Origin of the sequence: Enterobacter cloacae complex sp. 2024EL-00711 (assembly GCF_047529885.1) — a bacterium.
Classification (GTDB): Bacteria; Pseudomonadota; Gammaproteobacteria; order Enterobacterales; family Enterobacteriaceae; genus Enterobacter; species Enterobacter ludwigii.
Genome location: NZ_JBLIZC010000003.1, coordinates 1 through 57,049 on the forward strand (window position 1 = coordinate 1; position 57,049 = coordinate 57,049).

At 54.9% G+C, this 57,049-nt stretch carries 52 protein-coding genes, 4 tRNA genes and 1 pseudogene (1 of these 57 cut by a window edge); 32 read left to right on the forward strand and 25 right to left on the reverse strand.

The genetic code is table 11. The features are described 5' to 3' along the window. The 6 genes from ACMVME_RS09965 to aspA all read right to left on the reverse strand — a co-directional run bounded on the left by ACMVME_RS09965 (position 1) and on the right by aspA (position 5,794). Positions 1–72, reverse strand: a tRNA-Phe gene (locus tag ACMVME_RS09965). A 126-nt stretch (positions 73–198) separates the two neighbouring features. Continuing rightward, entirely contained in the window at positions 199–774 is a 576-nt protein-coding gene (locus ACMVME_RS09970; RefSeq protein WP_020882970.1) for a transcriptional regulator, read from the reverse strand. Between the two features lie 49 nt (positions 775–823). Further along, entirely contained in the window at positions 824–2,527 is a 1,704-nt protein-coding gene (locus tag ACMVME_RS09975; protein ID WP_068795298.1) for a protein-disulfide reductase DsbD, read from the reverse strand. Further along, complete coding sequence (cutA, locus tag ACMVME_RS09980; protein ID WP_014168278.1) at positions 2,503–2,826, reverse strand: divalent cation tolerance protein CutA; 324 nt, start codon at positions 2,824–2,826, stop codon at positions 2,503–2,505. The genes ACMVME_RS09975 and cutA overlap by 25 nt, the downstream gene beginning before the upstream one ends. Before the next feature lie 113 nt (positions 2,827–2,939). Next, positions 2,940–4,241 (reverse strand): anaerobic C4-dicarboxylate transporter, encoded by a 1,302-nt coding sequence (locus ACMVME_RS09985; protein ID WP_006178930.1) that lies wholly within the window; start codon positions 4,239–4,241, stop codon positions 2,940–2,942. Between the two features lie 116 nt (positions 4,242–4,357). Further along, positions 4,358–5,794, reverse strand: coding sequence for an aspartate ammonia-lyase (aspA, locus tag ACMVME_RS09990; RefSeq protein WP_020882968.1), 1,437 nt, complete (start codon positions 5,792–5,794; stop codon positions 4,358–4,360). A 335-nt stretch (positions 5,795–6,129) separates the two neighbouring features. On the opposite strand from aspA, the gene ACMVME_RS09995 reads away from it, so the two are divergent. Beyond that, positions 6,130–6,594, forward strand: coding sequence for an FxsA family protein (locus tag ACMVME_RS09995; RefSeq protein ID WP_020882967.1), 465 nt, complete (start codon positions 6,130–6,132; stop codon positions 6,592–6,594). A 42-nt stretch (positions 6,595–6,636) separates the two neighbouring features. On the opposite strand, the gene yjeH is transcribed toward ACMVME_RS09995, so the two are convergent. Further along, complete coding sequence (gene yjeH, locus ACMVME_RS10000) at positions 6,637–7,875, reverse strand: L-methionine/branched-chain amino acid transporter (protein WP_068795297.1); 1,239 nt, start codon at positions 7,873–7,875, stop codon at positions 6,637–6,639. A gap of 178 nt (positions 7,876–8,053) precedes the next feature. Between yjeH and ACMVME_RS10005 the strand changes: the two genes are divergently transcribed. The 3 genes from ACMVME_RS10005 (at position 8,054) to ACMVME_RS10015 (ending at position 10,514) form a co-directional block, all read left to right on the forward strand. Then, entirely contained in the window at positions 8,054–8,347 is a 294-nt protein-coding gene (locus ACMVME_RS10005) for a co-chaperone GroES (RefSeq protein ID WP_003855929.1), read from the forward strand. Positions 8,348–8,379: 32 nt separating this feature from the next. Further along, positions 8,380–10,023, forward strand: a complete 1,644-nt coding sequence (groL, locus tag ACMVME_RS10010) for a chaperonin GroEL (protein ID WP_032679409.1) — start codon at positions 8,380–8,382, stop codon at positions 10,021–10,023. Between the two features lie 137 nt (positions 10,024–10,160). Further along, positions 10,161–10,514, forward strand: a complete 354-nt coding sequence (locus ACMVME_RS10015; RefSeq protein ID WP_020882965.1) for a DUF4156 domain-containing protein — start codon at positions 10,161–10,163, stop codon at positions 10,512–10,514. A gap of 63 nt (positions 10,515–10,577) precedes the next feature. Here ACMVME_RS10015 and epmB read toward each other — a convergent pair whose 3' ends face one another. Continuing rightward, positions 10,578–11,606 (reverse strand): EF-P beta-lysylation protein EpmB, encoded by a 1,029-nt coding sequence (epmB, locus tag ACMVME_RS10020; protein ID WP_025206268.1) that lies wholly within the window; start codon positions 11,604–11,606, stop codon positions 10,578–10,580. A 40-nt stretch (positions 11,607–11,646) separates the two neighbouring features. On the opposite strand from epmB, the gene efp reads away from it, so the two are divergent. The 3 genes from efp to ecnB all read left to right on the forward strand — a co-directional run bounded on the left by efp (position 11,647) and on the right by ecnB (position 12,658). Then, positions 11,647–12,213: an elongation factor P gene (gene efp / locus ACMVME_RS10025; protein WP_014882207.1), complete on the forward strand. Its 567-nt coding sequence runs from the start codon at positions 11,647–11,649 to the stop codon at positions 12,211–12,213. Positions 12,214–12,271: 58 nt separating this feature from the next. Further along, on the forward strand, positions 12,272–12,403 hold the full coding sequence (locus ACMVME_RS10030; RefSeq protein WP_025206267.1) for an entericidin A/B family lipoprotein: 132 nt from the start codon (positions 12,272–12,274) through the stop codon (positions 12,401–12,403). 108 nt (positions 12,404–12,511) lie between these two features. Further along, positions 12,512–12,658 (forward strand): lipoprotein toxin entericidin B, encoded by a 147-nt coding sequence (gene ecnB, locus ACMVME_RS10035; RefSeq protein WP_014168289.1) that lies wholly within the window; start codon positions 12,512–12,514, stop codon positions 12,656–12,658. 38 nt (positions 12,659–12,696) lie between these two features. Here ecnB and ACMVME_RS10040 read toward each other — a convergent pair whose 3' ends face one another. Further along, entirely contained in the window at positions 12,697–13,296 is a 600-nt protein-coding gene (locus tag ACMVME_RS10040) for a helix-turn-helix transcriptional regulator (RefSeq protein ID WP_068795296.1), read from the reverse strand. A gap of 262 nt (positions 13,297–13,558) precedes the next feature. Here ACMVME_RS10040 and sugE point away from each other — a divergent pair, with 262 nt between their 5' ends. Then, positions 13,559–13,876: a quaternary ammonium compound efflux SMR transporter SugE gene (sugE, locus tag ACMVME_RS10045; RefSeq protein WP_032681885.1), complete on the forward strand. Its 318-nt coding sequence runs from the start codon at positions 13,559–13,561 to the stop codon at positions 13,874–13,876. Here the strand turns inward: sugE and ACMVME_RS10050 are convergent. Both ACMVME_RS10050 and blaACT read right to left on the reverse strand, forming a co-directional pair. Then, positions 13,873–14,403: a lipocalin family protein gene (locus ACMVME_RS10050; RefSeq protein ID WP_014168292.1), complete on the reverse strand. Its 531-nt coding sequence runs from the start codon at positions 14,401–14,403 to the stop codon at positions 13,873–13,875. The two genes, sugE and ACMVME_RS10050, sit on opposite strands and share 4 nt — an antisense overlap. Before the next feature lie 98 nt (positions 14,404–14,501). Then, positions 14,502–15,647 (reverse strand): ACT family cephalosporin-hydrolyzing class C beta-lactamase, encoded by a 1,146-nt coding sequence (blaACT, locus tag ACMVME_RS10055; RefSeq protein WP_081308105.1) that lies wholly within the window; start codon positions 15,645–15,647, stop codon positions 14,502–14,504. A 132-nt stretch (positions 15,648–15,779) separates the two neighbouring features. Between blaACT and ampR the strand changes: the two genes are divergently transcribed. Next, positions 15,780–16,655: a LysR family transcriptional regulator AmpR gene (ampR, locus tag ACMVME_RS10060; RefSeq protein WP_068795295.1), complete on the forward strand. Its 876-nt coding sequence runs from the start codon at positions 15,780–15,782 to the stop codon at positions 16,653–16,655. 29 nt (positions 16,656–16,684) lie between these two features. Here the strand turns inward: ampR and frdD are convergent, their stop codons facing one another. The 4 genes from frdD to frdA are packed head-to-tail and all read right to left on the reverse strand — an operon-like array spanning position 16,685 to position 19,978. Continuing rightward, positions 16,685–17,044 (reverse strand): fumarate reductase subunit FrdD, encoded by a 360-nt coding sequence (gene frdD, locus ACMVME_RS10065; RefSeq protein ID WP_032679414.1) that lies wholly within the window; start codon positions 17,042–17,044, stop codon positions 16,685–16,687. Between the two features lie 10 nt (positions 17,045–17,054). Beyond that, positions 17,055–17,450, reverse strand: a complete 396-nt coding sequence (frdC, locus tag ACMVME_RS10070; protein WP_014168296.1) for a fumarate reductase subunit FrdC — start codon at positions 17,448–17,450, stop codon at positions 17,055–17,057. A gap of 10 nt (positions 17,451–17,460) precedes the next feature. Continuing rightward, positions 17,461–18,195, reverse strand: a complete 735-nt coding sequence (frdB, locus tag ACMVME_RS10075; RefSeq protein WP_020882957.1) for a fumarate reductase iron-sulfur protein — start codon at positions 18,193–18,195, stop codon at positions 17,461–17,463. Further along, positions 18,188–19,978, reverse strand: coding sequence for a fumarate reductase (quinol) flavoprotein subunit (frdA, locus tag ACMVME_RS10080; protein WP_014168298.1), 1,791 nt, complete (start codon positions 19,976–19,978; stop codon positions 18,188–18,190). Before frdA ends, frdB begins: the two co-directional genes overlap by 8 nt. A 310-nt stretch (positions 19,979–20,288) precedes the next feature. Between frdA and epmA the strand changes: the two genes are divergently transcribed. Together epmA and yjeM are read left to right on the forward strand one after the other, a co-directional pair. After that, positions 20,289–21,266 (forward strand): elongation factor P--(R)-beta-lysine ligase, encoded by a 978-nt coding sequence (gene epmA / locus ACMVME_RS10085; RefSeq protein WP_020882955.1) that lies wholly within the window; start codon positions 20,289–20,291, stop codon positions 21,264–21,266. Positions 21,267–21,466: 200 nt separating this feature from the next. Further along, positions 21,467–22,966 (forward strand): annotated as a pseudogene (gene yjeM / locus ACMVME_RS10090) (glutamate/gamma-aminobutyrate family transporter YjeM). Positions 22,967–23,005: 39 nt separating this feature from the next. Here the strand turns inward: yjeM and mscM are convergent. The 3 genes from mscM to rsgA all read right to left on the reverse strand — a co-directional run bounded on the left by mscM (position 23,006) and on the right by rsgA (position 28,467). Further along, complete coding sequence (gene mscM / locus ACMVME_RS10095; RefSeq protein WP_025206261.1) at positions 23,006–26,329, reverse strand: miniconductance mechanosensitive channel MscM; 3,324 nt, start codon at positions 26,327–26,329, stop codon at positions 23,006–23,008. Positions 26,330–26,348: 19 nt separating this feature from the next. After that, a complete protein-coding gene (gene asd, locus ACMVME_RS10100; protein WP_020882952.1) occupies positions 26,349–27,317 on the reverse strand; it encodes an archaetidylserine decarboxylase in 969 nt (322 codons plus the stop codon). A gap of 97 nt (positions 27,318–27,414) precedes the next feature. Then, on the reverse strand, positions 27,415–28,467 hold the full coding sequence (rsgA, locus tag ACMVME_RS10105) for a small ribosomal subunit biogenesis GTPase RsgA (protein WP_020882951.1): 1,053 nt from the start codon (positions 28,465–28,467) through the stop codon (positions 27,415–27,417). Positions 28,468–28,574: 107 nt separating this feature from the next. Here rsgA and orn point away from each other — a divergent pair, with 107 nt between their 5' ends. From orn to ACMVME_RS10125, 4 genes are all read left to right on the forward strand, one after another. Next, positions 28,575–29,120 (forward strand): oligoribonuclease, encoded by a 546-nt coding sequence (orn, locus tag ACMVME_RS10110; protein WP_025206260.1) that lies wholly within the window; start codon positions 28,575–28,577, stop codon positions 29,118–29,120. 215 nt (positions 29,121–29,335) lie between these two features. Continuing rightward, positions 29,336–29,411: transfer RNA gene (locus ACMVME_RS10115), tRNA-Gly, on the forward strand. A gap of 36 nt (positions 29,412–29,447) precedes the next feature. Then, positions 29,448–29,523, forward strand: a tRNA-Gly gene (locus tag ACMVME_RS10120). 36 nt (positions 29,524–29,559) lie between these two features. Further along, positions 29,560–29,635: transfer RNA gene (locus tag ACMVME_RS10125), tRNA-Gly, on the forward strand. Positions 29,636–29,904: 269 nt separating this feature from the next. Here ACMVME_RS10125 and queG read toward each other — a convergent pair. Further along, the gene (queG, locus tag ACMVME_RS10130; protein WP_068795294.1) at positions 29,905–31,044 is read right to left on the reverse strand and encodes a tRNA epoxyqueuosine(34) reductase QueG; all 1,140 of its coding nucleotides are present in this window, start codon (positions 31,042–31,044) and stop codon (positions 29,905–29,907) included. On the opposite strand from queG, the gene nnr reads away from it, so the two are divergent. The 14 genes from nnr (at position 31,043) to rlmB (ending at position 46,823) form a co-directional block, all read left to right on the forward strand. After that, on the forward strand, positions 31,043–32,566 hold the full coding sequence (gene nnr / locus ACMVME_RS10135; protein WP_025206258.1) for a bifunctional ADP-dependent NAD(P)H-hydrate dehydratase/NAD(P)H-hydrate epimerase: 1,524 nt from the start codon (positions 31,043–31,045) through the stop codon (positions 32,564–32,566). The genes queG and nnr overlap by 2 nt on opposite strands. Beyond that, positions 32,559–33,020: a tRNA (adenosine(37)-N6)-threonylcarbamoyltransferase complex ATPase subunit type 1 TsaE gene (gene tsaE / locus ACMVME_RS10140; RefSeq protein WP_020882947.1), complete on the forward strand. Its 462-nt coding sequence runs from the start codon at positions 32,559–32,561 to the stop codon at positions 33,018–33,020. The genes nnr and tsaE overlap by 8 nt, the downstream gene beginning before the upstream one ends. Positions 33,021–33,036: 16 nt before the next feature. Beyond that, positions 33,037–34,374, forward strand: a complete 1,338-nt coding sequence (gene amiB / locus ACMVME_RS10145) for an N-acetylmuramoyl-L-alanine amidase AmiB (protein ID WP_014168308.1) — start codon at positions 33,037–33,039, stop codon at positions 34,372–34,374. A gap of 9 nt (positions 34,375–34,383) precedes the next feature. After that, a complete protein-coding gene (mutL, locus tag ACMVME_RS10150) occupies positions 34,384–36,228 on the forward strand; it encodes a DNA mismatch repair endonuclease MutL (protein ID WP_068795293.1) in 1,845 nt (614 codons plus the stop codon). Beyond that, positions 36,221–37,171, forward strand: a complete 951-nt coding sequence (gene miaA / locus ACMVME_RS10155) for a tRNA (adenosine(37)-N6)-dimethylallyltransferase MiaA (protein WP_014168310.1) — start codon at positions 36,221–36,223, stop codon at positions 37,169–37,171. The genes mutL and miaA overlap by 8 nt, the downstream gene beginning before the upstream one ends. Before the next feature lie 85 nt (positions 37,172–37,256). Further along, a complete protein-coding gene (gene hfq / locus ACMVME_RS10160) occupies positions 37,257–37,568 on the forward strand; it encodes an RNA chaperone Hfq (protein WP_014168311.1) in 312 nt (103 codons plus the stop codon). 74 nt (positions 37,569–37,642) lie between these two features. Further along, positions 37,643–38,923, forward strand: coding sequence for a ribosome rescue GTPase HflX (gene hflX, locus ACMVME_RS10165; protein WP_020882944.1), 1,281 nt, complete (start codon positions 37,643–37,645; stop codon positions 38,921–38,923). Positions 38,924–38,979: 56 nt separating this feature from the next. Next, positions 38,980–40,242 carry an FtsH protease activity modulator HflK gene (gene hflK, locus ACMVME_RS10170; RefSeq protein WP_014168313.1) on the forward strand — a complete coding sequence of 421 codons (1,263 nt, stop codon included), beginning with the start codon at positions 38,980–38,982 and terminating at the stop codon, positions 40,240–40,242. Between the two features lie 2 nt (positions 40,243–40,244). After that, positions 40,245–41,249 carry a protease modulator HflC gene (gene hflC, locus ACMVME_RS10175; protein ID WP_014168314.1) on the forward strand — a complete coding sequence of 335 codons (1,005 nt, stop codon included), beginning with the start codon at positions 40,245–40,247 and terminating at the stop codon, positions 41,247–41,249. Positions 41,250–41,320: 71 nt separating this feature from the next. Next, on the forward strand, positions 41,321–41,518 hold the full coding sequence (locus tag ACMVME_RS10180; RefSeq protein WP_014168315.1) for a DUF2065 domain-containing protein: 198 nt from the start codon (positions 41,321–41,323) through the stop codon (positions 41,516–41,518). A gap of 104 nt (positions 41,519–41,622) precedes the next feature. Beyond that, positions 41,623–42,921 (forward strand): adenylosuccinate synthase, encoded by a 1,299-nt coding sequence (locus ACMVME_RS10185; protein WP_025206256.1) that lies wholly within the window; start codon positions 41,623–41,625, stop codon positions 42,919–42,921. A 192-nt stretch (positions 42,922–43,113) separates the two neighbouring features. After that, positions 43,114–43,539, forward strand: coding sequence for a nitric oxide-sensing transcriptional repressor NsrR (gene nsrR / locus ACMVME_RS10190; RefSeq protein ID WP_014168317.1), 426 nt, complete (start codon positions 43,114–43,116; stop codon positions 43,537–43,539). Positions 43,540–43,577: 38 nt separating this feature from the next. Continuing rightward, positions 43,578–46,019 (forward strand): ribonuclease R, encoded by a 2,442-nt coding sequence (rnr, locus tag ACMVME_RS10195; protein ID WP_041162388.1) that lies wholly within the window; start codon positions 43,578–43,580, stop codon positions 46,017–46,019. A gap of 69 nt (positions 46,020–46,088) precedes the next feature. Further along, entirely contained in the window at positions 46,089–46,823 is a 735-nt protein-coding gene (rlmB, locus tag ACMVME_RS10200; protein ID WP_068795292.1) for a 23S rRNA (guanosine(2251)-2'-O)-methyltransferase RlmB, read from the forward strand. Between the two features lie 67 nt (positions 46,824–46,890). On the opposite strand, the gene ACMVME_RS10205 is transcribed toward rlmB, so the two are convergent. Then, complete coding sequence (locus tag ACMVME_RS10205) at positions 46,891–48,165, reverse strand: MFS transporter (RefSeq protein WP_068795291.1); 1,275 nt, start codon at positions 48,163–48,165, stop codon at positions 46,891–46,893. Positions 48,166–48,360: 195 nt separating this feature from the next. Here ACMVME_RS10205 and ACMVME_RS10210 point away from each other — a divergent pair, with 195 nt between their 5' ends. Next, entirely contained in the window at positions 48,361–49,983 is a 1,623-nt protein-coding gene (locus tag ACMVME_RS10210; protein ID WP_068795290.1) for an isovaleryl-CoA dehydrogenase, read from the forward strand. On the opposite strand, the gene ACMVME_RS10215 is transcribed toward ACMVME_RS10210, so the two are convergent. The 3 genes from ACMVME_RS10215 to bsmA form a co-directional block, all read right to left on the reverse strand. Continuing rightward, entirely contained in the window at positions 49,980–51,911 is a 1,932-nt protein-coding gene (locus ACMVME_RS10215) for a methyl-accepting chemotaxis protein (protein WP_047355591.1), read from the reverse strand. The genes ACMVME_RS10210 and ACMVME_RS10215 overlap by 4 nt on opposite strands. Positions 51,912–52,082: 171 nt before the next feature. Further along, a complete protein-coding gene (yjfN, locus tag ACMVME_RS10220; protein WP_025206250.1) occupies positions 52,083–52,358 on the reverse strand; it encodes a DUF1471 family protease activator YjfN in 276 nt (91 codons plus the stop codon). 148 nt (positions 52,359–52,506) lie between these two features. Next, the gene (gene bsmA, locus ACMVME_RS10225; protein WP_025206249.1) at positions 52,507–52,836 is read right to left on the reverse strand and encodes a biofilm peroxide resistance protein BsmA; all 330 of its coding nucleotides are present in this window, start codon (positions 52,834–52,836) and stop codon (positions 52,507–52,509) included. Positions 52,837–52,973: 137 nt separating this feature from the next. Between bsmA and yjfP the strand changes: the two genes are divergently transcribed. Further along, positions 52,974–53,696: an esterase gene (gene yjfP, locus ACMVME_RS10230; protein WP_068795289.1), complete on the forward strand. Its 723-nt coding sequence runs from the start codon at positions 52,974–52,976 to the stop codon at positions 53,694–53,696. On the opposite strand, the gene ulaR is transcribed toward yjfP, so the two are convergent. Both ulaR and ulaG read right to left on the reverse strand, forming a co-directional pair. Then, entirely contained in the window at positions 53,693–54,448 is a 756-nt protein-coding gene (gene ulaR / locus ACMVME_RS10235) for an HTH-type transcriptional regulator UlaR (RefSeq protein WP_014168326.1), read from the reverse strand. The two genes, yjfP and ulaR, sit on opposite strands and share 4 nt — an antisense overlap. 110 nt (positions 54,449–54,558) lie before the next feature. Then, entirely contained in the window at positions 54,559–55,623 is a 1,065-nt protein-coding gene (ulaG, locus tag ACMVME_RS10240; RefSeq protein WP_020882936.1) for an L-ascorbate 6-phosphate lactonase, read from the reverse strand. Positions 55,624–55,981: 358 nt separating this feature from the next. Here ulaG and ulaA point away from each other — a divergent pair, with 358 nt between their 5' ends. Beyond that, positions 55,982–57,049, forward strand: partial view of a PTS ascorbate transporter subunit IIC gene (ulaA, locus tag ACMVME_RS10245; RefSeq protein ID WP_020882935.1) — the 5' portion only. The gene runs 333 nt beyond the window's last position; the window shows 1,068 of its 1,401 coding nt (coding positions 1–1,068); it begins with the start codon at positions 55,982–55,984; the stop codon falls past the right edge of the window.

The window sequence follows — 57,049 nt, forward strand, 5'->3', positions numbered from 1 at the left end:
GCCCGGACTCGGAATCGAACCAAGGACACGGGGATTTTCAATCCCCTGCTCTACCGACTGAGCTATCCGGGCAACGGAGCGCATTAAACCGCAAACGCGCCTGATCGTCAACACTATTTCGGGAAAAGCCGTTCAACTGCTTAACTTTGCGGCAATCTGACGGTTTACGCGCCGAACAGGTCAAATTCTTCAGACAGATTACGTCAGCGCACCACCCATACGACACTGCGCAAAACGCAGGATATCTTCGGCCAGACGGTGTGCTGTATCCACATCGGCCTGGCTACGGTTTACCAGCATACGGCTCAGGCAACCTTCCAGTACCAGCTCCATCTGCTTAGCGACCATCGCCGGGTCATCCACTTCGAGCGTGGTCAGCAGTTCGTGCGTGAAATCATGCGCCGCCCGCTTTTGCTGATCCGCCAGTTGATGGATAGGATGGCCGGGGTCAGGGTAGAAGGTGCAGGCGGCAATAAACAGGCAACCCGGATAACGGTTGTTGCTTACGCATTCGCTCAGGGCGGTATAACGCGCCAGCAGCTTTTGCTCCGCAGTCAGTTCTTCATTTAACATTAGCTGCCTGCGCCAGACATCAACCTGCTGGCTGAGATAACGCAGGGCATCGTAAAGCAGCGCCTCTTTATCCGGCCAGAAGCGCATGAGTTCATCCAGAGGATAATCAATACGGTCGGCTACCATCTCAAGCGTGGTGCTGGCGATCCCTTGAATCTCAAGTAATTGCAGGGCTTGTCCCAGTACGTCTTCGCGTTGCACGGTTATCTCCTCCGTTATTCCCAACGGTTTGTCCCGTTTCAAGTGTTGTTTACGGTTGGCGATTGCGCAAATGCGCGCTGAATGCCGTCGCGTCCATAAACCCGGTTACACGCTGTGCGGGCTGCTCCTGGCCCTGTTCATTGAAGAACAGAATGGTTGGCAGACCCAGCACGTTAAGTTGCTTCAGCAGTGCCTTATCCGCTGTACTGTTGGCGGTGACGTTTGCCTGGAGCAGAACCGTCTCTTTCAGTGCACCTTGCACCTGCGGATCGCTAAACGTGTACTTTTCGAATTCTTTACAGGCGACACACCAGTCCGCATACAGATCCAGCATGACCGGTTTGCCTTTCGCCTGCGCCAGTGCGCTGTTGAGTTCATCCACGTTCTTTATCTGGATGAAGTTCAAATGCGCCTGCGTTTGTCCCGCGGGTGTGCCAAATGCCCAGTCCTGCAGTGGCCGTACGCTCACCAGCGCGGCGGCGAGCAGGAGGATTTGCACCAGACGCATCCACGGCTTTTTCGCTGCCAGGCTTGTGATAAACGCCCAACAGAAGAAAGCAACACCGAGCATTGCCCACAGGCGCATCCCCCAGACGTCGCCGATAATACGCTCGAGCAAGAACACCGGCAGCGCCAGAATGACAAAACCAAACGCGGTTTTCACCGTCTCCATCCACGGGCCGCTCTTGGGCAGCAGACGGTTGCCAAATACCGTTACCAGAATCAATGGCAGACCCATTCCCAGCGCGTAGAGATACAACGTACCACCGCCGAGCCACATGTTACCGCTCTGGGCAATATACAGCAGGATCGCGCTCAGTGGCGCGGTAGTGCACGGTGAGCAAATCAACCCGGCGATGGCACCCATCACGAACACGCCGCCCGGGGAACCACCCTGCTGACGGTTACTCATCAGCGTTAAGCGAGTCTGCAACGCGGACGGCAGCTGTAAGCTGAACAAACCAAACATCGACAGCGCCAGCAGAATAAATACGATCGACAGGCCAGCCAGCACATAAGGGTGCTGAAGTGCAGCCTGGAACTGCAGTCCGGCAGCAGCAACCACGAGGCCCAGTGCGGTGTAGGTTAACGCCATACCCTGCACGTAGATAAAGGCCAGCAGCAGGGCGCGTGCGGTTGAAAGGCGTTGCTTACCGCCGAGGACAATTCCGGAGATAAGCGGATACATGGGCAGCACGCACGGCGTGAAGGCGATGCCGATACCAATCAGTAAAGCCCACAAGGCGGAGAAGGGCAGTGCTGTGTGACCGTCGTCCTTCATTCCGGCGCTCTCATCTGCGGGAGGCGCAGGCATACTGTCGGCCGCTTTAACTTCGCTCAGCGGAATGACTTTGGTTTCCGGCGGATAGCAGAAGCCCGCGTCGGCACAGCCCTGATACGTGACGGTCACGGTGGCGCCTTTATCGGCCTGATTGACCGCCACGGGCACGCTTAACCGCTGGCGATAGATTTCACTTTTGCCGAAAAACTCGTCTTCATGCCACTCGCCCGCAGGCATCTGAAGTGGGCCTACCTTTGCCTGAGCAGGCGTGATGCTGACCTGCTTGCGATAGAGGTAATACCCCTCTTTTATCTGCCAGGTAAGATTCAGGTCATGCTGGTCTTGTTGAAAATCGAAAATAAATGCCTGGTCGGCAGAAATAACGTTCGAACGGCCGGGAGCGTCAAATAACCCGGCAAAAACTGATGTGCTGCACAGCAGCAGGATCAGCGTAAGGAAGCGTTGAGCCATGAGAGATAATCGTTGTCGCCGTGGACCACTGGCAATACCAGCAGTTCGGGGGTTTGATAAGGATGATGAGATTTGAGGCAGTCCAGGAGTGCCTGCTGGTTCGCCAGATTGGTTTTGAGCAACATCTGGACTTCGTACTCCTGCTCCAGTTTACCTTCCCAGTAGTAAAGGGAGGTGGCGCCAGGAAGGAGCGTCACGCAGGCTGCCAGTTTTTCGGCCAGCACTTTGGCGGCGAGATCCTGGGCAGAGGCTTCATCAGGGGCGGTACAAAGGACAACAACAGCATCAGGCGTGTTCACAAGTCGACCTCCTCATCACGAAAGTCTTCACTATATCACGCAAGGCTATTGGTCATTAATGAAACGGGCCGCAGAGCGGCCCGTTTTTAACTATTTTTACAACCCATCATTGTTTACAGCACGATGCCGCCAATGATAAAGCCGAGGATCACGCACAGCGAGATAGCCACCACGCCCGGGATCAGGAACGCATGGTTAAATACGTACTTACCGATGCGAGTCGAGCCAGTGTCATCCATCTCAACCGCCGCCAGCAGGGTTGGGTAGGTGGGTAAAACGAACAGTGCAGAAACGGCAGCAAACGAGGCAATAGCCGTCAGCGGGGTAACACCCAGCATCAGCGCCGCAGGCATCAGGGCTTTGGTGGTGGCCGCCTGAGAGTAAAGCAGGGTTGCGGCAAAGAACAGCACCACAGCCAGGAGCCACGGATAGTTGTGCAGCAGGTCGCCCGCAACGGTCTGGATATCGCTGATGTGAGCTTTCACGAAGGTATCACCAAGCCAGGCCACACCCAGTACACACACGCAGGCGCTCATACCGGATTTAAAGGTGCTGGCGTTGAGCACTTCGCTGGTGTCGATTTTACAGGTGATGCTGATCAGCGTGGCGATAGTCAGCATGAATACCACAATCGCTTCGTTACGCGGCAGGACCGGGTTCTGGATCAGACCCACGGTGTCACTGATGGCGGTTGCGTAGAACATGACCGCAACGATACCGATCAGGAACAGCAAGACGGAGCGTTTTGCATGCGGCTTCAGTTCGAAGACCTGGCTACCACGCAGTTTCACTTCACCTTTTGCCAGACGCTCCTGATAAACCGGATCGTCTTTCAGTTCGGCGCCGAGGAAGTTACACAGCACGGCGGTGATCATCACTGCAATCAGCGTCACCGGAATACAGATGGCCAGCAGCGTCAGGTAACTCACGCCCATAGGCTCAAGGATACCGGCGAAGAAGACCACCGCAGCGGAGATAGGTGATGCGGTAATCGCAATCTGGGACGCGACCACGGCAATCGAGAGTGGACGAGACGGACGGATGCCCTGCTCTTTCGCCACTTCGGTAATGACCGGCAGCGTGGAGAAGGCGGTGTGGCCAGTACCGGCGAGAATGGTCATAAACCACGTCACCAGCGGGGCAAGGAAGGTAATGTATTTTGGATGGCGGCGTAACATACGCTCCGCCAGGCTCACCAGGTAGTCCATACCGCCTGCCACCTGCATGGCTGCGATAGCGGCAATAACCGCCATGATGATTTCGATAACGTCAAAAGGGATTGCGCCGGGTTTAATCTGAAAGATAAGGGTAAGTACGAGCACCCCGAGACCGCCGGCAAAACCAATGCCGATACCCCCGAGTCTTGCTCCCAAATAAATCGCCAACAGGACGATGACGAGTTCTGCTCCAAACATAAGGACCTGCCTTGCTTATTAACAAGTTGATATTGAATTGTTGTATTTTGGTAACGCCTATAAAGAAAAAAGGCACGTCACAAGTGACGTGCCTTAAGGAAGCCTAGCCTGAACTGCTACTGTTCGCTTTCATCGGTATATCGTTTCGCTTTGTATGCCGGGTGCATCAGGTTCTGGGCCGAGAAGATATCGTCCAGCTCGGCTTCGGTCAACAGTCCACGCTCCAGAACGACTTCACGCACACTCTTACCTGTTTCGGCGCAAATCTTACCGACGATGTCGCCGTTATGGTGGCCGATGAACGGGTTGAGGTAGGTGACGATGCCGATGGAGTTGTAGACATACCCTTCACAAACTTCTTTGTTTGCGGTGATGCCGTTAACGCATTTCTCCAGCAGGTTGTAGCAGGCGTTGGTCAGAATGTGGATGGATTCAAACATTGCCTGGCCGATGACCGGCTCCATGACGTTCAGCTGCAGCTGACCGGCTTCAGAGGCCATGGTCACGGTTGTATCGTTACCGATGACTTTAAAGCAGACCTGGTTTACCACTTCTGGCACTACCGGGTTCACTTTCGCCGGCATGATGGACGAACCGGCCTGCAGCTCTGGCAGGTTGATTTCATTCAGGCCAGCGCGTGGACCGGAAGAGAGCAGGCGCAGGTCATTACAGATTTTGGAGAGTTTCACCGCCAGACGTTTCAGGGCGCTGTGAACCATAACGTACGCGCCGCAGTCGGAGGTGGCTTCAATCAGATCTTCTGCAGGCACAACCGGCAGGTTAGAGACTTCAGCCAGCTTCTGTACCGCCAGCTGCTGGTAACCGTCCGGCGTATTCAGACGCGTGCCGATGGCGGTTGCGCCCAGGTTCACTTCCAGCAGCAGCTCGGAGGTGCGCAGCAGGTTTTTAGTTTCTTCGTTAAGCAGCACGTTAAACGCGTGGAATTCCTGACCGAGGGTCATCGGAACCGCGTCCTGCAGCTGGGTACGACCCATTTTCAGGATGTCCTGGAACTCAACGGCTTTGCGCTGGAAGCCATCACCCAGCTGATTAATGGCGTCCACCAGTTTCACCACGGAGGCATACACCGCGATACGGAAGCCGGTTGGGTAGGCGTCGTTAGTGGACTGACATTTATTAACGTGGTCGTTCGGATTCAGATACTGGTATTCACCTTTCTGATGACCCATCAGCTCCAGGCCGATGTTTGCCAGTACTTCGTTGGTGTTCATGTTGACGGAGGTGCCCGCGCCGCCCTGATAGACATCGACCGGGAACTGATCCATGCATTTGCCGTTGTTCAGCACTTCATCGCAGGCAGCGATAATCGCATTTGCCGCGCTTTTCGGAATGGTTTGCAGCTCTTTATTGGCCAGTGCTGCGGCTTTTTTCACCATCACCATGCCACGTACAAATTCAGGGATGTCGCTGATTTTGTTGTTGCTGATGTAGAAGTTTTCAATCGCTCTCAGAGTGTGAACACCATAGTAGGCATCCGCTGGAACTTCCCTGGTACCCAACAAGTCTTCTTCGATACGAATGTTGTTTAACATGTGAACCTTCTTTTCAAGCTGCCGATGGATTGTACTAAACACACAGTATTTATGTGGTTTTGAATATTTTCTGACCGACGATTATTCCCTCAATCAGCCAGATGTTCGAGATCATATGCTGATGATAGCGAATTGCCGTAATCTGGATCACTTATTATCGACCCGATTCCATGATAATTATTAATCTGTGAAATGAGTCACCGCTTTAAAATTTCCAGAAAAAATATCCGTGCAAACCGATTGAATTTTGGCTAACCGTCACCATTTCTTACAGACGCGTTTCGCGAACACATTCAGACAGGGGCCTGAGGGCACCTGCCACACAGGAGATGCCAGTGCGCTGGGTACCATTTATTGCTTTCTTTCTCTATGTTTACATCGAGATTTCAATTTTTATCCAGGTCGCCCATGTACTGGGTGTCCTGTTAACGCTGATTCTGGTGATTTTCACTTCGGTGATCGGCATGTCGCTGGTGCGTAATCAGGGTTTCAAAAATTTCCTGATAATGCAGCAAAAGATGGCCGCAGGCGAAAGCCCGGCCGCTGAGATGATCAAAAGCGTCTCGCTGATTATTGCTGGCCTGCTGCTGATCCTGCCGGGGTTCTTCACTGACTTCCTCGGCCTGCTGCTGCTTCTGCCGCCGGTGCAAAAACACCTGACCATGAAGCTACTGCCGCATCTGCGTTTTAGCCGTATGCCGGGCGGTGGATTCAGCACTGGACCGGGGGATACTTTCGAAGGGGAGTATCAGCGTAAAGATGAACAGCGCGACCGTTTAGACCATAAAGACGATCGGTAAAAGAGACCAGGCCCGGTAATCGAATCGCTACCGGGCTTTGTTTTACAGGGTGCCGCGTTTCGGTAAAAACAGCCACAGCCCCGCCAGCATGCTAATCGCATACAGGCTTTTCCACCCCACCATCGCCATCAACAGCAGGCAAAGCACGCCACCAACCACTGCCAGCGCTTTATAGCGACCTTTCAGCAGACGACAACCCGCCAGCATGCACAGCAGGTAGATCATGATGAAAATCCCGTTGGCGTACACGATCAGGGCATCAAGATTGATATTCAGCCCGTAAATACATAGCGAACTCAAGACGCAGCAGCCCAGCACGGTATTAAGCGCATTCAACGGCAGCTGACGTTTAGACAGGCGCGCAAGGCGGCTCTCTGGTTTATCAAGCGCCTGCGACCATACCAGACGTGCAAAGCTCTGGATGTAGATATTGAGGCTGGCAAAACAGGCCAGATAGCCAATAACACAGGCGACCCACAGCGCTTTCAGACCAAACAGTTGCACCACAATGCCCGGCAGCGAGGCAGCGGCCGCTTTATCCGCGGCGAACGCGTTGAAATGCAGTACCAGCACGGTACATGCCCAGTAAACGGTACCTGCTAACAGCAGGCCAATCATCAGGGCGCGCGGGAAATCCCGTTCCGGTTGTTTAAACTCAGAGGCCAGATGGGTGAACGCCTCCAGCCCAACAAAACACCAGAACATCACCGACAGCGCAGCGAACAGCTGCGAATGGTTGACCTCACTTACCGCGGGGAAGGGGATCTCCTTCAGCGTAATATCCCCTTTCCACCAGATGGCGACAATGAGGGCCACAATCAGTATTGCAACGACGGTTTGCAGGTTGGCACTCGAGCTGGCACCCCGTGAGCCGACCCACCAGACGATGGCCAGCGTACCCAGCTCGGCCAGCAGCAGTTGCTCGTTATGCCAGCCAAACAGCGCCTGGCCAAAACCGGTCGCGATATGCAACGCTGCCGGTAGACCGACTGGAATAACAGAAAGAAACAGCCAGCCGGTGACCCGCTCCAGTCGCGGACCAAACGCCATACCGACAAAGTGCGCTACGCCGCCCGCGCTGGGGAAATGCCGTCCGAGGATGGCAAACACGACCGCGACCGGAAACACCAGCACAATCAGCACTGGCCACGCCCACAGGCTATTATTGCCGGCCACCAGTGCTGCCAGCGCGGGTACCGCAAACACACCCGTACCTAACAAGGAGGTCGACAGCAGACCCACGCCCTGCGCCAGTCCCAACTCCTGTTTTAGTCCACTCATTGACATCGCCCTGCCACGATCAAAAGAGAGGCGATGGTAACACTTTCGCAAATTTTTTTTCGTCTGCCCCTTGAAGGGGGAAAAAGCTATCCCCATCTCTCAGGGCACTAGTCGGAAAACCGCGTGCGGACCGGCGTCATCCATAACTGATAATGACTTTCTCAAAGGAGAGCTATCAATGAGTATTCGTCCGTTACATGATCGTGTGATCGTCAAACGTAAAGAAGTTGAAACCAAGTCTGCTGGCGGCATCGTTCTGACTGGTTCTGCAGCAGCAAAATCAACGCGTGGCGAAATCATCGCTGTCGGTAAGGGCCGCATTCTGGAAAACGGAACTGTGCAGCCACTGGACGTTAAAGTTGGTGACATCGTAATTTTCAACGATGGCTACGGCGTGAAATCCGAGAAGATCGACAATGAAGAAGTGTTGATCATGTCCGAAAGCGACATTCTGGCAATTGTTGAAGCGTAATTTTACGCACGAGAATTTGAGGAAATAAGAACATGGCAGCTAAAGACGTAAAATTCGGTAACGACGCTCGTGTAAAAATGCTCCGCGGCGTAAACGTACTGGCAGATGCAGTTAAAGTGACCCTGGGCCCGAAAGGCCGTAACGTAGTGCTGGATAAATCCTTCGGCGCGCCAACCATCACGAAAGACGGTGTTTCTGTAGCACGTGAAATCGAGCTGGAAGACAAGTTCGAAAACATGGGCGCGCAGATGGTGAAAGAAGTTGCCTCTAAAGCGAACGACGCTGCAGGCGACGGTACCACCACCGCAACCGTACTGGCACAAGCTATCATCACCGAAGGTCTGAAAGCCGTTGCTGCGGGTATGAACCCAATGGATCTGAAGCGCGGTATCGACAAAGCGGTTACTGCGGCGGTTGAAGAGCTGAAAACACTGTCCGTTCCATGCTCCGACTCTAAAGCGATTGCTCAGGTTGGTACTATCTCCGCTAACTCCGACGAAACCGTAGGTAAACTGATCGCAGAAGCGATGGACAAAGTCGGTAAAGAAGGCGTGATCACCGTTGAAGACGGTACCGGTCTGGAAGACGAACTGGACGTGGTTGAAGGTATGCAGTTCGACCGCGGTTACCTGTCCCCATACTTCATCAACAAGCCAGAAACGGGCGCTGTTGAGCTGGAAAGCCCATTCATCCTGCTGGCTGACAAGAAAATCTCCAACATCCGTGAAATGCTGCCAGTGCTGGAAGCCGTTGCGAAAGCAGGCAAGCCGCTGGTTATCATTGCTGAAGACGTTGAAGGTGAAGCACTGGCGACCCTGGTGGTTAACACCATGCGTGGCATCGTGAAAGTGGCTGCGGTTAAAGCACCTGGCTTCGGCGACCGCCGTAAAGCGATGCTGCAGGATATCGCTACCCTGACTGGCGGTACCGTAATCTCTGAAGAGATCGGTATGGAGCTGGAAAAAGCGACCCTGGAAGACCTGGGCCAGGCTAAACGCGTTGTGATCAACAAAGACACCACCACCATCATCGATGGCGTGGGTGAAGAAGCGGCTATTCAGGGCCGTGTTGCTCAGATCCGTAAGCAGATTGAAGAAGCAACCTCTGATTACGACCGTGAAAAACTGCAGGAGCGCGTAGCGAAACTGGCAGGCGGCGTGGCAGTAATCAAAGTGGGCGCGGCAACTGAAGTTGAAATGAAAGAGAAGAAAGCACGCGTTGACGATGCTCTGCACGCGACCCGTGCAGCAGTAGAAGAAGGCGTGGTAGCTGGTGGTGGTGTCGCGCTGGTGCGTGTTGCCGCTAAACTGGCTGGCCTGACTGCTCAGAACGAAGATCAGAACGTGGGTATCAAAGTTGCGCTGCGCGCAATGGAAGCACCACTGCGTCAGATCGTTTCCAACGCTGGTGAAGAGCCATCCGTGGTTGCGAACATGGTGAAAGCGGGCGAAGGTAACTACGGTTACAACGCTGCAACTGAAGAATACGGCAACATGATCGACTTCGGTATCCTGGATCCAACCAAAGTGACCCGTTCTGCACTGCAGTACGCGGCCTCTGTAGCGGGTCTGATGATCACTACCGAGTGCATGGTGACCGACATGCCTAAAGGCGACGCACCTGACTTAGGTGCCGCGGGTATGGGCGGCATGGGTGGTATGGGCGGCATGATGTAATCGTGCGCTTTACCGCTTAGAATGAGAAAAACCCCCGGGCAGAAATGCTCGGGGGTTTTTCTTTTGGTCATCTTTTTAGTATAAGGTTTACACACGGACAACATCTGCTGTCCAGCTTATTGAAAACGAGGAATAACATGCGCGTAAAAGTCTGTGCAGGGATCGTAGGAGCAGCATTGCTGCTGGCGGGTTGTAGCTCCAGCAATGAGCTGTCTGCTGCAGGTCAGGGCGTTCGCTTTGTTGAAGATAAGCCGGGTAACGAGTGCCAGTTTTTAGGCACGGCAACCGGTGAGCAAAGCAACTGGATGTCGGGTCAGCACGGTGAAGAAGGTGGATCTATGCGCGGTGCCGCTAACGCGCTGCGTAACCAGGCTGCAGAGATGGGTGGCAACGTGATTTACGGTGTGAGCAGCCCGTCGCAAGGGATGTTGTCCAGCTTCGTGCCAACGGCCAGCCAGATGAATGGCCAGGTCTATAAGTGCCCTAACTGATCTACATTGCTGATGGCGCTGCGCCAAACCCCACCGGGCGGATAAGCGTAGCGCCACCTGCCGTTATTGTTGCCGCAGTTGCAAATCCAGCGGCGTCTTACTCGGCTCACCGCCAATCTCTCGCGCCAGCTTCGGCACCATATAGCCTGAAACCAGCGTTAACAGTTCGCGCATAATCTGCCGGGCCTCTTCATCCGTGACCATGAAATGCGCCGCGCCTTGCACACGATCCAGTACGTGCAGGTAGTAGGGCATCACGCCCGCATCGAATAACGCATTACTGAGCTCCGCCAGAACCCGGGCATTATCATTCACACCGCGTAGCAACACGCTCTGGTTCAACAGCGTCACACCCGCTTTACGCAGACGCGCCATCGCCGCACGGAATGCCTCATCGATTTCATTCGCATGGTTGATATGGTTCACCAGCAGAACCTGTAAACGAGACTGCTCAAGGCGAGATACCAGACCGTCCGTGATGCGTGCCGGAATAACAATCGGTAAACGGCTGTGGATGCGCAAACGCTTAATGTGTGGAATGGCTTCAAGCTGGGTCAACAGCCAGTCCAGCTCATGATCTTTTGCCATCAGCGGATCGCCACCTGAAAAAATGATCTCATCCAGTTCCGGATGGGCGGCGATATAGTCCAGGGCGACCTGCCAGTTGCGTTTATTACCCTGATTTTCGGCATACGGGAAGTGGCGACGGAAACAATAACGGCAGTTTACCGCGCAACCGCCTTTCACCAGCAGAAGAGCACGGTTGAGATATTTGTGCAGTAAACCCGGTACCACACTGTTCTGCTCTTCCAGAGGATCGGTGCTGTATCCTGGCGCTGATATAAACTCTTCCTGCGCAGTAAGCGTTTGTTTTAATAATGGATCGTCAGGGTTTCCTTTCTCCATACGGGCAACAAACGCGCGGGGAACCCGCAGGGCAAAAAGTCGCTTAGCCTCGCGGCCTGCAAGCAACTCTGGGTGCTGATCGAGGTCTAACAGACGCAGCAATTCATCAGGACTGGTGATTACATCGGCAAGTTGCGATAACCAATCTTCTCTGGACGGGGTGTTTAGGGTTACAATATGCGCCATTTTGTGGCTTAGCTACCAGTTAACAAATTTAGAGGGCCTTATGGCAACGTACTATAGCAACGATTTTCGTGCTGGTCTTAAAATCATGATGGACGGCGAACCGTACGCGGTTGAAGCCAGCGAATTCGTTAAACCAGGTAAAGGCCAGGCATTCGCGCGCGTTAAGCTGCGTCGCCTGCTGACCGGTACCCGTGTTGAGAAAACCTTCAAGTCTACTGACTCCGCTGAAGGCGCTGATGTTGTCGATATGAACCTGACTTACCTGTACAACGACGGTGAGTTCTGGCACTTCATGAACAACGAAACGTTCGAGCAGCTGTCTGCGGATGCTAAAGCGATTGGCGATAGCGAAAAATGGCTGCTGGACCAGGCTGAGTGCATCGTGACCCTGTGGAACGGCCAGCCTATCGCTGTTACCCCACCAAACTTCGTAGAGCTGGAAATCGTTGAAACCGACCCAGGTCTGAAAGGTGATACCGCAGGTACTGGCGGCAAGCCAGCTACCCTGTCCACCGGTGCAGTGGTTAAAGTTCCACTGTTCGTACAGACTGGTGAAGTGATCAAAGTAGATACCCGCTCCGGCGAATACGTATCTCGCGTGAAGTAATTTACGTCAAGACTGAAGGCGCAGCGCCCGCTGCGCCTGTTTTTTGCAGGCAGGGATGATGAACCGTACCGTTAAAATTCTGCTTCTGTTAGCGCTGTCCAGCGCGTTGCTTTCCGGCTGTAACACCACGCGTGGAATGGGGGAAGATATCCAGGATCTCGGCCATATCATTTCTCACGCGGCCAGCTAACCCCGTCTAATTTTCCTAAAAATGCGTCCTTTTCCGTCAAACGACGGGATATTGTCTATTCTTAAATTGCTATACACAAAACAACTTTGGCTATAAAAGGACGATATTATGGTTAAGAAGACAATTGCAGCGATCTTTTCAGTCCTGGTACTTTCTTCAGTATTAACAGCCTGTAATACCACGCGTGGCGTTGGTCAGGATATTTCTGAAGGTGGTAGCGCAATCTCTGGTGCGGCAAGTAAAGCACAGCAGTAATTGAATAAACGGTACGGAACCAGACGGGTTTCGTACCGTCAGCTTTCTGATTCCTGCAGGGATAAAAACGGTGAATAACGCGTATCCATATGCAACTTCATGCGGATATTTCGTTTATAGGTATAGACCGTTTTACCGTTAATACTCAGGTGAGCCGCAATTTTCTGATTGCTGGCACCATCCATCCACAACGTCAGCACTTTCTCCTCCTGGCGCGTCAGCAAAGGCGCGGTTACCTTTGGCTTTTCACTGTTCGCGTGCGAAATGAGTGCGTCGTGGATAACTGTCCCCAGTTGTTCAAGACGGGCATTTTTCAACAGCGATGACCAGACCGGGAATTGCTTCAGCCAGGTGGTCATTTCACTATCCTCACCCGATTGCAGCAAAATAAAGGGCACTCTTTCGCTGGCGTTCAGCAAAGATGAGAGGGACTGAAAGGGATGTACATCCTGTCTGAACCCATGCAGGTCAGCAATAACCAGCGTCGGTTTCCATTGCAGAATGTGCTCTCTGGCGAGGAAAAGATTATTCAGGCCGGTCACAACGACGTTTTCCGGAAATAAACCGGAATGATTGAGCCATGCTTCAAACCCGGTGCGGGTGAAGTGACAACGGTCAATCAAAAGAATTTTGAACATATTATATTCGCAGTCGGCTAGTGGTTTGGCTTCCTGCCATCAGAAAGCACATCATCATAGAGAAGTCGGATGAGTGATAAATGCCTGAACTGCGCGGCATACTGCGGCTATTTCTTGCCTTAACATGTTCAGCACAAAAGGATTGAAAAAAAATCGCACGCTAACCAAAATATGAGGCGTAATCTTTGCCTTGCGGGACGACCCGTAAGCGCTTCCTTCATCGGGGACGGCCCCAACTTGCATTTAAGTTAAGGAGCCTGAAATGTCCTGGATCATTCTTGTTATTGCTGGCCTGCTCGAAGTGGTATGGGCGATAGGTCTGAAGTACACCCACGGTTTTACCCGCCTGACACCCAGCGTCATTACCCTTACCGCGATGATTGTGAGTATCGTTTTGCTCTCGTGGGCGATGCGTTCTTTACCGGTGGGGACAGCGTATGCCGTCTGGACGGGAATTGGCGCCGTGGGGGCGGCCATCACGGGGATCCTGCTGTTGGGTGAGTCAGCGAGTCTGGCGCGTATCGCCAGCCTCGCCCTGATTGTGGCCGGTATTATTGGGTTGAAGCTCAGTACCCATTAATGGGGTTGTTCTACCCAGATGAGTTTCGACACATCAAACCCTTGCCGGGTCGCGACGTCCAGCATCTGCTGTTTCATCTCAGGTGAAAGGGTTGGGGTGCGAGAGAGGATCCACAGATAGTTGCGATCCGGCCCGCAGACCAGCGCGTGACGGTACTCTCTGTCGAGCGCGATCACGTTATATCCTCCATAGAACGGGCCGAAGAAGGAGACTTTGAGCGCGGCCCGTCGCGGGTCGCCGGTAAAGTACGCTTGTCCAATCGACTGCTGCCACATTTCCCGGTCCGGATTATAGCCCCGGTTGATAACCTGAATACCGCCGTCATCCATCGGGCTGTAATTTGCCGTGACCTTCTCTAAACCCCGTTCAAAACGGTGGTCAAGGCGCGCGATTTCATACCATGTTCCAAGAAAACGTTGTGCGTCGAAATTGCTGACAACGGTAACGCCGGGAGGGGGAGTCGGGGAGCTGCAGGCAACCACTAAAAACGCGGCTGTCACTGCGGCGATAACAGGCAAAATGCGCATAGGAGTTTCCTTACTGTTTTTTGTTAAGTGTAGATGACAGCAAGGAAAATGCGGGAATTTTGCAGGCCGGGTGGGCATCAGCATCACCCGGCAAGATGTTACTGCAGAGCGCTCAGAATACGGTATGCCGCTTCCACGCGTGCCGGGTTCGGGTAGCTCTTGTTCGCCAGCATAACGATGCCGAGTTCCTTCTCAGGAATAAATGCCACGTAGCTGCCAAATCCGCCCGTCGAGCCTGTTTTATGTACCCATGACGCTTTTACCGGTGGTGCAGGAGGGTTCACTTCTGCCACGGGCAACGGCGCAAGCGCTACTTTGTTGTCGCTGCCCTCCACCACGGTTTTGGCTTCTACCGGCCAGTTGATCATCTCCCAGCCCAGGCCCTGGTACATCGAGCCTGTGCGCCAGTAGCGAGACTGTGCAAGCACCATGCCCTGCTTCAGTGAGGCATCCTGTACGCCATCGGGGGCCATGTTAGCCATCACCCAGCTCGCCATATCCTTCACGTTGGTTTTCACGCCATACGCTTCGGCGTCGAGCATGCCCGGCGAAACGTGAACCGCTTTACCGTCACGATAACCCCAGGCGTAATGCTGTTCTTCTGACTTCGGAACGTTAATCCACGTATGGTTCAGGTTAAGCGGCTTCAGGACCCGCTCCGTCATCGCCTGCTCAAAGCGCATGCCAGAAGGTTTCACCGCCAGAGCACCAAACAGACCGATGCTGGCATTCGCATAAAGACGCGTGGTGCCTGGCGCCCACTGTGGTTGCCAGGACTGGTAAAAACGCAGCAGTGAGGCATTATCGGTAACCTCATCGGGCACCTGTAACGGCAGGCCACCGGCAGTATAGGTTGCCAGGTCCAGCATGCGAACGCCCTGCCACTGTTTGCCGGTCAGCTCAGGCCAGTATTTGGTCACCGGATCGCCCAGCGAAATTTCACCGCGAGCAATAGCATCGCCACCCAGTACGCCGGTGAAGGTTTTGCTGATTGAGCCCAGCTCAAACAGCGTTTGTGCAGTGACGGGTGTGTTCGCGGCGACATCGGCCTTGCCGAAGGTGAAGTAGTGCGGCTGGCCCTGATAGATCACGGCGACCGCCATACCCGGAATAGACTGCGCTTTCATCAGGGGCGTAACGGTACGTTCCACGACCTTCGCCAGCTGTGTTTCTGACAGAGGTGCGGCTAATGCAGCGCAGGAGGTGCTGAGCAGCAGGGCGCAGCACAGGGATTTTTTCATCATCAGTTATCTTCCGTAATAGCGAGTCAAGGGAGTGTCCGGGCCCGTCAGACATACCCAGTCTGTTGGATTTGACTGTGGCTGACAAACGGTTAAATTTAGCATTAGCTGTTAATTTTTCTAACGGATGGGTCGATGACACGCAGCTATTTACCGCTTAATTCGCTTCGTGCCTTCGAAGCCGCTGCAAGGCACCTCAGTTTTACTAATGCTGCCATTGAGCTGAATGTCACCCATTCAGCCATCAGTCAGCACGTTAAGACGCTGGAACAACATCTGAACTGTCAGCTGTTTGTCCGGGTTTCGCGCGGATTGATGCTGACGACAGAGGGCGAGAATCTGCTGCCGGTGCTGAACGATTCGTTTGATCGTATCGCCGGCATGCTGGATCGCTTTGCCAGTCATCGCGCGCTGGAGAAGCTTAAAATTGGCGTGGTGGGGACTTTTGCGACCGGGGTGTTATTCGCGCAGCTGGATGATTTCCGTCGCCGCTATCCGCATATCGATCTGCATCTTTCGACCCATAATAACCGCGTCGATCCGGCCGCCGAAGGGCTGGATTACACGATCCGCTACGGTGGAGGGGCGTGGCATGGCACTGAAGCGACGTTTCTGTGTTCTTCGCCGCTGGCTCCGCTGTGCACGCCTGAAATTGCCGTCGGGCTACAAGCACCGGCGGACATGCTGAAGTTTACGCTGCTGCGCTCTTACCGACGCGATGAATGGTCGGCGTGGATGCAGGCCGCGGGCGAACTCCCGCCGTCACCAACGCATCGGGTGATGGTGTTTGATTCATCCGTTACCATGCTGGAAGCCGCGCAGGCCGGCGTGGGAATTGCTATCGCACCTGTGGGTATGTTCACTCATCTGCTGAACAGCGAACGTATCATTCAGCCGTTTGCGACACAGATTGAGCTGGGCAGTTACTGGTTAACCCGATTGCAGTCACGGACAGAAACCCCTGCAATGCGTGAGTTTGCGCAGTGGCTGGTGGGGAAAATGCAGAAATGAAAGGCCCGCCGGGAGGCGGGCCTGATGTATCAGATAGTAACCACGGCAATCAGCGTAACCACCGTCAGGATGGTTGCCAGGCCGTAGAACACCCATTTCCCGCTCGGGACATGGATTTTCAGGTCATGCATCGCGTGGTGAATACGGTGCAGGCCACACCACAGCGGCAGGACGATCATCAGGAAGAGGAACACACGGCCAATAAAGCTGCTGGCAAAGGCCAGTACTCGCTCGTAACCCAGCGCATCGCCCGGAAACAGCCCCAGTGGCAGCATAATACCGACCAGCAGGATGATGACCGGCGCGATGATGGCGCTCCACATCCCCCCTGCGCCAAACAGTCCCCAGAAGACCGGCTCGTCAGAACGTTTTGGATTTGGATTAATCACAGTAGTCTCCTTACCAGAACAGTGCGACAAACAGAATGACCACAGTGACGAGGATCGTCACGCCCCATAGCCCTTTAATGACCGGCTCTGGCCCCATTTTCTCGTCTTTAATGATGATATTCGCCGCTTTTGGCGCCAGTTCAAACCAGGTTTTGGTATGAAGCAGCGCTGCCGCGAGCACAATCAGGTTCAGGATCACGATGATGGGGTTTTGCAGGAAGCCGACAAAGCTGGCCCAGGTTTCAGGGCCATGTTTGAGGGCATAAACGCCGTACATCAGCTCCAGGCTGAACCAGACCGCCGGCACCGCGGTGCCTTCACGCAGCATATAGAAGCGATAAAACGGCAGTTTCTTCCACCAGGTGGACGGCATTGGCCGCACGTAGGCTTTGCGTTTAGTCGTCATTATGCACTCCTTAGCGTGGTTTCAGGGTGGCGATAAGAAAGTCTTTCGAGCTTTCCACTTTACCCTGCTGAATAGCGGCGGCCGGGTCGACGTGCTTCGGACAGACTTCGGAGCAGTAGCCCACAAAAGTACAGCTCCAGACGCCGTTCTGGCTGTTAAGCTGCGCCATACGTTCTTTTTTACCGTGGTCGCGGCTGTCCTCGTTATAGCGGTGTGCCAGGGTAATAGCCGCCGGGCCAATAAACTCTGGATTCAGACCAAACTGTGGACACGCGGCGTAGCACAGACCACAGTTGATGCAGCCGGAGAACTGATGGTATTTCGCCATCTGAGCTGGCGTCTGGGTGTTCGTCCCCTGATCCGGCGTACGTGGATTGCCGATGATGTACGGCTTAATCGCTTCCAGACTTTCGATAAAGTGGGTCATATCGACCACCAGATCGCGTTCAATCGGGAAGTTACCCAGCGCTTCTACTTTGATGCCTTTGGTGTATTCACGCAGGAAAGTTTTACAGGCCAGTTTCGGCACCTTGTTGACCATCATGCCGCAGGAGCCGCAGATTGCCATACGGCACGACCAGCGGTAGCTCAGGTCCGGCGCAAGGTTATCTTTGATATAGCCGAGCGCATCCAGCAGAGAGGTTTGCTCGTCATAAGGGACTTCATAGAATGCGCTGTGCGGTGCGGTGTCCACTTCCGGATTGTAGCGCACCACTTCGATTTTCAGTTTCTGCATCTCAGCCATTCGCCTTCTCCTTCTTCTCGGCGGCTTCTGCTTCTGCGCCATACACGCGTTTAGCCGGTGGCAACGTCGTGATTTTCACGTCGCTGTAGTCCAGACGGGTGGTGCCATCCGCATCGCGCCAGGCGAGAGTGTGTTTCAGGAAATTGACGTCATCACGTTCGGTGCAGCCTTCATCAAGACGCTGATGCGCGCCGCGTGACTCTTTACGTGCCAGCGCAGAGTGCGCCATACATTCCGCCACGTTCAGGCCGTGACCCAACTCAATGGTATAGAGCAGGTCTGTGTTGAACACGCTGGAGGTATCGGTAATGCGCACGCGCTTGAAGCGTTCCTGCAGCTCTGCCAGCTTATCCACGGTTTTTTGCATCAGCTCAGGGGTACGATAGATACCGCAGCCTTCCTCCATCGACAGGCCCATCTCGTCGCGGATTTTCGACCAGTTTTCATTTCCTTCCTGGTTCACCAGGTTTTTCAGCCGTTTTTCGACGTCAACGACCTGGGCATCCAGCGCCGCGCTGTTCGCCTCGCCCGCGGTGGCAGCACGCTCCATCGCGCGTTCGCCCGCCATGCGGCCAAAGACCACCAGCTCCGCCAGTGAGTTTGACCCCAGACGGTTAGCACCGTGCAGGCCGACAGAGGAGCACTCGCCCACGGCAAACAGCCCTTTAATGCGGGTTTCGCACTGCTGATCGGTTTCGATACCGCCCATGGTGTAGTGGGCCGTTGGACGTACCGGAATCGGCTCTTTCACCGGATCGACGCCAACATAGGCTTTTGCCAGTTCGCAAATGAACGGCAGACGTTCCAGCAGTTTCTTCTCGCCAAGATGACGCAGGTCGAGGTAGACCACATCGCCGCGTGGCGTGGAGATGGTGTTGCCTTTGCGCCACTCGTGCCAGAAGGCCTGAGACACTTTGTCGCGTGGGCCCAGTTCCATGTATTTGTTTTTCGGCTCGCCGAGCGGGGTTTCCGGGCCCATGCCGTAATCCTGCAGATAGCGGTAGCCATTTTTATTGACCAGGATCCCGCCTTCACCACGGCAGCCTTCCGTCATCAGAATGCCGGAGCCGGGCAGGCCAGTAGGGTGATACTGCACGAACTCCATATCCCGCAGCGGCACGCCGTGGCTGAGCGCCATGCCCATGCCGTCACCGGTGACGATACCGCCGTTGGTGTTGTAGCGGTAAACACGCCCCGCACCGCCGGTAGCCATGACCACCGCGTTGGCGCGGATCTGGACGAGGGTGCCTTCCATCATGTTCATCGCCACCAGACCGCGCGCCTGACCGTCATCAACCAGAATGTCGAGGACGAAATGTTCGTCAAAGCGCTGAATCTGTGGGAACTGAAGGGAGGTCTGGAACAGGGTGTGCAACATGTGGAAGCCGGTTTTATCGGCAGCGAACCAGGTGCGTTCGATCTTCATCCCGCCGAAGCGGCGAACGTTGACGCTGCCGTCCGGACGACGGCTCCACGGACATCCCCACTGTTCAAGCTGGGTCATCTCCGTAGGACAATGGTGTACAAAGTAGTCAACGACATCCTGCTCGCAAAGCCAGTCGCCCCCTGCAACCGTGTCGTGGAAATGGTATTCGAAGCTGTCATGATCCTGCGCAACGGCGGCGGATCCTCCTTCTGCGGCAACCGTATGGCTGCGCATCGGATAGACTTTTGAAATCAATGCGATTTTAGCGTTGGGATTAGCTTGTGCTGCAGCAATCGCAGCACGTAATCCAGCCCCGCCAGCGCCTATAACGGCAAGATCGGCTTGAAAAGTTTGCACGACATTCCTCCAGATTTTTGTTATTTCGCAACGCGATAAACTAAAGGTAGTTCACCCGTCCAAAAGGACGATTGCGAAAGCGTTTCCACTGCTCCTTTATGGGTAAAGCAGTATAACCGCGTGGATGTCAGGGAAATTTGACGTGTTCGATTTTTTTGCTGTTCTGTGCGGCGATTTATCGCGGTGAGTAATGAATTTCGTCGCGCAATTGTTCACCTAAATGAAATGCGCTTTTTTACTGCGCAAAATTTGTCTCCGTCCCTGGTAACGAGTAGACTTCGTGCCCTTGTCTGAAATCGGAGAAAAACTCATGAGCGAAACGGCCACCTGGCAGCCGAGCGCATCCATCCCCAACCTGCTAAAACGCGCTGCAATTATGGCGGAGATCCGCCGCTTCTTTGCCGACCGCGGCGTCCTTGAGGTGGAAACCCCGTGCATGAGTCAGGCAACGGTAACGGATATTCATCTGGTCCCGTTTGAAACCCGTTTTGTTGGTCCTGGCCACTCACAGGGCATGAATTTGTATCTGATGACCAGCCCGGAATACCACATGAAACGCCTGCTGGCGGCAGGATGTGGCCCGGTCTATCAGCTGTGCCGCAGTTTCCGTAATGAAGAGATGGGGCGTCACCACAATCCGGAATTCACCATGTTGGAGTGGTACCGTCCGCATTATGATATGTACCGCCTGATGAACGAGGTGGACGATCTGCTGCAGCAGGTGCTGGAGTGCTCAGAAGCGGAAACGCTCTCTTATCAGCAGGTTTTCCAGCGTTACCTGGAAATTGATCCGCTCTCTGCGGATAAAGCGCAGCTGCGCGAAGTGGCGGCAAAACTGGATCTGAGCAACGTGGCAGATACCGAAGAAGACCGCGACACGCTGCTGCAACTGCTCTTCACCTTTGGCGTTGAGCCGCAAATTGGCAAAGACCGGCCGACGTTTGTATATCACTTCCCGGCAAGCCAGGCTTCGCTGGCGCAGATCAGCACCGAAGATCACCGCGTGGCGGAGCGTTTTGAGGTCTATTACAAAGGTATCGAGCTGGCGAACGGCTTCCACGAACTGACCGACGCACGCGAACAGCAGCAGCGTTTTGAGCAGGATAACCGCAAGCGCGCGGCACGTGGTCTGCCGCAGCAGCCTATTGATACCCATCTGCTGGAAGCATTGAAGGCGGGCCTGCCGGATTGCTCCGGCGTGGCGCTGGGCGTTGATCGTCTGGTGATGCTGGCGCTGGGTGCAGAACAGCTGGGCGAAGTGATCGCGTTTACGGTCGATCGCGCATAACGCACCGTATTGCCGGGTAGCACTGTCGCTTACCCGGCTCTCCTCTGATGTCAATTAACCTTTCCATTTCCGCACGACAACATTAAAAACTGCCACATTCTCTGTACGCAGGTCTTTTTCTTAATTTGCCCCTAATAGCCACAATATTAGTCTGGTCATCTGCTACCATCCGCGCAGTTTAACTTCCTTTGGATGGCGCTATGTTCCAGTCACTTAAAAAGATGACCCTCACCGGGCTCATCCTGATGATTTTTACCTCCGTCTTTGGCTTTGCCAACAGCCCGTCGGCTTTCTATCTGATGGGCTACAGCGCAACGCCGTTTTACATCGTCTCGGCCCTGTTTTTCTTCATACCGTTTGCGCTGATGATGGCGGAAATGGGGGCGGCCTACCGCAAAGAAGAGGGCGGGATCTATTCCTAGATGAACAACAGCATCGGCCCGCGCTACGCGTTTATCGGCACGTTTATGTGGTTCTCCTCGTATGTGGTCTGGATGGTCAGTACGGCGGCCAAGGTCTGGGTACCGTTTTCGACGTTTGTTTTCGGCAGCGATTACACTCAGGTCTGGTCTTTGGCCGGTCTGAGCTCCACGCAAGTGGTCGGGATTCTGGCCGTCTGCTGGATGGTGGTTGTAACGCTGGTGGCGTCTAAGGGCATCAACAAAATTGCCCGCATTACCGCCGTGGGTGGGATCTCGGTGATGTGCCTGAACCTGGTGTTGCTGCTGGTCAGCATTGCCATTCTGTGCCTGAACGGCGGACATTTCGCTCAGGAGGTGAACTTCGTTTCCTCGCCCAACCCGAGCTATCAGTCCGGGCTCGCTATGCTCTCCTTTGTGGTGTTTGCCATTTTTGCGTACGGCGGTATTGAGGCGGTGGGCGGCCTGGTCGACAAGACCGAGAACCCGGAAAAGAACTTTGCGAAAGGCATTATTTTTGCCGCAATAGTTATCTCCATTGGCTATTCGCTGGCAATTTTCCTCTGGGGCGTCAGCAGCAACTGGCAGCAGGTACTCAGCAACAACACCACTAACCTGGGCAACATTACCTATGTGCTGATGAAAAGCCTGGGGATGACGCTGGGACAAGCGATGAATCTGACACCGGAAGCGGCGGCAACGATGGGCGTCTGGTTTGCACGCATCACCGGCTTGTCCATGTTCCTTGCCTATACCGGCGCGTTTTTCACGCTGATTTACTCTCCGTTGAAAGCGATAATTCAGGGCACGCCAAAAGCGCTGTGGCCTGCACGCATGACGCAACTGAATACCGCAGGTATGCCCGCCAACGCCATGTGGATGCAGTGCCTGCTGGTCTGCGTGTTCATTTTGCTGGTGTCGTTTGGTGGGGATACCGCGTCAGCGTTTTATAACAAGCTGACCCTGATGGCGAACGTGTCGATGACGCTGCCTTATCTCTTTCTGAGCCTGGCCTTCCCGTTCTTTAAGGCGAAGGAGGATCTTGAGCGTCCGTTTGTGATTTTCAAAACGCGCGCCGCCACGCTGCTGGCAACCACGGTGGTGGTGCTGGTAGTGGCATTCGCCAACATCTTTACCGTTATTCAGCCGGTGATTGAGGCGAATGACTGGAGTAGCGCACTGTGGATGGTGGGCGGTCCAGTCTTCTTCTCGCTTCTGGCGATGGGGATTTATGAGAATTACCGCCGACGTTCTGTGGCGTTGCTGACGGAAGTGGCGTAGCGGTCAAACATTCCCCTCCCGGAAGGGAGGGGAGAAGGGTTACAGACTTCCTGCCGGGCGTGTGCGCGCCGCTGACGTTAACGTTCTTCCCGTTTTGCGCCCGTCCAGGCTTTCCAGACGCATCTGGAACGGTGGGAACGGCATATCAATGCCGTGCTCACGGAACCCTGCCAGAATCAGCTGGTGGATCTCATGACGCAGTGGCATACGGTGTCCCATTTCGGCGGCGTAAATACGCAGTTCGAAAATCTGGATCCCCTGTTGTAAATCCACCAGGAACACTTCCGGCGCCGGGTTGTCGATCACAAATGAACAGCGCTCCGCGGCGGTGTAGAGGATCTGAGTGACCTCTTCGCTGTTGGCATCCGACGGCGCAGGTACCGTCAGCACCACACGCGTGACGGAGTCTGACAGCGACCAGTTGATAAACTGCTCGGTAATAAACGCCTTGTTCGGCACGATGATCTCTTTACGGTCCCAGTCGCTGATCGTGGTGGCGCGCGTGTTGATCCTGGTGATGCTGCCGGTCAAGTCGCGGATCGTTACCGTATCGCCAATACGAATTGGTTTTTCGAACAGAATAATCAAGCCAGAGATAAAGTTGGCGAAGATCTCCTGTAAGCCAAACCCTAACCCCACACCAAGTGCCGCCACCAGCCACTGCAGTTTCGACCATTCAATACCAATCATTGAGAAGCCGACCAGCCCGCCAAACAGCATGATCAGATATTTGGTGATGGTGGTAATTGCGTATCCCGTCCCCGGGGTTAAATCGAGATGCTGCAGCAGGGCCAGTTCCAGCAGCGCCGGGAAGTTACGCACCAGCTGGGTGGTGATGATCAACACCAGAATGGCAATCAACACCGCGCCTAAGGTAATCGGCTCCAGGCTCTCCACACCTTGTACCGTGGATGTTACGTCCCACAGGGAGATGTTTTCCAGGAAGCCAAACGCGGAGTGAATTTCCGACCACAGGAAGATCACCGACAGCAGGGCAATCAGCATCAGGATGGAGCGTACCAGTCGCAGGGATTGGGTACTGATGGCATCCAGATCCAGCTCGACTTCGTCAGCTTCCGTCGTGCCTTCTGTGCTGTTGACATGGTTTGGCTCTTCCTCGCCACGCGCACGCTGGGCGAGGATCTCTGCACGCCGGTGCTTGGCACGGTCGAACGCCAGGCGGCGGCGCTGGATCAGCATCCAGCGGCGTATCACGTGATACACCACCAGAAGCAGGAACCAAATCGCCACCGAGGTTTCAAGCCTCGCCAGCAGCGCCTTGGCGGTCGCCAGGTAACCCACCGTCGCTGCCAGCATGGCAATCAGCGGTGCGCTCAGCAGCAGGTTCCAGAGCAGCCGGTTGAACATGTTGTCGCCGTTACCGGATTTATCCAGATAGAGCGGGATACCGGCGCGTTTCAGGCTGAGCGTGACAATTGCCAGCGCCCCGCATATCAGCATAAAGCAGAGGCGGCCCAGCGACCCTGAGAATTCCCGGTCATTGAGTTTATCGAACATGATCAGCGCCATGATCAGCGGCACAATCAGTCCGATGCTCATCAGGTAGTAACGCATGGCGCGTGCAACGCGATTACGCGGCCAGCCGAAGTGAGCGATGAACAAACCGTTGGGCCGCGCGAACGTGGCGCAAATCATTACCACCCACAACAGTGGCACCGTGGCAGTGACGCCATCGCCAATGGCCACCGCGAGCGGGTAGGGCCAGGCTTCCCGCAGGCCATATCCAAGCGTCATCCACAGCACCGGTAGCGGTGAGGCGACGAGAATCGACCAGAAGACGGTACGTAACGTCAGCCAGAAGTGATCCTGCGTAACTTTCCCCACCCGGGCGCTGGAGCGCTCCAGGAATCGGGTGAAATACCGGCGCGAGTAAATGCTGAAGCCCACCAGAATCAGCGCGGCCAGCAGCGGGAAAATGGTCTCTTTACTGGTGAGCATCATCACGCTGGCCTGGCCCAGCTGGCTGAAGGTATCCAGCGAAATAAGGCGGCGCAGGTCCTGAACAATCTCAATCGGCCACGAGAAGGTCATCGGCCGTACGTCGGAGGTCCAGAAGAGATAACGGTGAGTTGCCTCATTCACCTCTTTCAGCGCATCTTCCAGTTGGCTATTAGAGACCTTCAGCTTGGTCAGTTCCAGAATCAGCGTATCCCCGCCCTGGAGCAGAGAGTTCAGCAGTTCACGCTGGGTACGCAACTGGGCTTCCAGAATGCGGTTCTGCTCGCTGGTCAGCGGCTGTCCGTCAGCCTGACGGATCTGGCGGATTTGCGGCTGTTTGTTGAGCAGATCCTCAAAGTGCAGTCGCTGCACGCGCAACTGAGCCATTTCGGTATCCAGCTGCTGCGGTTTGGGCATTTCCGGCAGGCGTGAGACCTGCGCGCGTAACGCTTCACCCAGCAGGTTTGATGACCCTAGCCACTGGGACTGCTCACGCAACGTGTTAAGCGCCTGGCGGACCTGTAGGGTTTGATTGGTAGCCTGGCGCTGTTGCGAGGCTACCAGATCCATACGCTGCGCCTGTTGGTTCAGCGCCGCAGAGAGCTCGCGGTTGACCTTAAACTGCTCAACGATGCCGCTGGGCAGGTTCGCGCTGTTTTCCGCCAGCAGCTCGGTGCTTTCAAGCGCACGCTCGGCTTCGCGCTGCCGCTGGCTGTTAAGCTGATTACGCAGGGCCTGCAGATATGCATCCAACTGTTCGCTCTGCTTCTGCGCCAGCTCAGAGCGCATCCGCGACAGCTCCTGGCGGTTATTGGCGGACAGCTGCGCCAGCTCCAGTTCATCGACAAGGGCTTTGAGGCGAGCAGATTCGGCCTGCAGCCCCAGATTCTGCGCCTGCGCTTGCGGCGTGTTGCCGCTTTGCGTGCCAACGCGACGCTCAACTTCATTAAGCTGGCGGCGGGCATCGGTTTGCTGCTGGGGAAGCTGGCTGAGCGAGTCGGCAATTTCACGCGCCCGCTCCTGCTCCTGCTGAGCCAGACGGCTCTTTTCCAGAAGCTGGCTGCTGACCTGGAGGATCTCCTGATTCAGCGCATCAGAAGACATGTCCGCCGGTATATCGCGCGGTTCATCACGCAGATTACTGAGCTGCGAGCGCAGCGTTTGCGAGAGTTTCGGGAAGTTGTCGATAACCTGCTGATATTGCTGTGCACGCTCAAGGGAGCCTTTACGCTCCGCAAGCGCGTTCAGGGCGGACTGGAGCGACTCAACGGTCTCTGGCTGAGCGGGTTTTGCCGCTTTTGCTTGCTCCAGTTCCTGGGTTATCTGTTTTGCGTCGGGGGCTGTCGCTGCGTACGCCCCCATGCTGAGGCACCAGGCCATCAGTAGAACGATAATCGGGCGCACGTCAGCGATCCTTCTGTTATTAGCCTTCGTCTTTTTTGTCGTCAACCAGCGGGCTGGCGTCGTGCTCGGCGTCGATCTCTTCTTGGGACAACGGTGCAGGTTCTGCCACCGGCGTTACGAAGGTTTCGGTAGAGACGGCCAGCGGCTGACCCAGTTTGGTGACCGACAGGCTTTCAAGCTGTTCGGCCAGCTTAACTTTACCCGGTGCAAACAGGTTGATAACGGTTGAGCCCAGCTTGAAGCGACCCATCTCCTGACCTTTCAGCAGGGCGACAGAGCCTTCTTCTTCACCGGCAGGCCAGGTCCAGCGCTTGATCACGCCTTCACGTGGTGGGGTGATGGTGCCAGCCCAGACGGTTTCAATGCTGCCGACAATGGTCGCGCCCACCAGAATCTGCGCCATAGGACCGAATTCAGTATCAAACAGGCAGATGACGCGTTCGTTACGGGCGAACAGGTTAGGTACGTTCTGCGCCGTGAGGTGGTTCACGGAGAACAGATCGCCCGGAACGTAGATCATTTCACGCAGGATGCCGTTGCACGGCATGTGCACGCGGTGATAGTCGCGCGGTGAGAGATAGGTGGTCGCGAAGGTCCCGTTACGGAACAGATCCGCCATCAGGTAGTTACCTGCCAGCAACGCTTCCAGGCTGTAGTTATGGCCTTTCGCCTGCAGGATTTTGTCGTCTTCGATGTGACCCAGTTGGCTAATCACGCCATCTGCAGGCATCACCAACACGTTAGGGTCCGTATTCAGCGGGCGCACGTCGTCTCGCAATGGGCGGACGAAAAACTCGTTGAAGGTGCGGTAGCTGGCGGTATCCGGCTTCTGCGCCTCTTTCATGTCGACCTTGTAATATTTTACGAAAAGGTCGATGACCAGTTTGGTCAGCCAGCCCGCTCGTTTGCTCGCGCCCCAGCCCGCCAGGCGAGTGAGCCACAGTTTCGGCAGAATGTATTGAAGCGAAAGTTTAAATGAGTTTAACAAGGTAGCCTCCAGGCCATTGTTTTGTCGTTCCTGATCCGGCCGCAAAGCGCCGGAACCTGAAAAAAGGGGACGATTTTAGCGATGCTTAGCTTAGTTGTCAGTTATCAGAATCAGAAAAGTTTTTACGCGTTTTTACCTGATCCATGCTCTCGAGAATGCGGTGGTAGTTTTCAAAGCGGGTCTCCGCTATTTCGCCTTTCTCGACCGCTTCACGGATAGCGCAGCCCGGGTCATTGTCATGTTTACAGTCGCGGTATTTGCAAGCACCTAAATAATCATGGAATTCGACAAATCCGTTGAAGATTTGTTCCGGCTCAAGGTGCCACAAACCGAATTCACGCACGCCCGGGGAGTCAATGACATCGCCGCCGTGCGGGAAGTGATACAGGCGTGACGCGGTCGTGGTGTGCTGGCCCAGGCCAGAAACATCAGACACATCGTTGGTCACGATCTCTTGCTGGAGGCCGAGAAGGTTGTTCAGCAGGCTCGATTTGCCCACACCGGACTGTCCCGCAAAGATGCTGATGCGATCGGTAAGCGCCTCTTCAAGCGGTTTCAGACCATCTTTGGTATAGCTGGAAACCATCAGAACGCGATACCCGATGTTACGGTAGATATCCATCTGCTCGTTGACGAAGTTCATACCGTCTTCATCGAGCAGATCGATTTTGTTGAGTACGATGATCGGTTCAACCTGCAGCGTTTCACAGGCGACAAGGTATCGGTCGATAATATTGAGCGAAAGTTCAGGCAAAATCGCTGAGACGATAACGATCTGGTTAATGTTGGCTGCGATAGGTTTAACCCCGTCGTAGAAATCGGGACGGGTCAGTACCGACGTACGCGCGTGGACCGCCTCAACGATGCCTTTTACCGTGACGCCTTCCGCCGCTTCTTTACCCGGGCGCCAGACCACGCGATCGCCGGTCACCAGAGAACGAATCGTCCGGCGGATGTTGCAGCGGTGAATCTCACCGTTGGCGGATTCCACGTCGGCGTGCATACCGAAACGGCTGATGACGATGCCTTCCATCGGTTCGCCAAACAGGTTGTCGTCGTAATCGACCTTCTCCGAAGTGGTTTTAAGACGGCGCTGGTGATTGGCATTCACACGGCGCTGCTGCCCTTTGGAGAGTTTATTTTTACTCAATCGCGCTGGCTCCTGGTCGCCCGTAAGGGGCAAAACCTCTATGATACACTCTAATTAATACTAGTTAACCTGCTACAGCCGGTTATGCGAGAAGGGTGGAAAATAACATGAGCGCGGATGAAAACAACCTGATTTGGATCGATCTTGAAATGACCGGGCTGGATCCCGAGCGCGATCGCATTATTGAGATTGCAACCCTGGTGACCGATGCCAACCTGAATATTCTGGCGGAAGGGCCGACTATCGCGGTTCATCAGTCCGACGACCAGCTTGCGTTAATGGATGAGTGGAACGTGCGCACCCACACGGGGAGCGGGCTGGTGGAGCGCGTTAAGGCCAGCACCATGGGCGATCGCGAGGCGGAGCTGGCAACGCTTGCGTTTCTGAAACAGTGGGTTCCGGCGGGCAAATCACCTATCTGCGGTAACAGCATCGGTCAGGATCGCCGTTTTCTGTTTAAGTACATGCCGGAGCTGGAGTCTTACTTCCATTACCGCTATCTGGATGTGAGCACCCTGAAAGAGCTGGCGCGTCGCTGGAAACCGGAAATCCTGGATGGCTTTAAAAAGCAGGGAACGCATCAGGCCATGGACGATATCCGTGAGTCCGTGGCCGAACTGGCGTATTATCGCGAGAACTTTATTAAGCTGTAATTCAGGCGGTTGCCGGGGGCGTTGCGCGTTACCCGGCCTACAGAACGCATGAATGGTGTAAAAACGTGCAAAGCGATGAATATTCCATCACTTGAACTGAATTTCACAAAAAACGCTTTTAGGGGGGTTGCAGCTAAACGGATTTCTCGTATAATGCGCCTCCCGTAACGACAGAGAAATACACGTTACGACAGCAACAAAAGCAGTGCAAATTTGCGGGAATAGCTCAGTTGGTAGAGCACGACCTTGCCAAGGTCGGGGTCGCGAGTTCGAGTCTCGTTTCCCGCTCCAAAATTTGAAGGTGCTTCTAAAGCACAGACCACCCAAGCGGGAATAGCTCAGTTGGTAGAGCACGACCTTGCCAAGGTCGGGGTCGCGAGTTCGAGTCTCGTTTCCCGCTCCAAAATTTGAAAGTGCTTCCACAGCACGGACCACCCAAGCGGGAATAGCTCAGTTGGTAGAGCACGACCTTGCCAAGGTCGGGGTCGCGAGTTCGAGTCTCGTTTCCCGCTCCAAATTCTTATCATCTCCAGATTATCCACAGCGGAATGCTTCGTTGGGGACATTTTCTATTGCATCTGAAATACTCTTGTGAACAGAGTTATCCACAGAAGCCCTACTCAGTTACAGACCAGAAGAAAATTAGCAGGGTGAATAATATCTTCGTAACATGCTGAATTTAATGAAGTAAATTTCATTTCAAAATGTTATTTAGATCACTTGACCTCATTGCCAGCCCCGATGGCGCTTGAGTTTTTATTTTTATTCACAGGCTGTGAATATATCAAGCATCCCGCACAAGCCCTTTTTCAATCACTCTCACCAGCCGTTGTTTCTTCGGCAGCTGCACCTCGACAATGCAGGCATTGCGCTTCTCGATTTGCTGCGCAATCGCCCATTCTATGTGTTCATCAAGAAGTGGGTGCTCACCTCTGCGACTTTCGAGCGCCTGAATATTGGCTTCATCCCAGGGTGCATTGCCCAGCGCAACGGCGACATTTCGTAACCAGCGCAGATGCCCAATACGCCGAATGGCGGATCCTTCGGTGACTTTCAGGAACCAGGCCTCACTCCAGGCGAAGAGCTCGATAAGCTGAGGCGCATGAAGCGCTTTACGAGGACTGAAATCGTCTTCATCCGTAAGCTGCGAGTAACGATTCCAGGGGCAGATCAGCTGGCAGTCATCGCAGCCGTAGATACGGTTACCGATAAGCGGACGGAATTCTTCCGGTATCGCCCCTTCGAGTTCAATGGTGAGATAGGAGATGCAGCGGCGCGCATCCACCGTATAAGGCTCAACGATGGCACCCGTCGGGCAGATGGTCATGCAGGCCACGCAGCGCCCGCAACCTTCCTCTACCGGACCATCTACCGGCAGCGGCAAATCTATGAGCAGTTCACCGAGGAAAAAGAACGATCCGGCGTCGCGGCTAAGGATAAGTGAGTGCTTACCTGTCCAGCCAAGCCCGGCTTTTTCTGCTATCGGGCGTTCAAGAACAGGCGCAGAGTCTACAAACGGTCTAAAATTCAGCGACACACAGTGCTGCTGAATAGTTTCCCCAAGTTTTTTTAAACGGTTACGCAGAAGCTTATGGTAATCACGGCCCAGGGCGTACCGGCTGACGTAACCGAGAGCGGGATTTTTTAACGTGCGAGCAAACGCCGCGTTGGCGGGCAGGTAGTTCATGCGTACGCTGATGACGCGTAATGTACCGGGTAACAGCTCGTGTGGGCGGGCACGCATCATGCCATGACGCGCCATCCACTCCATTTCGCCATGGTATTGTTTATCCAGCCATGCCTGCAGTTTCGGCTCGCTGGCGGAGAGGTCGGTATCGGTGATACCCACCTTCTGGAAGCCAAGCTCAGCACCCCACTGTTTAATTTTTTGCGCTAATTCATTGAGATCGAGGGGCTGTGACATGACGGACCATACTGTGAAGAAAAACCCCGAAAGTATACCACATTCCATCTGGCATGCGGATGACCTCCGGCACGCCGAAAAAGAGGCCGCAGACAGCCTCGGCATTACCCTGTATGAACTGATGCAACGCGCGGGTGAAGCGGCGTTTAACGTTGCCCGCACGGCTTACCCTGAATCGTCGCACTGGCTGATTTTATGCGGACACGGCAATAACGGCGGTGACGGTTATGTCGTCGCCCGCCTGGCGGTTGCCGCCGGGATCCACGTGACGTTGCTGGCGCTGGAGAGCGATAAACCGCTGCCAGAAGAGGCCAGTGCGGCGCGGGAAGCCTGGCTGAACGCGGGCGGTGTTATTCATGCCACCGATATCGTCTGGCCGGAAGAGATTGATGTGATTATTGATGGCCTGCTGGGCACCGGACTACGCAGTGCGCCGCGCGACCCGGTTGCCACCCTGATTGCACGTGCCAATGCCCACAGCGCGCCGGTGGTGGCCCTGGATATACCTTCTGGACTGATGGCGCAAACCGGCACGACGCCGGGCGCGGTGATTCAGGCCGCGCACACCGTTGCCTTTATCGCCCTGAAACCGGGGCTGCTTACCGGTAAAGCACGGGATGTCACGGGAACGTTGCACCATAACGCACTGGGGCTGGAGAGCTGGCTTGCCGGACAGGAAACCCACGTTTCGCGCGTTGATGCTTCGCTGCTGGCACAGTGGCTACCGCCGCGCCGCCCGACGTCCCATAAAGGCGATCACGGCAGGCTGGTGATCATTGGAGGTGACCACGGTACGGCGGGGGCTATCCGCATGACGGGGGAAGCGGCATTGCGTTGCGGTGCCGGTTTAGTGCGGGTGCTGACGCGCATCGAAAATAGTGCGCCAATTATTACGGCCCGTCCGGAGCTGATGGTGCATGAATTGACGCCGCAGTCGCTTGAAGAGAGTCTCGAATGGGCGGATGTCGTGGTCATTGGCCCGGGGCTTGGGCAGCAGGCCTGGGGGAAACAGGCCCTGCAGAAGGTCGAGAATTTTCGTAAACCGATGCTGTGGGATGCCGACGCGCTGAACCTTCTGGCAATCAATCCTGATAAGCGTCACAATCGCATTCTGACGCCGCACCCCGGCGAAGCCGCGCGCCTGCTTAACTGCAGCGTGGCAGAAATTGAAAGCGATCGCTTACTTTCTGCCCGGCGTCTGGTAAAACGTTACGGAGGTGTTGCCGTTCTGAAAGGGGCAGGAACCGTTGTCGCCAGCGACGAGGCGCTGGGCATTGTCGATGCCGGAAATGCGGGCATGGCGAGCGGCGGAATGGGCGATGTGCTTTCCGGCATCATTGGCGCATTGCTTGGACAGAAACTTCCCCTTTATGATGCAGCCTGCGCTGGCTGCGTGGCCCATGGTGTCGCGGCGGATAAGCTGGCGGCACGTTACGGTACACGCGGAATGCTGGCCACCGATCTTTTTTGCACGCTACGGCGTGTTGTTAACCCGGATGTGATTGACGTAGAAAATGACTAATCGAGCGATTTCTTTACCTGATGAACAAGCCACTTTAGATCTTGGCAAACGCGTGGCACAGGCCTGTCAGGGGGCAACCGTCATTTATCTGTATGGTGATTTAGGTGCGGGTAAAACCACCTTCAGCCGGGGTTTTCTGCAGGCGTTAGGCCATAAAGGCAATGTGAAAAGCCCAACCTACACGCTGGTAGAGCCGTACACCCTTGAAAATCTCATGGTGTACCACTTTGATTTATACCGCCTTGCGGATCCCGAGGAGCTGGAATTTATGGGGATCCGTGATTATTTTGCCAATGATGCCATCTGCCTGGTGGAGTGGCCGCAACAAGGTGCGGGTGTGTTGCCTGACCCGGATGTCGAAATTCACTTAGATTACCAGGCACAAGGGCGTGAGGCACGCATCAGTGCTGTTTCCTCATCAGGTAGTTCCTTACTGGCGCGTCTGGCCGGTTAAGCGTAGGGATGACGGGATGATTAGTCGCGTTAAAGGTTGGTTATTGGCTGCCACGGTGCTGCTGTGCGCGCAGGCCGGGGCGGCAAGCCTGTCGGATATTCAGGTGTCGAACGGCGAAAGCCAGGCCAGGATCACGTTCAGCTTTATGGGCGATCCGGAATATGCTTTTTCACAGCCAGACAGCCACAGCGTGGCGCTGGATATCAAACAAACCGGGGTTATCCAGGGGTTACCGCTCCAGTTCAGCGGCAATAATCTGGTTAAAAGCATTCGTTCCGGCTCGCCAAAAGATAGCCAGTCATTGCGTCTGGTGGTCGACCTAACCGAAAAGGGTAAAACCAGAGCGGTTAAGCAGCAAAACGGTGCGAATTATACGGTGGTCTTTACCATCAACGCTGACGCCCCTCCGCCGCCTCCGCCTCCACCGGTGGTGGCGAAACGCGTGGAAGAGCCGGTTTATACCCCGCGCCCATCTGAACCGGCACGTAATCCGTTTAAAACGGACAGCGACCGCATTACCAGCGTTACCAGCAGCAATACCGTGACGCGGCCGGCGGCCAGCGCACGTCGCGCGGTCAGCGGTGATAAAGTGATTATCGCCATTGATGCGGGGCACGGCGGTCAGGATCCCGGCGCAATTGGCCCGGGCGGTACGCGGGAGAAAAATGTCACCATCGCGGTTGCCCGTAAGCTGCGGACGCTGCTAAACGACGATCCTATGTTTAAAGGCGTGCTGACGCGCGACGGCGATTACTTTATCTCGGTGATGGGCCGCTCGGATGTGGCACGTAAGCAAAATGCCAATTTCCTGGTGTCCATTCATGCGGATGCCGCGCCAAACCGTAACGCCACGGGAGCCTCAGTGTGGGTGCTGTCAAACCGTCGGGCGAACAGTGAAATGGCAAACTGGCTTGAAGAGCACGAGAAACAGTCCGAACTGTTAGGTGGCGCGGGTGATGTGCTGGCAAACAGCCAGGCCGATCCGTATCTCAGCCAGGCGGTGCTGGATTTACAATTCGGTCATTCCCAGCGCGTCGGGTATGATGTCGCCACAAATGTATTGAATCAGCTGCAGGGCATCGGGTCATTGCACAAGCGCCGTCCGGAGCATGCGAGCCTTGGCGTTCTGCGATCGCCGGATATTCCATCGATTCTGGTGGAAACAGGCTTTATCAGTAATAACGCTGAAGAACGCCTGCTGGGCAGCGACAGCTATCAGCAGCAAATTGCCGAAGCGATCTATAACGGTCTGCGTAAATACTTTGATGCGCATCCGCTGCAGTCCGCGCCACAGGGCGGTGCCGCCCAGACGGCCAGCGCAGCGCAGCCAGGTGAGATGACCGCGACCAACTAAGGAGAATTCATGCCGATTCAGGTTCTACCGCCGCAGCTCGCGAACCAAATCGCCGCCGGTGAGGTGGTGGAGCGCCCTGCATCGGTGGTGAAGGAGCTGGTAGAAAACAGCCTTGATGCGGGGGCCACCCGCATTGATATTGATATCGAACGCGGCGGCGCAAAGCTGATTCGCATTCGTGACAACGGCTGTGGAATTAAAAAAGACGAGCTGGCGTTAGCGCTGGCGCGTCATGCCACCAGTAAAATTGCCTCTCTTGATGACCTGGAAGCGATCATCAGCCTCGGTTTTCGCGGGGAAGCGCTGGCCAGTATCAGCTCCGTTTCCCGCCTCACGCTCACCTCCCGTACCGCTGAACAGCAGGAAGCCTGGCAGGCGTACGCCGAAGGGCGTGATATGGACGTGACGATTAAACCAGCGGCGCATCCGGTCGGTACGACGCTGGAAGTGCTGGATCTGTTTTATAACACCCCCGCCCGACGCAAGTTTATGCGTACCGAAAAAACCGAGTTTGGGCATATCGATGAGATCATTCGTCGCATTGCCCTGGCGCGGTTTGACGTGACCATTAACCTTAGCCATAACGGCAAAGTCATGCGCCAGTACCGCGCCGTGGCGGAAGGTGGGCAAAAAGAGCGCCGCTTGGGCGCTATCTGCGGCGTACCGTTCCTCGAGCACGCGCTGGCCATTGAGTGGCAGCATGGCGATCTGGCCATGCGCGGCTGGGTGGCTGACCCCAACGCGAGCAGCGCCGCCTTCGCTGAGATCCAGTATTGCTATGTGAACGGCCGCATGATGCGTGACCGCCTCATTAACCACGCCATTCGTCAGGCCTGTGAAGATAAACTGGGCGCAGATCAGCAACCGGCGTTTGTGCTCTATCTAGAAATCGATCCACACCAGGTGGACGTTAACGTCCATCCTGCCAAGCATGAAGTGCGGTTCCACCAGTCACGTCTGGTGCATGATTTTATCTATCAGGGCGTGCTGAGCGTATTGCAACAGCAGGCTGAACCGACGCTGCCGCTGGAAAAAGAAGAACCCGCCCCGCGCGCGTTTCCGGAAAACCGTGTTGCAGCGGGCCGGAACCATTTTGCTGAACCTGCCGTGGCGCGTGAGCCGGATGCCCCGCGTTTCTCTGCTGCGGGTAGCACACCGCGCCCAACGGGAGCGAACTATCCGAATGCCCAACCTGGCTATCAAAAACAGCAGGGCGCGTTGTACCGCAAATTGCTGGAAACTCCCGCGGTGGAGCGCAAAGCGCCTGTCGGGGTGCCAGCGCCTTCGCTGGATGGCCACAGCCAGAGTTTTGGCCGGGTTCTGACGATTATTGCACCGGATATGGCGCTGCTGGAGCGCGAAGGCCACGTGATGCTTCTGGCATTGCCGGTGGCGGAACGCTGGCTTAAACAAGTGCAACTTACTCCGGGTGAAAACGCGGCCTGTGCACAACCGCTGCTGATCCCCGTTCGGCTAAAAATATCCCCTGAAGAAACAGGGGTACTGCGTCGCGCAGAGGCCCTGTTGGCGCAGATGGGCATTGAAATGGTGCTCGAACCACAACATGTGACCATTCGCGCAGTGCCTTTACCCTTACGCCAACAAAATTTACAAAACTTGATTCCTGAACTGATAGGCTACCTGGCGCAGCAAACGTCGTTTGATGCCGCCAACACCGCGCAGTGGATCGCCCGCCATCTGGCAAGCGAACATAAGCCGTGGAGTATGGCGCAGGCCATTAGCGTGCTGGCGGAGGTTGAACGCCTTTGTCCGCATCTGGTGAAGACACCGCCAGGTGGGTTATTACAACCTGTTGATTTACAAACGGCGATGAATGCCCTGAAACATGATTGACGTAAGCAAGGCGAGCCTGCCAAAGGCGATTTTTTTAATGGGCCCTACGGCCTCCGGCAAAACGGCACTGGCCATTGAATTGCGTAAAGTTTTGCCTGTAGAGTTGATTAGTGTCGATTCTGCCCTTATCTACCGAGGGATGGACATCGGCACGGCGAAGCCTGACGCAGACGAACTGCGTGCGGCACCGCATCGTTTGCTGGATATTCTCGACCCGGCTCAGGCATACTCCGCAGCGGATTTCCGCCGCGATGCGTTAGCTGAGATGGCCGAGATAACGGCGGCGGGACGTATACCGCTGTTGGTTGGCGGAACCATGCTTTATTTCAAGGCGTTGCTGGAGGGTCTTTCACCTCTGCCATCAGCGGATCCGGAAGTAAGAGCAAAAATTGAGCAGCAGGCGGCAGAGCAGGGATGGGACGTTTTGCATAAGCAACTGGCCGAGATTGACCCGGTTGCCGCAGCACGGATCCATCCAAATGATCCGCAAAGGCTTTCCCGGGCACTGGAAGTTTTTTTCATTTCGGGTAAAACTTTAACGGAACTGACGCAAACGTCAGGAGACGCTCTGCCGTATCAGGTGCATCAGTTCGCCATCGCCCCGGCGAGCCGTGAACTGCTCCATCAACGAATTGAGCAGCGTTTTCATCAGATGTTAGCTTCAGATTTTGAAGCAGAAGTGCGGGCGCTATTTGCCCGTGGAGATTTGCATACGGATATGCCTTCCGTTCGTTGTGTGGGATACCGCCAGATGTGGTCATATCTTGAAGGCGAGATTTCATATGATGAAATGGTTTATCGAGGTGTTTGCGCCACGAGACAGTTAGCGAAGCGCCAGATCACCTGGTTGCGCGGTTGGGACGGTGTTCACTGGTTAGACAGTGAAAAACCGCAACAGGCGTTAAACGAAGTGATTGAGGTTGTTGGTGATATCGCTCACTGAATGTGTACAATTGAGTCGTATCGTGCGCAATTTTTCAGAATCGCAAGGTTCTAAGTACAAAACAAGCATATAAGGAAAAGATAGAATGGCTAAGGGGCAATCTTTACAAGATCCGTTCCTGAACGCATTGCGTCGGGAACGTGTTCCAGTTTCTATTTATTTGGTGAATGGTATTAAGCTGCAAGGTCAGATTGAATCTTTCGATCAGTTCGTGATCCTGTTGAAAAACACGGTCAGTCAGATGGTCTATAAGCACGCTATTTCTACAGTTGTTCCGTCTCGTCCGGTATCCCATCACAGCAATAACACTGGCGGCGGCACGGGTAGTAACTACCATCATGGCAGCAGCGCGCAGGGTTCTTCTTCTCCTGCGCAGGACAGCGAAGATACCGAATAAGGTTTCGGGCTGTTATCCACACGGGGAGCCAGGGATCCTGCGTTCCCCGCTGATCTTTTTTGAGGAATTTACGCTTGTTTGACCGTTATGATGCCGGTGAGCAGGCGGTGCTGGTACACATCTATTTTACGCAAGACAAAGATATGGAAGACCTCCAAGAGTTTGAATCTCTGGTCTCTTCCGCCGGTGTCGAAGCAATGCAGGTGATTACCGGTAGCCGTAAAGCGCCGCACCCAAAGTATTTTGTTGGTGAAGGTAAAGCAGTTGAAATTGCGGATGCCGTAAAAGCAACCGGCGCGTCAGTCGTGTTGTTTGATCATGCGCTGTCTCCGGCTCAGGAACGTAACCTGGAACGTCTTTGCGAATGCCGTGTTATCGATCGCACGGGTTTGATTTTAGATATTTTCGCTCAACGTGCGCGTACTCACGAAGGTAAGCTGCAGGTTGAGCTGGCGCAGTTGCGCCATCTGGCAACGCGGCTTGTGCGTGGCTGGACCCACCTTGAAAGACAAAAGGGCGGGATTGGTTTGCGCGGTCCGGGTGAGACCCAGCTTGAAACCGACCGCCGTCTGTTGCGTGGCCGTATTACCCAGATCCTTTCACGTCTGGAACGCGTTGAAAAACAGCGTGAGCAAGGACGTCGGGCGCGATCGAAAGCTGACATCCCGACGGTGTCGCTGGTGGGGTATACCAACGCCGGTAAATCCACCCTGTTTAACCAGATTACTGAGGCCCAGGTTTATGCCGCAGACCAGCTGTTTGCGACCCTGGACCCCACATTGCGTCGTATTGACGTCGCCGACGTCGGTGAAACGGTGCTGGCGGATACCGTAGGGTTTATCCGTCACCTGCCGCATGACCTGGTGGCTGCGTTTAAAGCCACCCTGCAGGAGACGCGTCAGGCGACCCTGCTACTGCACGTCATTGATGCTGCAGACGTTCGCTTGCAGGAGAACATCGACGCGGTAAACGTGGTGCTCGACGAGATCGACGCCGACGACATCCCAACGCTGTTGGTGATGAACAAGATCGATATGCTGGAGGATTTTGAGCCGCGTATCGACCGAGATGAAGAGAACAAACCGATTCGGGTCTGGCTTTCCGCTCAGACCGGTATTGGTGTGCCACTGCTTTTCCAGGCTTTGACAGAACGTCTTTCCGGTGAGGTAGCCCAGCACACGCTGCGATTGCCGCCACAGGAAGGCAGGCTGCGCAGCCGGTTTTATCAGCTTCAGGCGATAGAAAAAGAGTGGATGGAGGATGACGGCAGCGTGGGGATGCAGGTGCGTTTGCCGATCGTTGACTGGCGTCGCCTCTGTAAACAAGAACCTGCGCTGGTCGACTATATCGTCTGATCAGAAAGGGGATGCCTGAATAATTCGCCCTTGCATAACAAATATGGAGCATATACATGGCGTGGAATCAGCCCGGTAATAACGGACAAGACCGCGACCCGTGGGGAAGCAGCAATAATCAAGGCGGCAACTCTGGGGGAAATGGCAACAAAGGTGGTCGCGAGCAGGGGCCGCCGGATCTGGATGATATCTTCCGCAAGCTAAGCAAGAAGCTTGGTGGCCTTGGCGGAGGTAAAGGTTCTGGCTCTGGTGGAGGTTCCACTCAGGGGCCGCGCCCGCAGTTAGGGGGCCGCGTGGTGGGCATTGTTGCCGCTGCCGTGGTGATCATCTGGGCTGCCAGTGGGTTCTACACCATTAAAGAAGCGGAACGCGGTGTGGTCACCCGTTTCGGTAAGTTCAGCCATCTGGTTGAACCAGGTCTGAACTGGAAACCGACTTTCATTGACGACGTGACCGCGGTGAACGTGGAGTCTGTCCGTGAACTGGCGGCCTCCGGCGTGATGCTGACCTCCGACGAGAACGTTGTGCGCGTTGAGATGAACGTCCAGTACCGCGTCACCGATCCGCAGCACTACCTGTTTAGCGTGACCAGTGCAGATGACAGTCTGCGTCAGGCCACAGACAGTGCGCTGCGCGGTGTGATCGGTAAATACACCATGGACCGCATTCTGACCGAAGGTCGTACCGTTATTCGTAGCGATACCCAGCGTGAGCTGGAAGAGACCATTCGCCCGTACAACATGGGTATCACCCTGCTGGACGTCAACTTCCAGGCTGCTCGTCCACCGGAAGAGGTGAAGGCCGCGTTTGATGACGCGATTGCCGCCCGTGAAAACGAACAACAGTACATCCGTGAAGCGGAAGCGTACACCAACGAAGTTCAGCCACGTGCTAACGGTCAGGCGCAGCGTATTCTTGAAGAAGCGCGTGCGTATAAAACCCAGACCGTCCTGGAAGCTCAGGGTGAAGTGGCGCGTTTCGCGAAGATTTTGCCAGAATATAAAGCGGCTCCGGAGATTACCCGTGAACGTCTTTATATTGAGACCATGGAAAAAGTGCTGAGCCATACGCGTAAGGTACTGGTTAACGACAGCAAAGGTGGAAACCTGATGGTGCTGCCGTTGGATCAGATGCTGAAAGGCGGTTCGGCGCCGGCGGCAAAGGCGGATACCAGCGGTGCCAACAACCTGCTGCGTCTGCCACCTGCGGCATCCGGTAGCTCAAGCGCCACAACCACGCCTTCTTCGAACGATGGTGACATTATGGACCAACGCCGTGCTAACGCGCAGCGTAACGACTACCAGCGTCAGGGGGAATAAGGATGCGTAAGTCAGTTATTGCGATCATCATCATCGTATTGGTCGTGCTTTATACCTCTATCTTTGTGGTGAAAGAGGGCGAGCGTGGAATTACCCTGCGTTTTGGTAAAGTTCTGCGCGACAGCGAGAACAAGCCGCTGGTGTTTGAGCCGGGCCTGCACTTTAAAATGCCACTGATTGAATCGGTGAAAACGCTCGACGCCCGTATCCAGACCATGGATAACCAGGCCGACCGTTTCGTGACCAAAGAGAAGAAAGACCTGATCGTTGATTCCTACATCAAATGGCGTATCAGTGATTTCAGCCGCTACTACCTGGCAACGGGCGGTGGCGACGTTTCTCAGGCGGAAGTGCTGTTGAAACGTAAGTTCTCTGACCGTCTGCGCTCTGAGATTGGTCGTCTGGATGTGAAAGACATTGTCACCGACTCCCGTGGTCGTCTGACGCTGGAAGTGCGTGATGCGCTGAACTCCGGTTCTGCAGGAACCGAAGACGAAGTCACCACCCCGGCAGCGGATGATGCCATTGCCAAAGCGGCAGAACGCGTTCAGGCTGAAACCAACGGCAAAGTGCCGGTGATCAACCCGAACAGTATGGCTGCTCTGGGTATCGAAGTGGTCGATGTCCGTATCAAGCAGATCAACCTGCCAGCGGAAGTGTCCGAGGCGATTTACAACCGTATGCGCGCCGAGCGTGAAGCGGTAGCCCGTCGTCATCGTTCACAAGGTCAGGAAGAGGCGGAGAAACTGCGTGCGGCAGCGGATTACGAAGTGACCAAGACGCTGGCAGAATCTGAGCGTCAGGGCCGTATTCTGCGCGGTGAAGGGGATGCCGAAGCGGCAAAACTGTTTGCCGATGCCTTCAGCCAGGATCCCGACTTCTACGCCTTTATCCGTAGCCTGCGTGCTTACGAGAACAGCTTCCAGAGCAACCAGGATGTGATGGTGCTCAGCCCGGACAGCGATTTCTTCCGTTACATGAAGACGCCGGCTAACGCAACGCGATAAACTCAGGCCAGTTTGAGTATTCAAACCACCGCTCTCAACGGAGCGGTGGTTTTCTTTTATAAGGATGAAAAATGAATTCAACGATTTGGCTTGCGCTGGCCCTGGTTCTGGTGCTGGAAGGCCTTGGACCGATGCTTTATCCGCGTGCATGGCGTCGGATGATAGCCTCTCTGAGCCAGTTGCCGGATAATATTTTGCGTCGATTTGGGGGCGGACTTGTGGTTGCCGGCATCGTTATCTACTACATGTTGAGGAAAACGATTGGCTGATCAAAAAGTAATCTGGTTTGGCGTATTTTGAGGTCAAAAAGTGCTGTATATCTGAAAAAGCGATGGTAGAATCCATTTTTAAGCAAACGGTGATTTTGAAAAAAATGGGTAACAACGTCGTCGTACTGGGCACCCAATGGGGTGACGAAGGTAAAGGGAAGATTGTTGATCTTCTGACTGAACGGGCTAAATATGTTGTACGCTACCAGGGCGGTCACAACGCAGGCCATACTCTCGTAATCAACGGTGAAAAAACCGTCCTCCATCTTATTCCATCAGGCATTCTTCGCGAAAACGTCACCAGTATCATCGGTAACGGCGTTGTGCTGTCTCCGGCTGCTCTGATGAAAGAGATGAAAGGTCTGGAAGACCGTGGTATCCCCGTTCGCGAGCGTCTGCTGCTCTCCGAAGCCTGCCCGCTGATCCTTGATTATCACGTGGCGCTGGACGTAGCGCGTGAAAAAGCGCGTGGCGCGAAAGCGATCGGCACGACCGGTCGTGGTATCGGCCCGGCTTACGAAGACAAAGTTGCTCGTCGCGGTCTGCGCGTGGGCGATCTGTTTGATAAAGAGACGTTCGCTGAAAAACTGAAAGAAGTGATGGAATATCACAACTTCCAGCTGGTGAACTTCTATAAAGCTGACGCTGTTGACTACCAGAAAGTGCTGGATGACGTCATGGCGATTGCTGACATTCTGACCGGTATGGTTGTTGATGTGTCCGATCTGCTGGACCAGGCGCGCAAGCGTGGCGATTTCGTCATGTTCGAAGGTGCGCAGGGTACGCTGCTGGACATCGACCACGGTACCTATCCGTACGTCACCTCCTCTAACACCACCGCGGGTGGCGTTGCGACCGGTTCTGGTCTGGGTCCACGTTATGTGGATTACGTTCTGGGCATCATCAAAGCTTACTCCACTCGCGTGGGTGCGGGTCCATTCCCGACTGAGCTGTTTGATGAAACCGGCGAGTTCCTGTGCAAGCAGGGTAACGAGTTTGGCGCGACCACCGGTCGTCGTCGTCGTACCGGCTGGCTGGACGTGGTAGCCGTGCGTCGCGCAGTACAGATTAACTCCCTGTCTGGTTTCTGCCTGACCAAACTGGACGTGCTGGACGGTCTGAAAGAGGTGAAACTCTGCGTAGGCTACCGTATGCCTGATGGTCGCGAAGTGACCACCACTCCGCTGGCTGCGGATGACTGGAAAGGCATCGAGCCAATCTACGAAACCATGCCAGGCTGGTCTGAAACGACGTTCGGTGTGAAAGAGCGTAGCGGTCTGCCGCAGGCAGCGCTGAATTACATCAAGCGTATTGAAGAACTGACCGAAGTGCCGATCGACATTATCTCTACCGGCCCTGATCGTACTGAAACGATGATCCTGCGCGACCCGTTCGACGCATAATCTTCGTGACTGCTGGCCTGCGGGACAACCCGCAGGCTGGATACGCGTCGCGCCATCCGGCGAACGCTCCTCGATCTCCGCTTTTTCGCCCCGTCTGTCAAATAAATTAGCCGCTTACTATCTGGCTGGTTTATCATCATTAATGAATATCTGTGCGGTTTATCCGCGTTTTCCCTTTTTCCTGAGGTTGATGTGCAGTTAACAAGTTTCACCGATTACGGCTTACGCGCGCTGATTTACATGGCGTCGTTACCCGATGGGAAAATGACCAGTATCTCTGAGGTTACAGAGGTATACGGTGTGTCCCGTAATCATATGGTCAAAATAATCAATCAACTTAGTCGTGCCGGATACGTTGCTGCCGTCCGCGGGAAGAATGGTGGGATCCGTCTCGGTAAACCGGCGCAGAGTATTCGTGTTGGGGATGTGGTACGTGAACTGGAGCCATTGTCTCTGGTGAACTGCAGCAGCGCGTTCTGCCACATTACGCCCGCTTGTCGCCTTAAACAGGCACTTTCTCTGGCCGTGCAAAGTTTTCTCAAGGAACTGGATAACTACACGCTGGCCGATTTGGTTGAAGAGAATCAACCACTTTATAAATTATTGCTGGTGGAATGAAGAAAATTTCCACCGGAGCTGACAACGGAGGAACCGATATGTCACATGATCCTTTCCAGGAACGCGAAGCCGAAAAATACGCGAATCCTATCCCCAGCCGCGAGTTCATCATTGAACACTTAACAAAACGCGAAAAACCCGCCAATCGTGAAGAACTTGCCGTTGAATTAAACATTGAAGGTGAAGAGCAAATTGAAGCCCTTCGCCGCCGCCTGCGCGCGATGGAGCGCGACGGGCAACTGGTCTTTACCCGCCGTCAGTGCTATGCGCTTCCCGAACGTCTTGACCTGCTGAAAGGCACCGTCATCGGCCACCGTGATGGCTATGGCTTCCTGCGCGTAGAAGGCCGTAAAGACGATCTTTATCTTTCCTCTGAGCAGATGAAGATGTGCATTCACGGTGACCAGATCCTGGCGCAGCCGCTGGGCGCGGACCGTAAAGGTCGACGCGAAGCGCGCGTGGTGCGTGTCCTGGTCCCTAAAACCAGCCAGATTGTTGGCCGCTACTTTACCGACGCTGGCGTGGGCTTTGTGGTGCCGGACGACAGCCGCCTGAGCTTCGATATCCTGATCCCGCCTGAAGAGGTGATGGGCGCCCGTATGGGCTTTGTGGTGGTGGTTGAACTCACCCAGCGTCCTACCCGCCGCACCAAGGCGGTCGGGAAAATCGTCGAAGTGTTAGGCGATAACATGGGCACCGGCATGGCCGTTGATATGGCGCTGCGTACTCATGAAATTCCTTACGTCTGGCCGAAAGCGGTTGAAGAGCAAGTTGTCGGCCTGAAAGAAGACGTGCCGGAAGAGTCCAAGGTGGGCCGCGTGGATCTGCGCGATCTGCCGCTGGTGACTATTGATGGTGAAGATGCCCGCGACTTCGATGATGCCGTTTATTGCGAGAAAAAACGCGGCGGCGGCTGGCGCCTGTGGGTTGCCATCGCTGACGTAAGCTATTACGTTCGCCCGCATACTCCGCTGGATAACGAAGCGCGCAGCCGTGGAACGTCGGTCTACTTCCCGTCGCAGGTAATTCCGATGCTGCCGGAAGTCTTGTCTAACGGCCTGTGCTCCCTGAACCCGCAGGTTGACCGCCTGTGCATGGTCTGCGAGATGACCATCTCCACCAAAGGGCGCTTAACGGGTTACAAATTCTACGAAGCGGTAATGAGCTCCCATGCGCGCCTGACCTACACCAAGGTCTGGCATATGCTGCAGGGCGATCAGGATCTGCGTGAGCAGTATGCGCCGCTGGTGAAACACATCGAAGAGCTGCATAACCTCTACAAAACGCTGGATCAGGCGCGTGAAGAGCGCGGCGGGATCTCGTTTGAGAGCGAAGAGGCGAAGTTCATCTTTAACGCTGAACGCCGCATAGAACGTATTGAGCAGACCCAGCGTAACGATGCCCATAAGCTGATTGAAGAGTGTATGATTCTGGCAAACATCTCGGCGGCACGTTTCGTTGAGAAAGCCAAAGAACCTGCGCTGTTCCGTATTCACGATAAACCGTCGACCGAAGCCATCACTGCGTTCCGCTCCGTGCTGGCTGAACTGGGTCTGGAACTGCCTGGCGGTAACAAGCCAGAGCCGCGTGATTATGCTGAATTGCTGGAGTCGATTGGCGATCGCCCGGATGCAGAAATGCTGCAGACCATGCTGCTGCGTTCCATGAAGCAGGCGATTTACGATCCGGAAAACCGCGGTCACTTCGGCCTGGCGCTGCAGTCTTATGCCCACTTTACCTCGCCGATCCGTCGTTATCCGGACCTTTCCCTGCACCGCGCGATCAAGTATCTGCTGGCGCAGGAGCAGGGTCATAAAGGTAATACGACCGAAACCGGTGGCTACCATTATTCAATGGAAGAGATGCTGCAACTCGGTCAGCACTGTTCCATGGCCGAACGTCGTGCAGATGAAGCGACGCGCGACGTGGCAGACTGGCTGAAGTGTGACTTTATGCTGGACCAGGTGGGTAACGTCTTTAAAGGCGTGATTGCCAGCGTCACCGGCTTTGGTTTCTTCGTCCGTCTGGATGAACTGTTTATCGACGGTCTGGTGCATGTCTCCAGCCTGGATAACGACTACTACCGTTTCGACCAGGTCGGGCAGCGCCTGATTGGCGAATCTGGCGGCCAGACCTATCGTCTTGGCGATCGCGTGGAAGTGAAGGTCGAAGCCGTTAATATGGACGACCGTAAAATTGACTTTAGCCTGATCTCCAGCGAGCGTGCCCCGCGTAATGTGGGTAAAACGGCGCGTGAAAAGACGAAAAAAGGGGGCAACGGCAACAGCGGTGGCAAACGTCGTCAGGCGGGTAAGAAGGTAAACTTCGAGCCAGACAGCGCGTTCCGCGGTGAGAAGAAACAGAAGCCGAAGGCCGCGAAGAAAGAGGCCCGGAAGGCGAAAAAGCCGTCCACCAAAACGCAGAAAATCGCGGCTGCCACCAGGGCAAAGCGCGCAGCGAAGAAACAGCAGGCGGAGTAATTCTCCCCCTCAACCTGACCCTCTCTCCTGCGGAGAGAGGGAAAAGAAAAGACAGAACGAGAACCATCAATGAGTGAAATGATTTACGGCATCCACGCGGTGCAGGCCCTGCTGGAGCGCGCACCGGAGCGTTTTCAGGAAGTGTTTATTCTGAAAGGGCGTGAAGACAAACGTCTGATGCCGCTGATCCGCGCCCTGGAAGCACAAGGTGTCGTGATCCAGCTGGCGAACCGCCAGTTCCTGGATGAGAAAAGTGAAGGTGCCGTTCACCAGGGCATTATTGCCCGCGTTAAGCCAGGTCGTCAGTATCAGGAAAACGATCTGCCGGATCTTATCGCCGGGCTGGAAAATCCATTCTTCTTGATCCTTGACGGCGTGACCGACCCGCACAACCTTGGCGCATGTCTGCGAAGCGCAGATGCGGCAGGTGTTCATGCGGTCATCGTGCCAAAGGATCGCTCTGCACAGCTTAACGCGACGGCGAAGAAAGTGGCCTGTGGCGCAGCGGAAAACGTACCGTTGATCCGCGTCACCAACCTGGCGCGCACTATGCGTATGCTGCAGGAAGAGAATATCTGGATCGTCGGTACCGCGGGTGAAGCGGATCATACTCTGTATCAGAGCAAGATGACCGGCCGTCTGGCACTGGTGATGGGTGCCGAGGGCGAAGGTATGCGCCGTCTGACCCGTGAGCATTGCGATGAGCTGATCAGCATTCCAATGGCGGGCAGCGTGTCGTCTCTGAACGTCTCCGTGGCAACAGGTATCTGCCTGTTTGAAGCGGTACGTCAGCGCGGGGAATAAACAGCAAGGCCGTCCTGAGGACGGCCTTTCGTATTTTCTGTGGGAGGGTCACCAGACGGTGAAAAACTCACTCCTCCAGTGACCGCAAATGGTCATCCTTCCTGAGCGTCATCAGCGCGAAGATACTCACTACCGCCGTCGCCATGACGTAATAAGCCGGAATATCCAGGTTGCCCGTCTCTTTAATCAGCCCGGTAATAATCAGCCCCGCACAGCCCGAGAAAAGGGCGTTCGACAGGGAATAAGCCAGCCCAAGCCCGGTATACCGTACGCGCGTCGGGAACATCTCTGAGAGCATCGCCGGCCCGGGGCCTGCCAGCATCCCCACCAGACCACCCGCAATCAGCACCACCAGCGCTTTGATGGCCAGCGTGCTGGACTCCGCCTGTAAAACCTTCAGCAGCGGCAGGGCAAGGAGCAGCAGCAACGTGGTGGCGACGATCATCACCGTGCGGCGTCCGATTTTGTCGCTCAGGATCCCGGACGGAATAATCGTCAGCGCAAAACCGATATTCGAAATCACCGCAATCAACAGCGCCTGATTAAACCCGGTATGCAGCGCCGACTGCAGATAGGTGGGCATAATCACCAGATAGGTATAACCCGCCGCTGACCAGACCATCACCCGGCCAATGCCCATCGCAATGGCGTTGAGCGTGGCAACGGTATCAGCCTGAGTGGCAACCGGCTTTTCCTGCTGTTGCACAAAGCTTGGCGTCTCTTCCATACTCACCCGCAGCCACAGCGCCACCACGCCCATCGGTAATGCCAGGAAGAACGGGATGCGCCAGCCCCAGTCATGCAGGGTTTCCGGTGTCAGAAGGGCGGAGAGCAGTGCGACAATGCCAGCGCCTGCTAACAGGCCCAGCGCGACGGTAAATGACTGCCATGCACCGTAGAGGCCCCGCTTGCCGCGTGGGGCAAACTCGGTCATCAGCGAGACGGCGCCGCCATACTCACCACCGGCGAACAATCCCTGCAGGATGCGCAGCAGCGTGATAATCAGCGGGGCGGCAATGCCGATGCTGGCATAGACCGGCACAATACCGATTGCGGCGGTGGCCAGCGTCATCAGCACCAGTACAATAATCAGCGTCGGTTTTCGGCCTATCCGGTCACCTATTCTGCCAAACACCACCGCGCCCAGCGGGCGGAAGAAGAAGGCGATGGCAAAGGAAGCGTAGGTGAGGATCAGGCTGGTCAGCCCCGCGTCCCCCTCAAGCTGGAAGAAGTTCTTCGCAATTACGGTCGCCAGAAAACCATAGACCGCAAACTCATACCACTCGATAAAGTTACCAATGGAGCCTGCAATTAATGCACGCTTATGCGCATCCGGTTGCATAACGTTCCTCACTGAAAGGGGGGTAAGAATAAATTATTCAACAAAAGCGAAAGCGCGAAATAGTTTATTCTTATGTTCTGTGAGCTATTTCACGAATGATATCAGCGGGATCGTCATCGTGTGACCTCACTCCCATGCAGCGTGCACGTGGCCTGTCCATACTTATCTTCATTGCCACTGAAGGAGGGAGACAGCATGCACTGGCAGACCCATACCGTTTTTAATCAACCTGCACCGCTCTCAAACAGCAACCTTTTCCTCTCTGATTGCGCTCTGCGTGACGCGGTTGTTCGCGAAGGCGCCGAGTGGGATATCGAGCTTCTTGCCAGCATCGGCCAGCAGTTAGGAACCGCGGAATCGCTGGAGCTGGGCAGGCTGGCGAATGTTAATCCGCCGGAGTTATTACGTTATGACGCCACCGGGGAGCGACTGGATGACGTTCGCTTTCATCCCGCATGGCACCTCTTAATGCAGGGACTTTGCGCCAACCGTGTCCATAACCTGGCGTGGGAAGAGGAGGCGCGCAAAGGCGCGTTTGTCGCCAGAGCTGCACGTTTTGTCCTGCACGCTCAGGTAGAAGCGGGCACGCTTTGCCCTGTCACCATGACCTTTGCTGCTACACCGCTGCTGCAACAGGCGCTGCCCGAGCCGTTCCGTGACTGGATCACGCCGTTAATGAGCGATCGTTACGATCCTCATCTTGCCCCAGGGGCGCAAAAGCGCGGCCTGCTGATTGGCATGGGGATGACAGAAAAACAGGGCGGCTCGGACGTACTCAGCAACACCACCAAAGCGGAAAAGTGCAGTGACGGCAGCTACCGGCTTATCGGGCATAAATGGTTTTTCTCTGTGCCGCAAAGCGATGCGCATCTGGTGCTGGCCCAGGCGAAAGGGGGGCTGTCCTGCTTTTTTGTTCCACGCTTTTTACCTGACGGGCAACGCAATGCCGTACGTCTGGAGCGGCTGAAAGAGAAGCTCGGCAACCGCTCTAACGCCAGCAGCGAAGCGGAGTTCCTGGATGCGTCCGGCTGGCTGCTGGGGGAGGAAGGAGAAGGGGTACGCCAGATCCTCCGAATGGGCGGGCTGACGCGGTTTGACTGCGCGCTGGGCAGCCATGGGCTGATGCGTCGGGCTTTATCCGTGGCGCTTTACCATGCGCATCAACGCCAGACGTTTGGTAAAAACCTTATCGACCAGCCGCTTATGCGCGATGTGCTGAGCCGCATGGCGCTGATGCTGGAGGGTCAGACGGCACTGTTGTTCCGTCTGGCCCGGGCGTGGGACAAGCGTGCCGATCCTCAGGAGGCCGCCTGGGCGCGGCTTTTCACCCCCGCGGCGAAATACAGCGTCTGCAAAGCGGGTATCCCGTTTGCGGCGGAAGCCATGGAAGTGCTCGGCGGCACAGGCTACTGCGAGGAGAGTGAGCTTCCCCGTTTGTACCGTGAGATGCCCGTGAACAGCATCTGGGAAGGGTCCGGCAATATTATGTGCCTGGACGTTCTGCGTGTTCTGACGAAGCAATCCGGAATACTCGACCTGCTTGTGGATGATTTTGCCCAGGTAAAAGGGCAGGACAGGCACTTCGATCGCAGCTGGCGTCAGCTTCAGCAAAAACTGCGAAAACCGCAGGAGGCGCAGGGGCGGGAGATCACGCAACAGCTTTTCCTGCTGGGGGCCGGAAGTCAGATGCTGCGGCACGCATCGCCACCCGTGGCGCAGGCGTGGTGCCGCATGATGCTTGATACCCGTGGCGGTACGCTGATGAGCGAGCAGGTGCAAAATGACCTGCTGTTGCGTGCCACGGGCAGGGTTGGCTAACTCTTTAGCTGGAACAGGCTCACCAGTTGGGTGAGGTGTGAGCCTTTCTCACGCAGCGTGTGTGCAGTTTGTTCGCTGCGTAAGACGCGGTCGGCGTTGATGTGCGACGCTTCGCCAATGTGGGTCATGGCCAGATTAACCTGGCCTATTCCCGCGGATTGCTCGCGGGACGCATGGTTAATCTCCGTGACCAGCTTGTTGATGTTATCGATATGCACGATGATGGAATCCATCGCCAGACGCGTTTGTTCAGACAGCGCATGGCCTTCGCTGACTTTTCTGAGCGTATCACCGATGAGCTGTTCAATCTCCTTCACCGCGTTGGCGCTGCGTCCTGCCAGCGCGCGCACCTCCTGCGCCACCACCGCAAAACCTTTTCCGTGCTCGCCTGCGCGGGCTGCTTCAACCGCTGCGTTAAGCGCCAGAATGTTGGTCTGAAAAGCGATGGATTCAATCACGCGCGTGATGTCTTCGATTCGCTTTGATGCTTCGCGAATATCATCCATGGTAGCGACAGCGTGGGTGACCGTCTCACCACCCTGGTGTACTGCGCGCGACGTTTCGCCTACCAGCTGCTGCGTTTGTTCCATGTTGGCGGCATTTTGCTGCACGGTCGCGGCCAGTTGCTCCATGCTGGCAGACGTCTCTTCTACACTGCTGGCCTGCTTGTTAATCTGCCCGGAGATTTCTTCGCTATCGGATGCCAGCGCGTTGGTGCCCATATGGATCTCCGCAGCGGCCTCGCGCACCTGAAGAACAATTTTCTGCAGTCCCCCTCCAATACCGTTAATGGCATCGATGAGCTGACCGACCTCATCCTGGCGGGTCACGGGCAGGCTGGAGCGCAGATCGCCTGCGGCATACTGTCGGGCCAGGTGGATCACATTGCGCAATGGGCGTGTCAGTATGCGTCGTATAATGACCACAAACAGACCCGCGAAGAGCACTGACAGCACCACCCCTGCCAGCAGGAAGCGGTCGCGCATGGCGGTCACGCTTGAGAGCAGTACCGATTTATCCACTTCGCCGACAATGGCCCAGTTCCAGCCTGGCAGCGGCGTATACGCCATGGTCAGCGTGCGACCATCAGCACTGACGCGCTCCAGCGTGCCGGATTTATCACTCAACAGCTGTTGCTGGATAGCGCTATCCCACTCCGGTACTTTTCCCTCCGCGCTGGTGTGGAACAGATACTGCCCGCGCGTTTTGCCGTGGCTGCGATCCAGAACAAAGAAGTGACCGCTCTCGCCCAGTCGACGGTTGAGGATTTTCTCGCGCATGACGTTCCAGGAGTGAGTGATATCCACACCAACAAAGATGATTGCAATGACCTGGCCGTCCGCGTTTTTAACCGGCTGGTATTGGGTGATGTAGCGCTTGCCGAACAGCAGCGCCAGACCGCGATAAACCTCGCCCCGGGTGACGGCGGCAAAGGCCGGGCTGGTGGTATCCAGAACGGTGCCCATTGCCCGCTCGCCGTTCTCTTTGCGCAGCGATGTGGCGACGCGTACAAAGTCGTTACCGCTACGCACAAACAGGGTCGAGATTGCCCCTGTCCGGCTCAGAAAATCGTCTGAAAGGGTATTGTTTTCATGTAGCCCGGTTTCCCCTCCTTTCAGGAGCGGAACGTTAATCCCGTTAATCGTCTGGGTTTGCGTGTTATCAACGCTCAGTGGCTGGGGCAAAAAGGTGGTAAACAGCCGGGTATAACTCTCGACCTCTTCACTCAGGCTGGTGTTAAACATCTGCACCATATCGACCATGCCGGTGGACTGATTATGCAGGTCTTCTATCGCGAGGGCTTCAAGCTGCTGGCTGGCTTTTTGGCTGAGCAGAAAAGTGAAAAACAGAAACAGGATGGCGACACTGGCACCGGTAAGCAGCGACAGCTTTGCACCCAGACCTGCACGACGGAAAAAGTTGATCATAAATTGCTCATCATTGAAAAGGTATGGCTTTTCAACGGCAGAGCAGAGATAACGTTTACTGGTTTAGTGTAACAAAATGTTATTTAATTGTTTTTAATTGGTTTGCTAAAAGATAAAAAATTTGCAAAAACGAAAAGCCACTAAAAGTAAGTGGCTTTTATCGGAGGGGGATTACGCGTAGAGAATGGCCTGTACCCGCCAGTGATCGATGTACTGATCTTCCTGCATCTGGATAATGCGATACCATGAAGCACCCTGCTCATCGGCCTTTAATGCAACGACACGTTCAACGTCCTGCGGGCTCCCTGAAATATTATTCACGGAGATCTGGCCAATTTCATTCAGGCCAGTCACACAATCAGCACTGGCAAATTCAGCTGACTGCGCGGTTGTGCTCACAAGACCTGCTGAGAGCAACAGTGTGGTCAAAGCAAGAGTTCGTTTCATCGTCAGCTCCATTTCACATGTCTCCGGTATCCGCCGGGCAATCCTTCGCGAATAAACTCACTTCCATTGTTGCGGGCATGGAGTTTATTGTGGACAGGAAAGTGTCTATGGACGCAAAGCAGTGTAAATGTCGTTCAAATGAAGACGATCATTGACGATACAGAATGGCCTGTGAGTACCACTGTCCCGTAATGATGGTTTCGTCGATCATAATGATGACGTAATAATCTGCTTTGGCGGCGACGGCTTGTGCCTTTATTGCTTCTTCCGCGTCATCCGGAGAGCCGCGAACCAGCGCAGAGACGGTACCCATACGCTGTAATCCTTCCGTCTGATTACGACGGATTTCCTGCGGGTGATCGGCGACCGGGGGAGCGGGTTGTGGCGTTCCCTGCAGCGCGCTACAGCCACTGAGCAGTAACATCAGCAATAAAGCAGCAAACCTGCGCATAACCATATCTCGTTTCCTGATAGCCATAGTGTAGTTGTCTGTGAATTTAGTTTTGGGGGAATGTTCCCGAAGTGTTATCTGGGGCGTAATTTTCGAATGAAAATAGCGTGAAATCGTAACCCAGTTCTCAACATTATGAATCATTCATCATTACAGGGTCGACAATGATTGAAATTGAAATACGCCATCTGGGTGATCGTGAAATATTACACGCAACACCCGCCGGAAAACGTGAGGAACCACTGCCTGTTATAGTGTTTTATCATGGATTTACCTCATCGAAGCTGGTCTACAGCTATTTTGCGGTGGCACTCGCGCAGGCCGGTTTTCGTGTGGTCATGCCGGATGCACCTGACCACGGCGCACGTTTTACCGGCAACGAACAGGCGCGACTTGGGCAGTTCTGGCACATTTTGCACGGTAGCCTGACCGAGTTTGCCGGGCTGCGCGATGCGCTTTACCAGGCAGGGCTGGTGGCTAATAATCGGCTGGCCGTGGCTGGGGCATCGATGGGCGGGATGGCGGCGCTGGGGATCATGACGCACCATCCAGAAGTGAAGTCAGTGGCTTGTCTGATGGGCTCGGGCTACTTCACCTCACTGGCGAAGACGCTTTTTCCACCTCAGGCACTCACAGAGGTTGAGGCGGCGCTTGCAGAGTGGGAGGTTACCCGGGCGTTACCGCGTCTGGCCGATCGTCCTTTGCTGTTGTGGCATGGTGATGCGGACGATGTCGTCCCACCCGGAGAAACGTTCCGGCTTCAGCAGGCGCTACAGCACGAGGGGCTGGATAGCAACCTGACCTGCCTGTGGGAAGCGGGCGTTCGCCACCGCATTACGCCAACGGCGCTGGACGCCACGGTGGACTTCTTCCGCCAGCACCTTTAAACGCACAGGACGTTGACACCCTGATCTTTCAGTTTCTGGAGGATCTCAGGGTTAGCACCTTTGCCGGTGATCACCATGTCTATCTGTTCAGCACGGCTGAACAGCATTCCTGCGCGTTCGCCCACTTTACTGCTGTCGACCAGCACAACGAGCTTGCCCACCACGTTAAGCATGTTTTGTTCTGCCATGGCGGTCAACATATCGGTTTTGTAGAGGCCATCCGCGGTCAGGCCTTTGCCACTGGTAAACATCCAGTGTCCGGCATAAAGACTGTTTTCGCTGTCCTGCGGGCTGAGCGTAATGGACTGGCTCTTGTTGTACTGGCCGCCCATGATCACCACGCTCTCATGCTCCTGATCGATAAGATAGTTGGCGAGCGGCAAGTAGTTCGTGATGATTTGTACCGGCTTTCCGCACATCTCCCGACCTAACAGAAACGCCGTCGAGCCGCAGTTGATCACCACGCTCTCGCCGGGGTTCACCAGCTGGGATGCCGCTCTGGCAATACGGACTTTTTCATCATGATTTTGCGCCTGATGAATGTTCATCGGCGTCCAGCGTGGACGCTGCTGGCTAATCGCTTCCGCACCGTTGCGGACTTTTTTCAGCTTACCGCTTTCATCCAGCTTATTAATATCCCGCCGCGCTGTTGCCGGGGAAATCCCTAAACGTTCGATCACTTTCTCAACGGTGACAAACCCTGTTTGCGCCAGGAGTTCCAGTAATATTTGATGCCGTTGCGCTTCCGTCATGAGCTATTCCGATAAGAATTGATTTTAAAAGATGATATTTGAAATAGCGTGAAATTACTAAAAGAAATATGAAACCGCCAGACACACGGGTCTGGCGATGGGCCTAATAATCAGAGGAATGACTTGAACGGCAGGTCTGGCTCAAGAGTAAAGCAATCATCAAAGCCACGTGGGTAGTGATACTCGAGATTGTCTTTGTCCAGCGGCCAGGTGAACTTGCCTCCTACCTGCCAGATGAACGGCTTAAAGCCATACTTCAGGCGGTCTTTTTTCATTTCCCACAGTACGCGTATCTCCTGCGGGTCGGCCTGGAAGTTCGACCAGATATCGTGGTGGAAAGGGATCACTACTTTGGTGTTCAGCGCTTCCGCCATGCGCAGCATATCGGCGCTGGTCATTTTGTCTGTAATGCCGCGTGGGTTCTCCCCGTATGAGCCGAGCGCCACATCAATCTGATGCTCATTGCCGTGCTTTGCATAGTAGTTTGAGTAGTGAGAGTCACCGCTGTGGTACAGGGAACCGCCGGGCGTTTTAAACAGGTAGTTCACCGCACGTTCGTCCATACCGTCTGGCAGTACGCCTGCGGCTTTCTGATCGGCCGGAAGGGTAATCAGTGCAGTGCGGTCAAAGGCATCCAGCGCGTGGATCTCAACGTCTTTAATTTTGACCACATCGCCCGGTTTCATGACGATGCAGCGCTCTTTCGGTACGCCCCAGCCGATCCATAAATCCACGCAGGTTTGCGGCCCGATGAACGGTACGTCATCGGCACAGTTTTGCATGACCGCTGCCGCCACGTTGACATCAATATGATCGTTATGATCGTGCGTAGAGAGAACGGCATCGATCTGGCGAATGGCGAACGGATCAAGAACAAACGGTGTGGTACGCAGGTTTGGCTGAAGTTTTTCCACGCCCGCCATGCGTTGCATCTGATGGCCTTTTTTCATCAGCGGGTTACCGTGACTCTGTTTGCCGGTGCCGCACCAGAAATCGACACAAATATTCGCGCCACCTTCTGATTTCAGCCAGATCCCCGTGCACCCCAGCCACCACATTGCAAAGGTACCAGGAGCAACCTGTTCCTGCTCAATCTCTTCATTCAGCCAGCTACCCCATTCCGGGAAAGTGCTCAGAATCCATGATTCACGGGTAATGGTGTTCACTTTACTCATCGTTTTGACTCCTGGTTTAATCAAAAGTAATCAATTGGTGATTTGTTGTGATTAATGCTGACACCATTTTACGCGCATTGCAACGATCAAAATGTGTAATTTTATCTGCCTGACGTCACGGACGCTCTTCTCGCTTCTTGTTATCTTTTACCGTATTAATCATTAATTGCATGAATTATATGGAAATAATTCTATGTGGCATGCCGAAGTGAAAATCATTACTAACACCAGGGAAATAATTTGCGTGATGCGTCACAAATAATCAGATTTAATCTTGTGATGATTATTTGTGATTAATAGAGTGTTGTCACCAACCGCACAGGGATTGCCCCTCGTGTTCTCATTTCTGGAGAGAGTTATGGAGATCCTCTACAACGTCTTTACCGTGTTCTTTAATCAGGTAATGACTAATGCCCCGCTGTTGTTGGGCATCGTGACGTGCCTTGGCTATATCCTGCTGCGTAAAAGCGTCAGCGTTATTATTAAAGGCACCATTAAAACCATCATCGGTTTCATGCTGTTGCAGGCGGGTTCAGGCATTTTGACCGGCACCTTCAAGCCGGTAGTGGCCAAAATGTCGGAAGTCTATGGCATCAACGGCGCCATCTCTGACACCTACGCCTCGATGATGGCCACCATCGATCGCATGGGCGATGCCTACAGCTGGGTAGGGTATGCGGTCCTGCTCGCGCTGGCGCTGAACATCATTTACGTTCTGTTGCGCCGCATTACCGGTATTCGCACCATCATGCTGACTGGCCATATCATGTTCCAGCAGGCAGGGCTGATTGCGGTTTCCTTCTTTATCTTTGGCTACCCAATGTGGACGACCATTATCTGCACCGCGGTGCTGGTCTCGCTCTACTGGGGTATCACCTCCAACATGATGTACAAGCCCACGCAGGACGTCACCGACGGTTGCGGCTTCTCCATCGGCCACCAGCAGCAGTTTGCCTCCTGGATTGCCTATAAAGTCGCGCCGTATCTGGGCAAAAAAGAAGAGAGCGTCGAAGATCTTAAACTGCCGGGCTGGCTGAATATTTTCCACGACAATATCGTTTCTACGGCGATTGTGATGACCCTCTTCTTCGGTGCCATTCTGCTCTCCTTTGGCATTGACGTCGTACAGGCGATGGCGGGTAAAACCCACTGGACTGTCTATATCCTGCAAACAGGTTTCTCTTTCGCGGTGGCGATTTTCATTATCACCCAGGGCGTGCGTATGTTCGTTGCCGAGCTGTCCGAAGCCTTCAACGGTATCTCTCAGCGTCTGATTCCCGGTGCGGTACTGGCGATTGACTGCGCGGCTATCTACAGCTTCGCGCCAAACGCGGTGGTCTGGGGCTTCATGTGGGGCACCATCGGCCAGCTGATTGCGGTGGGTATCCTGGTGGGCTGCGGCTCTTCCATTCTGATCATTCCTGGC

Excerpts from the sequence above, each read along its gene's own strand:
- frdB (WP_020882957.1), bottom strand. The coding sequence starts at position 18,195 with ATGGCTGAGATGCAGAAACTGAAAATCGAAGTGGTGCGCTACAATCCG.
- rlmB (WP_068795292.1), top strand. The coding sequence starts at position 46,089 with ATGAGTGAAATGATTTACGGCATCCACGCGGTGCAGGCCCTGCTGGAG.
- blaACT (WP_081308105.1), bottom strand. The coding sequence starts at position 15,647 with ATGATGAAAAAATCCCTGTGCTGCGCCCTGCTGCTCAGCACCTCCTGC.
- ACMVME_RS09975 (WP_068795298.1), bottom strand. The coding sequence starts at position 2,527 with ATGGCTCAACGCTTCCTTACGCTGATCCTGCTGCTGTGCAGCACATCA.
- tsaE (WP_020882947.1), top strand. The coding sequence starts at position 32,559 with ATGACTAATCGAGCGATTTCTTTACCTGATGAACAAGCCACTTTAGAT.
- yjfN (WP_025206250.1), bottom strand. The coding sequence starts at position 52,358 with ATGAAACGAACTCTTGCTTTGACCACACTGTTGCTCTCAGCAGGTCTT.
- ACMVME_RS10015 (WP_020882965.1), top strand. The coding sequence starts at position 10,161 with ATGCGCGTAAAAGTCTGTGCAGGGATCGTAGGAGCAGCATTGCTGCTG.
- rnr (WP_041162388.1), top strand. The coding sequence starts at position 43,578 with ATGTCACATGATCCTTTCCAGGAACGCGAAGCCGAAAAATACGCGAAT.
- ACMVME_RS10005 (WP_003855929.1), top strand. The coding sequence starts at position 8,054 with ATGAGTATTCGTCCGTTACATGATCGTGTGATCGTCAAACGTAAAGAA.
- ulaR (WP_014168326.1), bottom strand. The coding sequence starts at position 54,448 with ATGACGGAAGCGCAACGGCATCAAATATTACTGGAACTCCTGGCGCAA.
- efp (WP_014882207.1), top strand. The coding sequence starts at position 11,647 with ATGGCAACGTACTATAGCAACGATTTTCGTGCTGGTCTTAAAATCATG.
- epmA (WP_020882955.1), top strand. The coding sequence starts at position 20,289 with ATGAGCGAAACGGCCACCTGGCAGCCGAGCGCATCCATCCCCAACCTG.
- orn (WP_025206260.1), top strand. The coding sequence starts at position 28,575 with ATGAGCGCGGATGAAAACAACCTGATTTGGATCGATCTTGAAATGACC.
- ACMVME_RS10180 (WP_014168315.1), top strand. The coding sequence starts at position 41,321 with ATGAATTCAACGATTTGGCTTGCGCTGGCCCTGGTTCTGGTGCTGGAA.
- ACMVME_RS10185 (WP_025206256.1), top strand. The coding sequence starts at position 41,623 with ATGGGTAACAACGTCGTCGTACTGGGCACCCAATGGGGTGACGAAGGT.
- mutL (WP_068795293.1), top strand. The coding sequence starts at position 34,384 with ATGCCGATTCAGGTTCTACCGCCGCAGCTCGCGAACCAAATCGCCGCC.
- sugE (WP_032681885.1), top strand. The coding sequence starts at position 13,559 with ATGTCCTGGATCATTCTTGTTATTGCTGGCCTGCTCGAAGTGGTATGG.
- bsmA (WP_025206249.1), bottom strand. The coding sequence starts at position 52,836 with ATGGCTATCAGGAAACGAGATATGGTTATGCGCAGGTTTGCTGCTTTA.
- ACMVME_RS10030 (WP_025206267.1), top strand. The coding sequence starts at position 12,272 with ATGAACCGTACCGTTAAAATTCTGCTTCTGTTAGCGCTGTCCAGCGCG.
- nnr (WP_025206258.1), top strand. The coding sequence starts at position 31,043 with ATGACGGACCATACTGTGAAGAAAAACCCCGAAAGTATACCACATTCC.
- ACMVME_RS09985 (WP_006178930.1), bottom strand. The coding sequence starts at position 4,241 with ATGTTTGGAGCAGAACTCGTCATCGTCCTGTTGGCGATTTATTTGGGA.
- epmB (WP_025206268.1), bottom strand. The coding sequence starts at position 11,606 with ATGGCGCATATTGTAACCCTAAACACCCCGTCCAGAGAAGATTGGTTA.
- queG (WP_068795294.1), bottom strand. The coding sequence starts at position 31,044 with ATGTCACAGCCCCTCGATCTCAATGAATTAGCGCAAAAAATTAAACAG.
- yjeH (WP_068795297.1), bottom strand. The coding sequence starts at position 7,875 with ATGAGTGGACTAAAACAGGAGTTGGGACTGGCGCAGGGCGTGGGTCTG.
- ecnB (WP_014168289.1), top strand. The coding sequence starts at position 12,512 with ATGGTTAAGAAGACAATTGCAGCGATCTTTTCAGTCCTGGTACTTTCT.
- ACMVME_RS10205 (WP_068795291.1), bottom strand. The coding sequence starts at position 48,165 with ATGCAACCGGATGCGCATAAGCGTGCATTAATTGCAGGCTCCATTGGT.
- miaA (WP_014168310.1), top strand. The coding sequence starts at position 36,221 with ATGATTGACGTAAGCAAGGCGAGCCTGCCAAAGGCGATTTTTTTAATG.
- ACMVME_RS10040 (WP_068795296.1), bottom strand. The coding sequence starts at position 13,296 with ATGTTCAAAATTCTTTTGATTGACCGTTGTCACTTCACCCGCACCGGG.
- hfq (WP_014168311.1), top strand. The coding sequence starts at position 37,257 with ATGGCTAAGGGGCAATCTTTACAAGATCCGTTCCTGAACGCATTGCGT.
- ACMVME_RS10210 (WP_068795290.1), top strand. The coding sequence starts at position 48,361 with ATGCACTGGCAGACCCATACCGTTTTTAATCAACCTGCACCGCTCTCA.
- ulaG (WP_020882936.1), bottom strand. The coding sequence starts at position 55,623 with ATGAGTAAAGTGAACACCATTACCCGTGAATCATGGATTCTGAGCACT.
- ACMVME_RS10050 (WP_014168292.1), bottom strand. The coding sequence starts at position 14,403 with ATGCGCATTTTGCCTGTTATCGCCGCAGTGACAGCCGCGTTTTTAGTG.
- hflK (WP_014168313.1), top strand. The coding sequence starts at position 38,980 with ATGGCGTGGAATCAGCCCGGTAATAACGGACAAGACCGCGACCCGTGG.
- hflC (WP_014168314.1), top strand. The coding sequence starts at position 40,245 with ATGCGTAAGTCAGTTATTGCGATCATCATCATCGTATTGGTCGTGCTT.
- frdC (WP_014168296.1), bottom strand. The coding sequence starts at position 17,450 with ATGACGACTAAACGCAAAGCCTACGTGCGGCCAATGCCGTCCACCTGG.
- amiB (WP_014168308.1), top strand. The coding sequence starts at position 33,037 with ATGATTAGTCGCGTTAAAGGTTGGTTATTGGCTGCCACGGTGCTGCTG.
- yjfP (WP_068795289.1), top strand. The coding sequence starts at position 52,974 with ATGATTGAAATTGAAATACGCCATCTGGGTGATCGTGAAATATTACAC.
- ampR (WP_068795295.1), top strand. The coding sequence starts at position 15,780 with ATGACACGCAGCTATTTACCGCTTAATTCGCTTCGTGCCTTCGAAGCC.
- aspA (WP_020882968.1), bottom strand. The coding sequence starts at position 5,794 with ATGTTAAACAACATTCGTATCGAAGAAGACTTGTTGGGTACCAGGGAA.
- groL (WP_032679409.1), top strand. The coding sequence starts at position 8,380 with ATGGCAGCTAAAGACGTAAAATTCGGTAACGACGCTCGTGTAAAAATG.
- ACMVME_RS10215 (WP_047355591.1), bottom strand. The coding sequence starts at position 51,911 with ATGATCAACTTTTTCCGTCGTGCAGGTCTGGGTGCAAAGCTGTCGCTG.